The sequence below is a fragment of the Alphaproteobacteria bacterium genome (genome assembly GCA_015231795.1).
GTDB lineage: Bacteria > Pseudomonadota > Alphaproteobacteria > Rhodospirillales > WMHbin7 > WMHbin7.
Window position 1 is genome coordinate 568,500 of record JADGAX010000001.1, and the last position, 57,025, is coordinate 625,524.

57 protein-coding genes (2 of these 57 only partly in view) are annotated in these 57,025 nt (G+C 60.0%); 17 read left to right on the forward strand and 40 right to left on the reverse strand.

Annotated elements, in window-relative coordinates; all coding sequences use genetic code 11:
- Positions 1-636, reverse strand: partial view of a hypothetical protein gene (locus HQL44_02745; protein MBF0267490.1) — the 5' portion only. The gene continues 48 nt to the left of window position 1, outside the view; the window shows 636 of its 684 coding nt (coding positions 1-636); its start codon is at positions 634-636; its stop codon lies off the left edge, out of view.
- Positions 637-714: 78 nt separating this feature from the next.
- Between HQL44_02745 and HQL44_02750 the strand changes: the two genes are divergently transcribed.
- From HQL44_02750 to HQL44_02765, 4 genes are all read left to right on the forward strand, one after another.
- Complete coding sequence (locus HQL44_02750) at positions 715-1,266, forward strand: EndoU domain-containing protein (protein ID MBF0267491.1); 552 nt, start codon at positions 715-717, stop codon at positions 1,264-1,266.
- Positions 1,267-1,371: 105 nt separating this feature from the next.
- Positions 1,372-5,565, forward strand: a complete 4,194-nt coding sequence (locus HQL44_02755; protein MBF0267492.1) for a PAS-domain containing protein — start codon at positions 1,372-1,374, stop codon at positions 5,563-5,565.
- Positions 5,562-6,665, forward strand: coding sequence for a two-component system response regulator (locus HQL44_02760; GenBank protein ID MBF0267493.1), 1,104 nt, complete (start codon positions 5,562-5,564; stop codon positions 6,663-6,665). Before HQL44_02755 ends, HQL44_02760 begins: the two co-directional genes overlap by 4 nt.
- Positions 6,662-7,690, forward strand: a complete 1,029-nt coding sequence (locus HQL44_02765; GenBank protein MBF0267494.1) for an amino acid ABC transporter substrate-binding protein — start codon at positions 6,662-6,664, stop codon at positions 7,688-7,690. Before HQL44_02760 ends, HQL44_02765 begins: the two co-directional genes overlap by 4 nt.
- A gap of 8 nt (positions 7,691-7,698) precedes the next feature.
- On the opposite strand, the gene HQL44_02770 is transcribed toward HQL44_02765, so the two are convergent.
- The 17 genes from HQL44_02770 to HQL44_02850 form a co-directional block, all read right to left on the reverse strand.
- The gene (locus HQL44_02770) at positions 7,699-8,235 is read right to left on the reverse strand and encodes a hemerythrin family protein (protein MBF0267495.1); all 537 of its coding nucleotides are present in this window, start codon (positions 8,233-8,235) and stop codon (positions 7,699-7,701) included.
- A 102-nt stretch (positions 8,236-8,337) separates the two neighbouring features.
- Positions 8,338-8,844 carry a hemerythrin family protein gene (locus tag HQL44_02775; GenBank protein ID MBF0267496.1) on the reverse strand — a complete coding sequence of 169 codons (507 nt, stop codon included), beginning with the start codon at positions 8,842-8,844 and terminating at the stop codon, positions 8,338-8,340.
- Positions 8,845-8,973: 129 nt separating this feature from the next.
- Entirely contained in the window at positions 8,974-9,867 is an 894-nt protein-coding gene (locus HQL44_02780) for a CoB--CoM heterodisulfide reductase iron-sulfur subunit B family protein (GenBank protein ID MBF0267497.1), read from the reverse strand.
- 3 nt (positions 9,868-9,870) lie between these two features.
- Positions 9,871-10,485 (reverse strand): 4Fe-4S dicluster domain-containing protein, encoded by a 615-nt coding sequence (locus tag HQL44_02785; GenBank protein MBF0267498.1) that lies wholly within the window; start codon positions 10,483-10,485, stop codon positions 9,871-9,873.
- A gap of 1 nt (position 10,486) precedes the next feature.
- Positions 10,487-12,712: a hydrogenase iron-sulfur subunit gene (locus HQL44_02790; protein ID MBF0267499.1), complete on the reverse strand. Its 2,226-nt coding sequence runs from the start codon at positions 12,710-12,712 to the stop codon at positions 10,487-10,489.
- Between the two features lie 12 nt (positions 12,713-12,724).
- Positions 12,725-13,966 (reverse strand): CoB--CoM heterodisulfide reductase iron-sulfur subunit A family protein, encoded by a 1,242-nt coding sequence (locus HQL44_02795; protein ID MBF0267500.1) that lies wholly within the window; start codon positions 13,964-13,966, stop codon positions 12,725-12,727.
- Between the two features lie 40 nt (positions 13,967-14,006).
- Positions 14,007-15,182, reverse strand: a complete 1,176-nt coding sequence (sat, locus tag HQL44_02800; GenBank protein MBF0267501.1) for a sulfate adenylyltransferase — start codon at positions 15,180-15,182, stop codon at positions 14,007-14,009.
- A 411-nt stretch (positions 15,183-15,593) separates the two neighbouring features.
- Positions 15,594-16,889 (reverse strand): Y-family DNA polymerase, encoded by a 1,296-nt coding sequence (locus HQL44_02805; GenBank protein ID MBF0267502.1) that lies wholly within the window; start codon positions 16,887-16,889, stop codon positions 15,594-15,596.
- A gap of 31 nt (positions 16,890-16,920) precedes the next feature.
- Positions 16,921-17,100 (reverse strand): hypothetical protein, encoded by a 180-nt coding sequence (locus HQL44_02810; protein ID MBF0267503.1) that lies wholly within the window; start codon positions 17,098-17,100, stop codon positions 16,921-16,923.
- A 41-nt stretch (positions 17,101-17,141) separates the two neighbouring features.
- Positions 17,142-17,669 carry a translesion error-prone DNA polymerase V autoproteolytic subunit gene (gene umuD, locus HQL44_02815; protein ID MBF0267504.1) on the reverse strand — a complete coding sequence of 176 codons (528 nt, stop codon included), beginning with the start codon at positions 17,667-17,669 and terminating at the stop codon, positions 17,142-17,144.
- A 104-nt stretch (positions 17,670-17,773) separates the two neighbouring features.
- Positions 17,774-18,070: an STAS domain-containing protein gene (locus HQL44_02820; GenBank protein MBF0267505.1), complete on the reverse strand. Its 297-nt coding sequence runs from the start codon at positions 18,068-18,070 to the stop codon at positions 17,774-17,776.
- 440 nt (positions 18,071-18,510) lie between these two features.
- Positions 18,511-18,804 carry an STAS domain-containing protein gene (locus tag HQL44_02825; protein MBF0267506.1) on the reverse strand — a complete coding sequence of 98 codons (294 nt, stop codon included), beginning with the start codon at positions 18,802-18,804 and terminating at the stop codon, positions 18,511-18,513.
- Between the two features lie 345 nt (positions 18,805-19,149).
- Positions 19,150-19,422: a hypothetical protein gene (locus HQL44_02830; GenBank protein ID MBF0267507.1), complete on the reverse strand. Its 273-nt coding sequence runs from the start codon at positions 19,420-19,422 to the stop codon at positions 19,150-19,152.
- Between the two features lie 77 nt (positions 19,423-19,499).
- The gene (locus tag HQL44_02835; GenBank protein ID MBF0267508.1) at positions 19,500-20,309 is read right to left on the reverse strand and encodes a sel1 repeat family protein; all 810 of its coding nucleotides are present in this window, start codon (positions 20,307-20,309) and stop codon (positions 19,500-19,502) included.
- 102 nt (positions 20,310-20,411) lie between these two features.
- Entirely contained in the window at positions 20,412-21,194 is a 783-nt protein-coding gene (locus HQL44_02840) for an inositol monophosphatase (protein ID MBF0267509.1), read from the reverse strand.
- 4 nt (positions 21,195-21,198) lie between these two features.
- A complete protein-coding gene (gene efp / locus HQL44_02845) occupies positions 21,199-21,765 on the reverse strand; it encodes an elongation factor P (protein ID MBF0267510.1) in 567 nt (188 codons plus the stop codon).
- A gap of 90 nt (positions 21,766-21,855) precedes the next feature.
- Positions 21,856-22,746 carry a KamA family radical SAM protein gene (locus tag HQL44_02850; GenBank protein MBF0267511.1) on the reverse strand — a complete coding sequence of 297 codons (891 nt, stop codon included), beginning with the start codon at positions 22,744-22,746 and terminating at the stop codon, positions 21,856-21,858.
- Positions 22,747-22,798: 52 nt separating this feature from the next.
- Here HQL44_02850 and HQL44_02855 point away from each other — a divergent pair, with 52 nt between their 5' ends.
- Positions 22,799-23,602 (forward strand): undecaprenyl-diphosphate phosphatase, encoded by an 804-nt coding sequence (locus tag HQL44_02855; protein ID MBF0267512.1) that lies wholly within the window; start codon positions 22,799-22,801, stop codon positions 23,600-23,602.
- On the opposite strand, the gene HQL44_02860 is transcribed toward HQL44_02855, so the two are convergent.
- The 6 genes from HQL44_02860 to HQL44_02885 all read right to left on the reverse strand — a co-directional run bounded on the left by HQL44_02860 (position 23,582) and on the right by HQL44_02885 (position 28,808).
- Entirely contained in the window at positions 23,582-24,016 is a 435-nt protein-coding gene (locus HQL44_02860; protein MBF0267513.1) for a type II toxin-antitoxin system VapC family toxin, read from the reverse strand. The two genes, HQL44_02855 and HQL44_02860, sit on opposite strands and share 21 nt — an antisense overlap.
- Complete coding sequence (locus HQL44_02865; protein MBF0267514.1) at positions 24,016-24,258, reverse strand: type II toxin-antitoxin system Phd/YefM family antitoxin; 243 nt, start codon at positions 24,256-24,258, stop codon at positions 24,016-24,018. The genes HQL44_02860 and HQL44_02865 overlap by 1 nt, the downstream gene beginning before the upstream one ends.
- Positions 24,259-24,333: 75 nt before the next feature.
- The gene (locus HQL44_02870; protein MBF0267515.1) at positions 24,334-24,609 is read right to left on the reverse strand and encodes an acylphosphatase; all 276 of its coding nucleotides are present in this window, start codon (positions 24,607-24,609) and stop codon (positions 24,334-24,336) included.
- 8 nt (positions 24,610-24,617) lie between these two features.
- Positions 24,618-26,606: an acetyl-CoA carboxylase biotin carboxylase subunit gene (gene accC, locus HQL44_02875; GenBank protein ID MBF0267516.1), complete on the reverse strand. Its 1,989-nt coding sequence runs from the start codon at positions 26,604-26,606 to the stop codon at positions 24,618-24,620.
- A gap of 104 nt (positions 26,607-26,710) precedes the next feature.
- Complete coding sequence (locus tag HQL44_02880; GenBank protein MBF0267517.1) at positions 26,711-28,243, reverse strand: acyl-CoA carboxylase subunit beta; 1,533 nt, start codon at positions 28,241-28,243, stop codon at positions 26,711-26,713.
- Between the two features lie 139 nt (positions 28,244-28,382).
- Positions 28,383-28,808, reverse strand: coding sequence for a hypothetical protein (locus HQL44_02885; protein ID MBF0267518.1), 426 nt, complete (start codon positions 28,806-28,808; stop codon positions 28,383-28,385).
- Between the two features lie 184 nt (positions 28,809-28,992).
- Between HQL44_02885 and HQL44_02890 the strand changes: the two genes are divergently transcribed.
- The 4 genes from HQL44_02890 (at position 28,993) to HQL44_02905 (ending at position 32,225) form a co-directional block, all read left to right on the forward strand.
- On the forward strand, positions 28,993-29,292 hold the full coding sequence (locus HQL44_02890; GenBank protein MBF0267519.1) for a hypothetical protein: 300 nt from the start codon (positions 28,993-28,995) through the stop codon (positions 29,290-29,292).
- Entirely contained in the window at positions 29,292-29,810 is a 519-nt protein-coding gene (locus HQL44_02895; protein ID MBF0267520.1) for a cupin domain-containing protein, read from the forward strand. Before HQL44_02890 ends, HQL44_02895 begins: the two co-directional genes overlap by 1 nt.
- Before the next feature lie 9 nt (positions 29,811-29,819).
- Positions 29,820-30,218: a LysR family transcriptional regulator gene (locus HQL44_02900; protein ID MBF0267521.1), complete on the forward strand. Its 399-nt coding sequence runs from the start codon at positions 29,820-29,822 to the stop codon at positions 30,216-30,218.
- 288 nt (positions 30,219-30,506) lie between these two features.
- Positions 30,507-32,225 carry a methyl-accepting chemotaxis protein gene (locus HQL44_02905; GenBank protein MBF0267522.1) on the forward strand — a complete coding sequence of 573 codons (1,719 nt, stop codon included), beginning with the start codon at positions 30,507-30,509 and terminating at the stop codon, positions 32,223-32,225.
- Between the two features lie 79 nt (positions 32,226-32,304).
- Here HQL44_02905 and ilvC read toward each other — a convergent pair whose 3' ends face one another.
- The 5 genes from ilvC to HQL44_02930 are packed head-to-tail and all read right to left on the reverse strand — an operon-like array spanning position 32,305 to position 37,867.
- Positions 32,305-33,324, reverse strand: coding sequence for a ketol-acid reductoisomerase (ilvC, locus tag HQL44_02910; GenBank protein ID MBF0267523.1), 1,020 nt, complete (start codon positions 33,322-33,324; stop codon positions 32,305-32,307).
- 30 nt (positions 33,325-33,354) lie between these two features.
- Positions 33,355-33,873, reverse strand: coding sequence for an acetolactate synthase small subunit (ilvN, locus tag HQL44_02915; GenBank protein ID MBF0267524.1), 519 nt, complete (start codon positions 33,871-33,873; stop codon positions 33,355-33,357).
- Between the two features lie 10 nt (positions 33,874-33,883).
- Positions 33,884-35,647, reverse strand: a complete 1,764-nt coding sequence (locus tag HQL44_02920) for an acetolactate synthase 3 large subunit (GenBank protein ID MBF0267525.1) — start codon at positions 35,645-35,647, stop codon at positions 33,884-33,886.
- Positions 35,648-35,700: 53 nt separating this feature from the next.
- Positions 35,701-36,639, reverse strand: a complete 939-nt coding sequence (miaA, locus tag HQL44_02925) for a tRNA (adenosine(37)-N6)-dimethylallyltransferase MiaA (GenBank protein MBF0267526.1) — start codon at positions 36,637-36,639, stop codon at positions 35,701-35,703.
- Positions 36,632-37,867, reverse strand: coding sequence for a DUF1015 domain-containing protein (locus HQL44_02930; protein MBF0267527.1), 1,236 nt, complete (start codon positions 37,865-37,867; stop codon positions 36,632-36,634). The genes miaA and HQL44_02930 overlap by 8 nt, the downstream gene beginning before the upstream one ends.
- Before the next feature lie 94 nt (positions 37,868-37,961).
- Between HQL44_02930 and HQL44_02935 the strand changes: the two genes are divergently transcribed.
- Genes HQL44_02935 through HQL44_02950 form a run of 4 tightly spaced genes read left to right on the forward strand, consistent with a single transcriptional unit; the run spans position 37,962 to position 42,236 of the window.
- On the forward strand, positions 37,962-39,050 hold the full coding sequence (locus tag HQL44_02935; protein ID MBF0267528.1) for a hypothetical protein: 1,089 nt from the start codon (positions 37,962-37,964) through the stop codon (positions 39,048-39,050).
- Positions 39,050-39,952, forward strand: coding sequence for a DMT family transporter (locus HQL44_02940; protein ID MBF0267529.1), 903 nt, complete (start codon positions 39,050-39,052; stop codon positions 39,950-39,952). The genes HQL44_02935 and HQL44_02940 overlap by 1 nt, the downstream gene beginning before the upstream one ends.
- A complete protein-coding gene (locus tag HQL44_02945; GenBank protein ID MBF0267530.1) occupies positions 39,946-41,598 on the forward strand; it encodes an acyl-CoA synthetase in 1,653 nt (550 codons plus the stop codon). The genes HQL44_02940 and HQL44_02945 overlap by 7 nt, the downstream gene beginning before the upstream one ends.
- Before the next feature lie 38 nt (positions 41,599-41,636).
- Positions 41,637-42,236, forward strand: a complete 600-nt coding sequence (locus tag HQL44_02950; GenBank protein MBF0267531.1) for a 2-hydroxychromene-2-carboxylate isomerase — start codon at positions 41,637-41,639, stop codon at positions 42,234-42,236.
- An 11-nt stretch (positions 42,237-42,247) separates the two neighbouring features.
- Here the strand turns inward: HQL44_02950 and HQL44_02955 are convergent, their stop codons facing one another.
- On the reverse strand, positions 42,248-44,023 hold the full coding sequence (locus HQL44_02955; protein MBF0267532.1) for a PhnD/SsuA/transferrin family substrate-binding protein: 1,776 nt from the start codon (positions 44,021-44,023) through the stop codon (positions 42,248-42,250).
- A gap of 573 nt (positions 44,024-44,596) precedes the next feature.
- Between HQL44_02955 and HQL44_02960 the strand changes: the two genes are divergently transcribed.
- On the forward strand, positions 44,597-44,959 hold the full coding sequence (locus HQL44_02960) for a response regulator (protein MBF0267533.1): 363 nt from the start codon (positions 44,597-44,599) through the stop codon (positions 44,957-44,959).
- A 3-nt stretch (positions 44,960-44,962) separates the two neighbouring features.
- Here HQL44_02960 and moaA read toward each other — a convergent pair whose 3' ends face one another.
- Positions 44,963-45,943, reverse strand: coding sequence for a GTP 3',8-cyclase MoaA (gene moaA, locus HQL44_02965; protein MBF0267534.1), 981 nt, complete (start codon positions 45,941-45,943; stop codon positions 44,963-44,965).
- 99 nt (positions 45,944-46,042) lie between these two features.
- Entirely contained in the window at positions 46,043-47,563 is a 1,521-nt protein-coding gene (locus HQL44_02970; GenBank protein MBF0267535.1) for a M48 family metalloprotease, read from the reverse strand.
- Between the two features lie 35 nt (positions 47,564-47,598).
- Here HQL44_02970 and HQL44_02975 point away from each other — a divergent pair, with 35 nt between their 5' ends.
- From HQL44_02975 to HQL44_02985, 3 genes are all read left to right on the forward strand, one after another.
- A complete protein-coding gene (locus tag HQL44_02975) occupies positions 47,599-48,138 on the forward strand; it encodes a response regulator (GenBank protein ID MBF0267536.1) in 540 nt (179 codons plus the stop codon).
- Positions 48,139-48,151: 13 nt separating this feature from the next.
- Positions 48,152-49,108 carry an acetyl-CoA carboxylase carboxyltransferase subunit alpha gene (locus HQL44_02980; GenBank protein ID MBF0267537.1) on the forward strand — a complete coding sequence of 319 codons (957 nt, stop codon included), beginning with the start codon at positions 48,152-48,154 and terminating at the stop codon, positions 49,106-49,108.
- A 125-nt stretch (positions 49,109-49,233) separates the two neighbouring features.
- Entirely contained in the window at positions 49,234-49,656 is a 423-nt protein-coding gene (locus HQL44_02985) for a hypothetical protein (GenBank protein ID MBF0267538.1), read from the forward strand.
- 357 nt (positions 49,657-50,013) lie between these two features.
- Here the strand turns inward: HQL44_02985 and HQL44_02990 are convergent, their stop codons facing one another.
- From HQL44_02990 to HQL44_03025, 8 genes are all read right to left on the reverse strand, one after another.
- On the reverse strand, positions 50,014-51,639 hold the full coding sequence (locus HQL44_02990) for an ABC transporter ATP-binding protein (protein MBF0267539.1): 1,626 nt from the start codon (positions 51,637-51,639) through the stop codon (positions 50,014-50,016).
- Positions 51,636-52,667 (reverse strand): ABC transporter permease, encoded by a 1,032-nt coding sequence (locus tag HQL44_02995; protein ID MBF0267540.1) that lies wholly within the window; start codon positions 52,665-52,667, stop codon positions 51,636-51,638. The genes HQL44_02990 and HQL44_02995 overlap by 4 nt, the downstream gene beginning before the upstream one ends.
- Positions 52,668-52,785: 118 nt before the next feature.
- Positions 52,786-53,127, reverse strand: coding sequence for a ribosome-associated translation inhibitor RaiA (locus tag HQL44_03000; protein ID MBF0267541.1), 342 nt, complete (start codon positions 53,125-53,127; stop codon positions 52,786-52,788).
- 184 nt (positions 53,128-53,311) lie between these two features.
- Positions 53,312-54,778: a D-glycero-beta-D-manno-heptose-7-phosphate kinase gene (rfaE1, locus tag HQL44_03005; GenBank protein ID MBF0267542.1), complete on the reverse strand. Its 1,467-nt coding sequence runs from the start codon at positions 54,776-54,778 to the stop codon at positions 53,312-53,314.
- The gene (locus HQL44_03010; GenBank protein MBF0267543.1) at positions 54,778-55,353 is read right to left on the reverse strand and encodes a D-sedoheptulose 7-phosphate isomerase; all 576 of its coding nucleotides are present in this window, start codon (positions 55,351-55,353) and stop codon (positions 54,778-54,780) included. The genes rfaE1 and HQL44_03010 overlap by 1 nt, the downstream gene beginning before the upstream one ends.
- Positions 55,354-55,362: 9 nt before the next feature.
- Positions 55,363-55,770 carry a pentapeptide repeat-containing protein gene (locus tag HQL44_03015; protein ID MBF0267544.1) on the reverse strand — a complete coding sequence of 136 codons (408 nt, stop codon included), beginning with the start codon at positions 55,768-55,770 and terminating at the stop codon, positions 55,363-55,365.
- Between the two features lie 12 nt (positions 55,771-55,782).
- A complete protein-coding gene (locus tag HQL44_03020; protein MBF0267545.1) occupies positions 55,783-56,463 on the reverse strand; it encodes a cytidylate kinase-like family protein in 681 nt (226 codons plus the stop codon).
- A gap of 76 nt (positions 56,464-56,539) precedes the next feature.
- Positions 56,540-57,025, reverse strand: partial view of an indolepyruvate oxidoreductase subunit beta gene (locus tag HQL44_03025; GenBank protein ID MBF0267546.1) — the 3' portion only. Its footprint extends 129 nt past the window's final position; 486 of the gene's 615 nt are visible here — the last part of the coding sequence; its start codon lies off the right edge, out of view — the gene reads right to left on this strand; its stop codon occupies positions 56,540-56,542.

A 57,025-nucleotide genomic window follows, 5' to 3' on the forward strand; every position in this document is an offset into this window, starting at 1 on the left:
TGGGGCAAGTTCCCCCGGCGGCGCCAGATACCATTTCCATAATTTTTCCGGCAAATCGAAATCAGGCCCCAGGGCCAGCGCCGACTCGCGGGCGATCTCCCTGCCCTCGACATCCAATTCGACGCGGGCGAATTCCGAGATCATCATGCTGCCCCCCAGCCAGGATTTCAGCATCAGGGCGTGGTTTCTGGCCGTCTGTTCGCCCCCCTCTGCCAAGGCGAGCTGTGCCGCCAGGTTAAGGCTGACCACGAAATCCGCTTCCTGGGCTAAATGATCCCAAAATCCCGGTTTGGTCACATCGTCATGGCGCAGCACAAGATTGGCATGACGCTTCCTGGCAAGCCTAGCAGGCCTGGGATGATGCAGATCGATCAGCAATACGCGATCGAAGCGCTGGCACAGTTCCTGAAGCGGCACGTCAAGCAACAGGCCGGACCCCAGAATGGCCGCGCAACGCCCCCGCTTGCAGCCCAGTGCCGCTTCGCGGACCAGTTCGCGGCAAATCGCCAGATGCGTTCCCCATTCTTCGGGATGACGGCGAAACCTGGCGTGAATGGCCGCCTGTTCGGCCGCAACCCGCCAGCCATGGCGCATATGCGGCGCTTCTCGCAGGCAGAACAAAACTTCCTTCAGCATTTTCCTATCGGCGGCTCTGGTCTCTAGCCTTTGATAATGACATAATCCCGCCGCATTTTCCTTTCATCTAATTGCCCCATGAAACGCTTAGCTCTTCTGCTCCTCCTTTTGTTGCCCCCGCTTCTTCCGGCGCCGCTTCTGGCCGAGGGGCCGGCGCTTGGCCTGACTGCCGCCGCCAAGGTGGAAGCCGGTGCCGAAGCCGCCCAGGCCATCCCCTTAAAACGGATCGACTGGCGCCATATCCTGTCGGGGCAAATCAACGCCTTCGGGCAAGCCACGGGCTTTCATTACGCCGGGGTCGATTTCGTGCCGCGCTCGGCGCGCGTGGTCAAAGCGGGCAAGCCCGATTCGCGAGGCGTGGTCAGGGCCAAGGTAGAGATTTTCAACCCCAAGAACGGGGAGTGGATCGCCAAAAAAAGCGATTCGACCCTTTTTCCTTCCGCCTGGACGCGCGGCCAGTTGGAAAAAGAGGTCGAAGCCGCCTATCAAACGGCAAAGCTCACCCGCATGCTGGATGGCGGAAGCTGGGGCTGGCGCGGCTTGGCCCCTTCGGGCATCCAGATTCAAGGGGTCGTCGATATGGATGGAACGGTGCGCACGGCCTATCCGATTCGTGAAGCAGCGAAGTGACATGCCCACTGTCCATGGGCTTTGCTTTCCTCTAAAATGATGTCCTTATAACTTATTCACACGTCCGGCGGAGGCTGGACGAGCGGGTGTGTCAGGGGAATTGGCATGTCGATCAAGGCCCGTCTGTATGCCGCCTTTGCGGTACTGGCGCTGGTCATCTTTGTCCAGGCGTTCAACAGCACCTGGATCTTGCGGGCGACGCAGGACATTTTCGTTGAATTGAACGAAGACGTCTTGGGACCGCTGGTCGATCTGCGCGCTCTTTCGGAACAATACGGCGTCGAAGTTCCCGCCATCGCCATCAAGGTGCGCAACGGCGCCTTGAACTGGGGAAACGCCAAGCAGCAACTGGCCGAAACCCGCAGCCAGATGGCCGAATCCTGGGCCAGCCTAAAGCCGCGCTTGATTGACGAGGACGAACGGGCCTTGGCGGTCCTGGCCGAAAACCGCATGGCGGAAGCCGAAGCCTCGCTCAACGAATTGGCCGACATCCTGGAGGCCGAGGCGGTGCAGGATCTGACCACCTATCTATCCCGACAGATGTTCCCCGCGATCGAGCCGGTCACCAGCGCCCTAGCCCAATTGACGGTGGTCGAGCGCCGCCATGCCAAACACATCCTGGACAAGGCCCAGAATAGATACGACCTGTTCTCGTCTTTGCTGGTGGCCCTGGGCGGCATGGCTCTGATCCTGATCGCCTGGAGCGCCTATTCCATGCGCAAACGGGTGATCGGCACGCTGGAGGCGATCACGCATTCGATGACCAGGGCGGCCCAGGGCCAACTGGACGGCCCCATTCCGTCGGCGGAGGGCAATGACGAATTCTCGCGCTTAGCCCAAGCGCTGGTGATCTTCAGAAACAACACGTTCCAACTGGGACGCCAATTGGAATTCGAACGCACCTTGCTGGACACGATCCCCAACCCGGTGGCGATCAAGGACACCGATGGCCGCTTCGTCAGCTGCAACCAGGCCTATGAGATCGCCTTTGGCGTTCGGCGCGAGATGATCATGGGGCGCACCGCGCCCGAGCTGTTCGGCGACGACAGAGCTAGGCGCAACCATGCCGAAGACATGATCCTGCTGGCCAAGGGCGGCGAATCGCAAGGAGAAAGCAGCGCGCATCTGGCCGATGGACGCGTCCATCAGATGTTGTATTGGAAGCGCACTTTCGGGCTTGAGGAAAGCGGGGGCGCGGCCAACGGCAAGGGCGGCTTGGTCTCGGTTCTCATCGACATCGCCGATTTCAAGGCGACCGAGAACGAACTGGCATCGCGCACGGCGCAGATGCGCCTGATCTTGGACGCCATGCCGGGCGCGGTCTTCATGGTCGATCAGCGCCACCGTCTTGTTTTCCATAATGCGCGCTTTGCCGAACTGTTCGAATTTCCGCCGGACCTATTACGCTCGGGCGAGCCGATCATCCATCATCTGCGCTATCTGGCGGCGCGCGGCGATTACGGCCAGGGCGATCCGGTCGAACTGGCGCAGGCGAATTTCAAGGGCTTCTATTCGCCGCAAGGAAATCTTCCGGCCACCTCGACCTTGCTGGTGGGCGGCAAACGCTTCTTGAAGATCACCCGCTCGCAGACCAACGAGCAAGGGACGGTTTACGTCGCCCTCGACGTAACGCCCCAGGTCGAGGCAGAAGCCCGCTTGGCCGACAAGACCGTACAAACCCAGTTGGTGATGGAGGCCGTGCCGGGCGCCATCTATCAGGTCGATTCCGATCTGAACCTGACCTTCTACAACGAAAGTTTCGTCGAACTGTTCGATTTGCCGCCCCGGATGATCAGCGAGGGCATGCCCTTGGCGACGATCTTGAAATTTCTGGCCGAGCGCGGCGATTACGGGCCGGGCGATCCTGCGCAACTGGCCGAGGCGCGCCTGAATTCCTTCTTCCATGATGGACCCAACGAAACGCGATCATGGTACGTAACGCCGGGCGGCAAGCGGACCTTGCGCATCAACCGTTCCGCCATTACCCCGCAAGGACTTGTTCTGGTCGCCATCGACGTGTCCGACCAGATCGCGGCAAGAAAGGCTTTGGAAGAGAATGAGGGCAAGTTGCGCCAGGCCCGCGAACAGGCCGAAGAGGCCAACCGCCTGAAAAGCGACTTCCTGGCCAATATGAGCCATGAAATCCGCACGCCGATGAATGCGGTTCTGGGCATGACCCACCTACTTTTGAAAACCAGCCTAAGCTCGCGCCAGCATGATTACGCGATCAAGATCGAGAATTCCGCCAGAACCCTGCTGGGCATTCTGAACGACATTCTGGATTTCTCGAAGATCGAAGCGGGCAAAATGGATGTCGAATCTGTGCCTTTCGATCTCGACCACGTTTTGGACACCGTCTGCACCATGGTTGGGCACCGCGCCCACGAAAAGGGACTGACCCTGTCCCTGGACGTCGATCCCGGCGTGCCGCGTCAGTTGATCGGCGATTCCCTGCGCCTTAGCCAAGTCCTGATCAATCTGGTCAACAACGCCGTCAAGTTCACCGAGAAGGGCGACATCGAACTGGCGCTTGGCGCTGGAAAACTCTCCAACGACAATATCGACCTGCACATTCATGTGCGCGATACCGGCATCGGAATGACGCAAGAACAGCAGGCCAAGCTGTTTCAGGCTTTCGTCCAGGCCGATGGCTCGACGACCCGCAAATATGGCGGCACCGGCCTGGGGCTGGCCATCAGCCGCCGTTTGGTCGAACTGATGGACGGCGAGATCAAAGTGGCCAGCCAGCCAGACAAGGGATCCGATTTTCACGTCAGGGTCCGCCTGGGCGTTCTGACCGACGAGCCGCCCCTGGGCCTGCCCCAAATGGGACCTGTCCTGATCGTCGCCGAACATCCCATCGAGCGGCGCGCCCTGACGCAACTTGCGGCTGGGCTTGAAATCGACATCGAGATCGCCGACAGCCCCGGCATGGCGCAAGACATGCTGGAAGCGGCAAAGAAGAAAGGCGCCGGCTTCGATGTCGTTCTGCTTGATGCGAACTTGGCCGACCGGTTCGGAACCTATTTCTCGAAGCCCCTTGGGGAGCGTCCGGGGATCGGGCTTTTGTCCGCGTTCGGCGCCGACCTTCCGGCCAATTCCATAGCCGACGCCTTCGCCACGAAACCGCTGACCGCCACCCGCCTGATCCATCTTCTGGCCGAGATCAAGGGCCAGAGCGGTCAGGTGCGCCAATCTCGCGAACAAGACTCCCTTCAAGACGTCATGGGCGCCCATCTGCTCATCGTGGAAGACAATCCAATCAACCAGCAGGTGGCGCAAGGCCTGTTGGATAGCTTCGGTATCTCGTCGGAAGTGGCGGCAACCGGCGCCCAAGCGCTGGGCCGTTTGTCGCAAAAGGAGATGCGCCGCTTCGACGGCGTGCTGATGGATTTGCAGATGCCCGGCATGGACGGCATCGAAACCACCAAGCGCCTGCGCGCGGATTCGCGATTGGACGGCATGCCCGTCATCGCCATGACGGCGCACGCCACCTTGGAAGAAAGACGCAAAGTGTTGGAGGCAGGAATGAACGATCACGTCGCCAAACCGGTCGAGCCGGAACGCCTGCTGGCGGCGATCAGAACCTGGATCGCCCCCAGGCTTGACCCGGCCCGGCCAATGGTTGCGCCTGAACCAGTCGCCAGCGCCACGCCAGCATCCCAGCCCCAGGACGGCGCCCTGCCCGGCATCGACATGGCGGGCGCGCTTCGCCGCCTGAACGGCAACAACGACCTGCTAAAGCGCCTGCTGGGCGATTTCGTGGCCGATTACCGCAGCGCGGGACCGCTTCTGCTACGTCTGATTGGCGAAGGCGATCACAAGGAGGCGGAACGGCAAGCCCATACGCTGAAAGGCGTTGCCGCCAATCTGGGAGCGGTGCGCATTCAAGAATTGGCGATGGGTTTGGAAAAATCGCTGCAGAGCCGGAATTTTGAAACCGCCAGGATCGAGTTCGCCCTTCTCGACGAAGCGATGCAGGCGATCGCGGCATCGCTGGGGCTTGAGGCCAGTCAGGACGACGACGTCCTTCTTCCTTCCGAACCCGGCCCCAGGGATGCGACAAGGTTGAGAACGCTTCGCCCCAAGATCGATCTTCTGGCCCGCCAACTGGCCGCCTGCGATGGCGAGGCCTTCGAACTTTTCAAGGAGATCGAGCCTGATCTGGCCCTGGAAGGCGGCATGGCCCCATCGACCCGCCTGGGCCGCCTGATCGAACGTTTCGCCTTCGACGAGGCGGCGGAACAACTGGCCGTCCTTTCGACGGCGCTGGATACGTCTTCGGGATGCCAAGCATGAATGGAATTTCAGAACTTCCCCTGATCCTGATCGTCGACGATTCGCCCGCCAACATCTCGATCATCAACGAAGTGGCAAAGCCATTCTGGCGCACGCGCATCGCCACCACCGGCAAGAAGGCGCTGGAACTGGCCCTGCTGGAGCCAAAACCCAATCTGGTGCTGCTGGACATCATCCTGCCCGACATGGACGGCTACGACATCTGCCAGTCGCTGAAGGCCAATCCTGACACGCGCGACATCCCCATCGTGTTCCTGACCGCCAAAACGGAAGAACAAGACGAGGCGCTGGGCTTTGCCCTAGGCGCGGTGGACTACATCACCAAACCCTTCAGCCCGCCCATCGTGGAATCCAGAATTCGCAATCATCTGATGCTGCAGGAAGCCAAGGCGCTTTTGAAGAATCAGAACGCCTTGTTGGAACGCAAGGTGGCCGAGCGCACGCATGAACTGGCGCAAGTGCGCGACGCCACCATCCTGGCCATGGCCAGCCTTGCCGAGACCAGGGACAACGAAACCGGCAACCATATCCGGCGCACTCAGAACTTCATCAAAGTCCTGGCCATGAAACTGGGTTCGAACCCCAACTACGCCACGCAACTGGATGCCGACGCCATCGACCTTCTGTACAAGTCGGCGCCCCTGCACGATATCGGCAAGGTTGGCATTCCGGATTCCATCTTGTTGAAGCCGGGACCGCTCGACAAAGACGAGTTCGAGTTGATGAAGCGTCACACCTTGATCGGACGCGACGCCATTCTGGCGGCGGAAAGCAAATTGGACAAAGCCAATTCATTTCTGGCCCTGGCGCGCGATATCGCCTTGTCGCACCACGAGAAGTGGGATGGCACCGGCTATCCGATGGGACTGGCGGGCGAAAGCATCCCACTCTCGGCCCGCCTGATGGCGGTGGCCGACGTCTATGACGCCCTGATCTCAAAGCGCGCCTATAAACCGGCCTTCAGCCACGAAAAATCGGTCGCCATCATTCAAGAAGGGAAAGGGCGTCATTTCGACCCCGACGCCGCCGACGCCTTCTTGGCCATCGCCGACGACGTAAAGGCCATCGCCCAAACCTTTAGCGACGAGGATCATCAATGACCCGCAACAGATTGCGCTTCGCCATTCTTGCCGCCTGCGCCCTTCTGCTGGCGCTGCCCAGCGTTTCCAAGGCCAGCGTGATGGATGAGGTGATCGGGCGCGGCCATGTGCGCTGCGGCGTTCACACCGGAATTCAGGGCTTTGCCGTCAAGGACGCCAACGGAAAATGGAACGGATTGAACGCCGATTTCTGCCGCGCAGTGGCCGCCGCCGTTCTATCAGACGCGTCAAAGGTCGAATTCTTTCCGGTTTCGGTCAAGGACGGGTTAGACATGCTGCGCGAGGGCAAGGTGGATCTTCTGGCCCGCAACCTGACCCAAACCCTGACCCGCGACACCGACGCCGGTTTTTCCTTCGTAGGCATCAATTATTATGACGGCCAGGGCATCCTGGCGCGCCGCCAACTGGGCGCTTCCAACATCCGCAGCCTGAACAATGTGGCGGTCTGCGTTCAGCCCGCCAGCACGTCGGAACGCAATCTGGAAGATTTCATGCAAAGCCTGCGCGTGCCCTATCGCAAAGTGACGGTCGCCAACGCCCAGGAGATGCTGAAGGCCTATCAAGAAAGACGGTGCGACGCCATGACCACCGACTACACGCAATTGGCCATCCTGCGCCAGACGCAGTTGCCCGACCCCGACGAGCATGTGCTGTTTCGCGAACGGCTTTCCAAGGAACCCTTGGGGCCGCTGGTGCGCAAAGGCGATGAAGGCTGGTACAAGATCGTCAAATGGACCTTGCTGGCGCAGATCGCCGCCGAGGAACTGGGAATCACCAAGGCCAACATCCAAGACATGAAGAAATCGCCGCAAAGCGCCGTGCGTCGTTTTCTGGGCGTCGATCCCGGCCTTGGAAAAGCGCTGGGACTGGGCGAGAGCTGGGCCTATGAGATCATCCGCCAGACCGGCAATTACGGCGAAAGTTTCGAGCGTCACCTGGGAAGCGCCAGCCCCATCGGACTTGAGCGCGGCTTGAACGATTTATGGACCAAAGGCGGGCTGATGTACGCCCCGCCTTTCCAGTGATTGCCCAGCTAGAAAGCAGATACCGCCGAAGAAGAAAGAAAGCCGGGCAGGTCGGCGCGCGGCACGGCATCGACGATCCGCTTCGCTTCGTCCAGGCGATGGCGAATGAAATCGGCATAGCCCTTGTCTTCCCGGATGGAATGATCTTCCCACCAGTCGTAAAGATAGGCCAGGGCGTCGTCGTCATAATGCGCGTTGCGCCTTTCCCCGATTTCCGGCAGCGACGCATCCATCCAGGCGCGCATGATGTCATGGCTTTGCTTGTGGGCAGCCAGTCCGTCAAAGCCGATTTCCGCCATCAGCCGTTCTTCGCGTCCGAAATGCTCGTCGGTGAAATGAATCAGAAAGCCAACCGTCCGGCCCAGCGTCTCGCCCCGGGCGGCATAGGAAATCTCGTTCTCGAGTATGCCCAGCGCCACATGCAAGATTCTGTGGTCGAGGTCAAGCGCCGACAGCCCGACGCTTGACCCGGCAAAGCGGGGGGCGACACGGGCGATCCCGCCACTTCTGGCGGGGGCAAGCAATCCTTGATGCGGCAAGGCCATCTTCCCCTCCTTTGCCTAGTATGACTCTAGAAGGAAAAAAGACCGCGCCGCAACGATCCAGATCAATTCAAGCAACCAAGAGACGCCTATCTTTAGTTACTTTCAGGCGGCGGATGGGCATTCCAACTGCCTAAGGATACTTCCGGTTTCATGGGGCCGCTCTAATGCGTACTGGTCGTAATGCTTGTCATGGCGTTCGTTGTGCAGGCTCCACCAATCGGCCAGATAGGCCACCACGGCATCGTCGTAGCTGGGGCGGCGCATTTCGCCCAAGCTGGGCAGGACGGCTTCCATCCAGGCCGTCAGCAGGCCATGCTGCTCGCAATGCTCCCTGACCTTGGGATAGCAAAGCCGCTCCATCAGATGCTCTTCCCTGGCGAAATGCCGTTCGGTCAGATGGCTGAGAAACTTGACCGTCTTGTGCAGCGTGGGGCCGCGGCGCAGAAACTTCAATTCGTTCTCCAGCGTGCCCAGCGCGATGAAGATCAGATTATGGTCATGATCCAAGGGATCGAGGCCAACGCTATGCTCCGACGGACTCCAGTCGGCAACGCGGCGTCCTGCTTGGCTGTAGCTGCTGTTGCAGCCGTGTCTGGAAAGATGCGTCATGGCAACCTCCTTCAGGTCTGAAACCCGAAGCGAGGCTGTCAAAGACAGGCGTTAATTTAAAGTTATCATATCGTTTCATCCGCTCGACTGTTGCGGGCGGATGACGGGGGTGTGACACCCCCGTGACCGTTACTTGCTAAGCAGCTTATCCGACTTGATAATATTCTGATCGAGTCCCGCATCCTTCACGGGATCGAGGCCGAAGGCCACCGCCATCAACTGGCTGTAGAAGACGACCGGGATGTTGAAATTGGTGCCGAATCGCTTGTTGATTTCGGGCTGGTACATTTCAACATTGGTCTGGCAGAGCGGACATGGCGTCGAAATAACATCGGCGCCCAGCTTCTGCACTTCGTCAAGCAGTTCCTTGATCAGATGCAGGCCCTTGTCGGGACTCATCACCGAGACCGAACCGCCGCAGCAATGGGTGCGCATCTTGAAGTCCAGCGCCTCGGCCCCGCAGGCCTTGGTGAAGTCGTCCAGGAAGGTGGGATCGTCGTAGCTGTCGAATTTGTTGGCGCGTTCGGTGTTGGCGAAGGGGCGCACCGTCTGGCAACCGACATAGCCCGCCACCTTCAATCCGGTCAGCGGCTTCTTGACCTGGGCCTTCACGGCATCCATGCCGATGTCGGTGACCAGCATTTCGCAGACATGGCGCACATGCAGCGAACCGTCATAGCTTTTGCCGACAACACCCAACGCTTCGTTCAAATCATTCTTGAGCGATTCGGAACCGCGGATCGATTCATTGACGTAATGGGTGTTGAGGTAGCAGGCAGCGCAGGGCGTCATCACATCCTCGGGTCCAGCCGATTTGGCGTTGGCGAGATTGCGGGCCGACAGCGCCGAATTGGCCAGATGGCCACCCTCGATATGGCCGACCGAAGCGCCGCAGCAGTTCCAGTCGTCGATATCACGAAGGGCGACGCCCAGCGGCCCCATGATGGCGCGAAGCGATTTGTCCAGATGCACAGCCGAGGCCTGCGAGCTGCAACCGGGATAATAAGTCAGCGTGCGGGTCATCTCTTAGGCCCCTTTCCCATGGCGTGCTTGAATCTCCGTGGCCTTGGCCAGGATCTTCTGAAGTTCGTCCTTCGCCTTGATGGCGTGCGGCATGCCCAGATGCATGCGCTTGGTCTTGATCATGTTCATGGCGATCTTCTGGTTGGCCATGCCGCGCTTCATGCCTTCGCCGATGCCAAACGAGAAGTAATAGATGCCGGTGACCAAGCGTTCGTCGGTGCGCCCATACTTGGCCGCCGACCACCAGAAGGCCTTGGCGAAACGGGCGTTGTCGGCCTTCTTGGCGGGTTCATAACCTTCTTGCACGGCCAGATAGGCCAGATCGTGCAGGATGTAGGTGATGGGCACCTTGCGGGGGCAACGGACCACACAGTTGTAGCAAGACACGCAGTTCCAGATGGTGTTCGAAGTCAGCACCGCTTCCTTCATGCCCGCCCGGATCATCATGAACAATTTGCGCGGTCCATGATCCATCTGCTGGCCGATCGGGCAGGAACCCGAACAGGCGCCGCACTGCATGCACATGCGCAAACGCTCGCCGCCGTCGATGTTCTCATAGACGTAACGGGCGAAGTTGAGATCGTAGGCGCGCTTTGGCGTGGGAGAAATCGCGTTCATCTTAGAACCCCTTGAACGGGTTGGGACCGACGGCGTCGATCTTGGCCACAAGTTCGTCGATCACCTTGGGCAGGCGGGCGCCATCGGCGATGCTGGCGTCCACCATCGTCACGCGCTCGACTTCCAGCTGCATGCTTTTCAGCGTATCGGCGATCTTGCTCAAGCGTTCCTTCGCCATGGCGCTGCCCTTGACGAAGTGACACTGGTAATCGTCGCCCGGCTTGCAGCCCATCAAGATGACGCCGTCATAACCCGACGACAAAGCGTCCGAGATCAGCAGCAGGCTCATCGACCCCAGGCAGCGCACCGGCAGCACGCGGATGAAGGGCGAATACTGGTGCTTGGCGATGCCGGCCATGTCCAGCGCCGGATAGGCGTCGTTCTCGCAGGCGATGACCAGGATGCGCGGCTTTTCTTCGTCCTCGTCGGGAATGTTGACCGCCTTGACCATGGAAGACAGCATCTCGACCGTGTAGTTGTCGAACGAGATGGTGCGCACCGGACAAGCGCCCATGCAGGTGCCGCAGCGGCGGCAGCGCGTGGGATTGACCACCGGATAGTCTTTTTCGTTTTCGTCGATGGCGCCGAAGGGGCATTCCACCGTGCAACGGCGGCACTTGGTGCAGGCGTTGAGATTGATCTTCGGATATGAAAGATCGCCCACGCGCGGATGCACCGCATGGCCCTGGGCCGCGTTGCGGATGACCTGAATGGCCTTCAACACTGCACCCATGGCGTCTTCATGAACTTCGCCCATGTCCATCGGACGGCGAACCGGGCCGCAGGTGTAAATGCCGGTGCGGCGCGTCTCGTAGGGGAAGCAGATGTAATGCGAATCCGAGAAACCGTCGGCCAGCATCGGCAGATGCGGACCCTGGCGGTATTGTAGATTGAGCAAGGGGCCACCCGGCGGCACGGCAGGCGTCGGATTGTAGCTGTCGCCCGCCGGATAGGGATTGATGTCGGCGTTCAACAACTCGGCGCCGTATTCCTGGGCGGGCTGGTCGGGATCGGTCGAATTAGGCACCATGCCGGTCGCCAACACCACCATGTCCAAGGGTCCCAGCGGCACATCTTGCTGCAGCAGTTCGTCGGCCACGGTCACCGTGATGCCCGAACCATTCTCGACCTTGGTGGCTTTGCCCTTCATGAAGATGACGCCCGCTTCCTGGGCGGCGCGGTAGAATTCCTCCGTCGTGCCCGGCGTGCGCATCTCTTCATAGATGACATAGACCATGGTCTCGGGATCGGCCTTGGTCAACTGAATGGCTTGCTTCAGCGACACCGAACAGCAGACCGACGAACAGTAAGGCAGATGGTTGGGGTCACGCGATCCGGCGCATTGGATGAAGGCGACGGCCTTGGGCGAGGAACCCGCCTTGGTAACGACCTTGCCTGCCTTCAGCTTGGCTTCCATCTCGACATTGGTGACGATGTCGGCGGAAAGGCCATAGCCCAAATGCGTGAGCTTGTTGGCGTCATAGGGGCGGAAACCAGTGGCCAGAACGATGGCGCCCACGATGTGGGAGGAACCGTCCGAAAGCTCCACCTGGAACTTGCCCGGCATGCCCGAGGTCTTGACGACCGTGGCCCCGGTGATGACGCGAATGGCCGATATGGCCTTCACTTCCTCGATCAAGGCGGGCAGCGGGTTGGCTTGCGGATCATGATAGGGCGGCTTCGAAGGAACGATGCTGGCCCAATTGGCGGCATTGCCGCCCAGTTCGGCCTTCTTCTCGACCAGGATCACGCCATGACCGGCCTTCACGGCCTGCTTGGCCGCCGTCAGACCGGCGTAACCGCCGCCCAACACCAGAATGGTGGTCGAGAAATCGCCCTCGGTGAAGGGCACGGGATCGTTGACCTTGGTGGCCTGCGTCATGAACATGCGCATGACGTCTTCGCCCAGCATCTGGGTGTCTTCGTCGCCCGCCGGGTGGCTCCAAATCACCTGTTCGCGCAGATTGGCGCGAATGGGCGTCATGCCCGGCAGCATGAAGCGGTCGGTCATGACGCGGGGGGAACAAGCGCCGATCACCGGCAACGTCACCTCGCCCGCGTCCATGTCGGCCTTGATCATGGCCACGCCCGCATCGCCGCACAGGCATTCGTGCGTTTTGACGGGCTTCTTGAATTCCTTGGTCACGACGCCTTCCAGCGCCTTGACGTTGAGCGCCTCGCCGATGCCGCAGCCCGAGCAGAGATAAGCGCCGATTTTCTTTTCCATGGGGCGATCTCCTTACGAACGCACGGCTTGCACGGCGCGAAGCGCCGCGGCGGTAGCTGACTGAACCGACATCGAGACGTCCAACGGCCCGGTGGCGACACCGGCGCCGAAGACGCCCTCTTCCGAAACCACGAAGCCGTATTCGTCCAACTCGGCGCCCGCAGGCGGCTGGGCCGAAGCCTGCATGCCGGTGGCCAGAACCACCAAGTCATAGGCATTGGCGTAGACTTCGCGCGACAAGGTGTTTTCGCCGCAGACCACGGGTTCGCCTGACGGCCCCTTCTCGATGCGCGACGGCTTCGACTTGATCCAGCGGATGCCCTGATCGGCCTTGGCCTTGCGGTAGAAGGCCTCCAGCTTGTCGTGGGCGCGGATGTCGATGTAATAGATATCGACCTCGGCCTCGGGATATTGTTCGCGCACATAGGCGGCATGCTTCATCGACGCCAAGCAGCAGATGCGCGAGCAATAGGCCAGATGGTTGAGATCGCGCGACCCCGCGCACTGGATCAAAGCCACCTTTTTGGGCGCTTCGCCATTCGAGGGCCGCAGAACCTTGCCATGTGTGGGGCCGTCATGCGAGGCCAGACGCTCCATCTCGACATTGGTGATGACGTCGGCGATCTCGCCATGGCGATACATGGTCAGCTTGCTGGGGTCATAGGGACGCCAGCCGGTGGCCCAGATCACGGCGCCGACATGCAAGGTAAAGGTATCGGGCTTTTCTTCCAGATTGACCGCATCCACCTTGCAGGCGGCCTTGATGGCCTGGCCTTCCGGCGTGCCGACGACCGAGGCGTCGACGATATAGCGCATCGGGAAGGCCATGGTGTGCGGAAGGTATGCCGCCTTGACCTTGGATAGATTGTAGTTGAACGGATCGGCCACCTCGCTGGTGGCGGCATTGGCGCAATCGCCGCAGGCGGTGCAGGCCGGGGTGACGTAGCGCGGCGTGGTGGTCACGTTCACAGTATAGTCGCCAGCGCTGCCCGCAATCCCCGACACTTCGGCCATGGTGAAGACCTTGATGCGGGGATTCTTCTTGATGCGCTGATAGTTGATTTCCAACCCGCAGGTCGGATGGCACATCTTGGGGAAGTAGCGGTTCAAGGCCGCCACCCGCCCGCCCAGCGTGGGCGCCTTTTCGATCAGAACCACTTCCGAGCCGCATTCCGCGGCTTCGAGAGCGGCGCTGATGCCGCCAATGCCGCCGCCCACCACAAGGACGGTCTGGCTTTTGGGTTTGTCACTCATAGGCACCTCACACTTTGCGGGCTGATGAACCGGCCTGAACTTACTTGCTCAGGGTAGCGTAGTATTTGCGTAGAATTTCGACCACTTCGGGGCGCGAGAATTCGGGCGGGATCGGCTCGCCCTTGCTTAGCATTTCGCGCTGCTTGGTGCCCGAGATATTGATCTGGCTTTCCTTGCCGTGCGGGCAGGTCTTGGCGGTGGCCATGCCGTAGCACTTGGTGCAGAAGAAGGTGATGTCGATCTTCAAAGCCTGGGTGACCATGGCGCCCGGCCACAGCTCGTCGAAGATATGCTGGGCGTCGAAGGGGCCGTAGTAATCGCCGACGCCTGCATGGTCGCGCCCGACGATCAGGTGCGAGCAGCCGAAATTCTGGCGGATCACGGCGTGGATCAAGGCCTCGCGGGGACCGGCATAGCGCATCTCGATCGGATAACCGGCCTGGATGACCGTACCCGGCACGAAGTAATTGTCGATCATGGCGCCGATGGCTTCGGTGCGCACTTCGGCGGGAATGTCGCCTTCCTTCAGCTTGCCCAGCACCTGATGGATGAAGACGCCGTCCGTCACTTCAACGGCAATCTTGGCCAGATGCTCGTGCGAGCGGTGCATCGGGTTGCGGGTCTGGAAGGCGGCCACCTTCGACCAGCCCTTTTCGGCGAAGACGGCGCGCGATTCGGCGGGACGCAGATAGAGGTCCTTGTACTTCTCGGGATAGACGCCTTCCGACAGGGCGCGCACGCGGCCAGCGATATTCACCGCCGCCTGCTCGTTCACCTTGGCGACGCCGGGATGTTTGGGGTCGGTGGTGCGGTAAACGTGGCTGTTTTCGAAATCGCGGTCGATGGTGTATTTCTCGGACACGTCGATGATGGCCATGATCTCGCCGGTCTCGCCGTCCACCAGGGCGGCTTCCTCGCCGACGCCGATCGAATCGGCCAGCGCCTGATCGGCCGACAGGGTGATGGGAATCGGCCAGAAGAGGCCATTGGCCATCTTCATGTCGGCGCACACGCCTTTCCAGTCAGCGCTTCCCATGAAACCGTCCAACGGCGTATAGGCGCCCATGGCCAGCATGATGACGTCCGACGTCTCGCGCGAGGTCATCGGGATCTTCTTCAAAGAAGCCGCGCGCTTCAGCTCAGGGCCACGCTCCACTTCGGGCAGCAGCAAAGGCTTCAATGAATCGCCGCCATGCGGAGGCACAAGTTTGGACATAGTCTCTCCTTCCCCATTTGGTTTTTATGGCCGCAGGCGTCTGGACGCAACCACCTGCTATTAGGGCCGCCTCATATGGGCGGCCACGAATATGCGCCCTTTATGATATAAAATTACGTTTTCTGCAAAGGGGAAAAAATATTGGAACCCAAGATTTTGCCAACCCTTTGAATTGCCAAGAGTGGGATTTCCCCTTTGCCTAGTGGTCCGATTCCGACATTTGCGACCCGTCGCGCCACGCTCGAAAGCAAATGTCGGAATCAACAGGACCACTAGCAACTATGTGTTTCTAGTGGAGCTTTTGAATTTGACATTCGAAATCAAGCGCGCTGACCGTGGGACTCGAATGTCAAATTCGCTCCACTAGCGTTTGAACAATTTGCGCTAAAAACTTCACTGAGTAATTCTAATTCACAATGCCTTGGCGACCGGCAGTTCGTCCCACCTCGTCGTCCAGGACCGAGAGCGATTGGCCGACTTGCCCTGCCAGGGCTTGTTCAGTCCGGCGGCCAGGGGCTTTAAGGTGTCGCGCCCCATGCGGGCATTGATGGCGTCCATGGCGGCCATCAGGCGGCCAGCCTTGTCGCGCTCAAGGCTGCTGCGCCCGAACAAGGAAGGCGTGGCGCGCCCCTCCTCCACCAGCCCGGCCAGCATCACGCCCGCCTTGGCGAAACGGATGCCGGGCCGCCAGATTTGCGCCGCCAGCCGCTTGGCCTCGCCGACCAGCAGACAGCCATCCGACGACGGCTCGACCAGATGGACGCCCAAACAGCCCGAATAACGCAGGGACGGTTCGGCAAACCGATTGGCATGGGCATAAGCCTGGATATAAGCGGCGGCCAGCCCCTCGGCCCTGATCTTCTCGGCGGCCCGGTGCGCAAAGGCGGCCACGGCTTCTTGCAATTCATGGCAACCGGAAACCGGCCTGCCGAAGGATCGGCTGACCACGGCGCTTTGGCGGGCGGGCGGCACATCGTCCAGCCCCAGGCAGGGCAAGCCGTTCAACTCGCGGACCAGACGTTCGCCGACCACGGTGAAGGCGCGCCTAGCCTTCTTCGGATCAAGTGCGGCCAGATCGCCCGCCGTGCGCACCCCCATGGCGATCAGGCGCGGCGCCAACTGGCGGCCAACGCCCCAGACTTCGTCGATGGGAATTTGGGGGAGCACGGCGGCGCGCACGCCTGGCGCCATCAGACTGGCCACCCCTTCGAAGGCCGCCACCTTCTTGGCCAGATAATTGGCCAGCTTGGCCAGCGTTTTGGTGGGGCCGAAGCCCACGCCCACGGAAATGCCGGTCCAGCGCGCCACGCGGTCCCTGATTTCGCCGCCCAAAGCCAGTAGTTTGCCTTCGTCGCCTCCAAAACCCGGAAAGGCCAGAAAACTTTCATCGACCGAATAGACTTCAAGTTCAGGCGTGAAGCCGCGCAGCACCTCGGTCACCCGGCGGCTCATATCGCCATACAGTTCGAAATTACCGGAAAAGACGCGCACGCCGTGCGCCGCCACGATCTCTCTGATCTTGAACAAAGGCGCGCCCATGGGAATGCCCAGCGCCTTGGCCTCGGGGCTTCTGGCCACCGCGCAACCGTCATTGTTGGACAGTACGACGACGGGCACGCCCTTAAGCGACGGATCGAACGCCTTTTCGCAGGAGGCAAAGAAATTATTGCCATCGACCAGGGCGATGGGAGGCGTGGGAAAGGCCATGGCGCAGCGCCTTTCTTTTCACGCCCGACAATCAGCCGAAATAGATCAGCCACCAGAAGGAAAAGACGCCAATGGGAAACAACGAGTCGCGCAGCCACGCCCGCTCGTCGTCGGCCTTTGCACCGTTGCCGCCAGGCGCCGTTGCGCCGTTGCCGCCGGGCGCCAGACCAGCAAAAAGCCCTCTGAAATCCATATTGTATAAATGTCGCATCTTCGTCTCCTGTCCATATCCGGTCATGTGTGCAATCGCTCTCACCCGCAACCCCGTTCCTCGCCCAGATGTCGGCGGATGGTAGCCACCACCACCCCCCATATTTCAAAGCCGCTTTCCGTCGGCACGATGCAGGCGTTGAATTTGGGATTCTCGGCGTCCAGAAACAGACGCCCGCCCCGCAGGCGCAGGCGTTTCAGCACGAACTCGCCCTCCAGCACCGCCACCACGACATGGCCGGGCTTGGCATTGATCGAACGGTCGACGATGGCCAGATCGCCATCCAGAATGCCCGCCCCCGTCATGCTGTCGCCCGAAATGCGCAGCATGAAGGTGGCCGCCGGATGGCGGATGAGAAGCGAGGTCAAATCAAGCCCTATCGCCTGATGATCGGCCGCCGGCGAGGGAAAGCCCGCCTGCAGGGCTTGATCGAAAAAGGGAACGGTAGCGCGCCCCCCCTCAGGCCCGCCCCCGGCAACGGGGCTGCCTCCCGCCTTCGCCCCCGCCAAGGGGGCGGCGGTTCCGGGTAGGGGTGACGTCAACTCAGCGAAGGGCGCACTTGGTTCCATACGAAGATCATACGGAACAAAACGGAACTTGTAAAGAACGTTTTACAAACTCAGCCGAGACGAAGCGGAATGTCCTCGCCGGTCCGGGGCAGGGTTATTGCGGCCTAATTCGCCGTCTGATCGAACTTGACCACTTCCATCAATCGTTTCACTTGGCCCTTAACGCCTTGCAAGCTCAGGGTGGCCCCTTTGCTTTTGGCCTTGTCGCGCACCAGCATGATCATGCCAAGCGCCGACGAATCGATGAACTCCACCTGGGAAAGATCGAAAACGACGCGCTTCACGCCCGCCTCGTCGAACATGGACAGCAATTCCTTGAAGGCATTGTAATCGCGCGACGTAATGCGCCCGCTGAGGGCGACAAGCCTGTCCCCTGCGTTGGTTTGAATATTATGTTGCATAAATCCCTCCACGCCATGACGTCACGCAACAAGGCGTGACGAATAACCTTAAAAGGAGTACGGGCTATCGTCAATGCCACGCAAAATAATAAAATGACTATCATCAGTATCGTAAGATAAAACATCAAGTAATTACAGATGAGTACCAAGACATCATGAACATGGCAAGGACACATATCCCCTTGTCTTATAATGACAATCTACTTTGCGCATCATAAATTACAGAATTCATTCAAGTTTCTGGCAAGAAAAAAAGGGGGCAAATGCCCCCTTTTTGTCCTGTGCGCAAAGAACAAGCAGCGCTAGCGCAGGATCGTTTAACTCCAAGTCACTCCACTGACATGGAGTTAAACGTGAATCCTTCGCTGAAACAGATTGGTAGAGCGGATTCACGCGCGAAATCTGAGCCGTTTAATGGCTCAGATTCCTTCCGATCCGCTCTAAGCCGCCATCTGGAAACTTGCCAGATTCATGATGCGCTTGACTTGGCCCTTGGCGCTTTTGAAGGTCAGGCCGATATTCTTGCTGCGCGCCGCGTCGCGGACCAGCATGAACATGCCAAGCGCTGACGAATCGATGAATTCGACCGCCGACAGATCAAGCTCGACGCGGTGCCCGTTGCATTCCTGCACAAGAGCGATGACCGATTTGATGGCGTCGAAATCGGCGAAAGTGATGCGTCCGGACAGGACGATCTGCTTGCCGGTGGCGGTTTCTTGAGCGGAAAACTTCATGGACGACCTCTCACTTCCTATACGGCTCGCGTTCGAACGTTCGCCAGATTTCGTAGATGACCTGTTGCACGCATTAGAAGGCGTCGAAATTGTTCCGTCAAAGAAATATTGGCCTTACAAAGACAGGGGGCAAGAGTTATATAACAAATGGAAAGCAAACACTGTGAAAGCAAAGTAATTATTGAATCAAAATTGATTGGCATTTGTTTGCAATTTTATGCAATTCAGCTTTCTAGTTTTCCGGGCAACGCCTTGGAATCGCTGACATCGCGTAAAAATAAGGGCGGGAAATCCCCGCCCTTATGGCCGTGTGAGGCGAATGTGCCGGGTAGACCGGCGGCTTTTTCAGCCCGTGCGGGCCTCGTCAGCGCTTGGCATGCGGCTGGGACGCTTGGCGTCGCTGAAAAATTCCATCTCGCCAGTATCGACCGAATAGGGTTCCACCCCCTGATGATGCCACGAATCGATGCAGGCGATGTGATCGTTGCTGGTCAGGCGGATATGGTTGAAGACGTCTTCCTCGGATTTTCCGTCCATATGGCGGCGTTCGAAACTGTGGGTGAAGCCGTCGCCGCTATTGGCAAGGCGGCTGTGGCGGATCTGGACATCGTATGTCATGGCGCGATCCCTTGGTTTGTTGCGACTTATTCTCATATGGACGGGCGCGCGCGGGGTACAAGGGGGCGAATTAGCCGCTACCTGATCTTTTCGTAGGTCCAGCCGCCCTGGTATTTCGAATCAATATATTTGACCTGAAGCGTGCGGGCGTCCAACAGGCTAACCTGCATCGCGCCTTCGTCGCTCCAACGGGCATTACCCTGCCTGTTGCCGCCCCAGATGTGACGGCCCTTGTAGCCATCGCCGATTTCGTTGACCCTGAATTCGCCGATCACATCGCCCTGAAAACTGTATTTGTCGTCAAGCAGTGCCTCGCGCATCTTGAATCCCCCTTCGCTCGAAGGTTCGATGCTCATCACGAAACCGTTTCTTCGATCAAGCCAAAGACCGGCCAACGGACTTGAGGCGGAAACGGCAGATTGCGCGTCAACTTTCTTCGTTTCCAGCGGCGCTTCGGCCACCGCCTCGACGGGAGCCGCCGCCACCGTGGCGTTATCGATCTTCGTACCAGCAGCAGAAACAGCCGATGGCTTAAAGGCAAGTGCTCGTTTTTGCGCATCGGCCACCTGCTCGGCGCTCATCTGCCTAGCCAAAGCGTCGCGTTCCTTCGCCGCAGCCTTGTCGCCCTGTGCGGCAGCCAGATTCAGCCACATATGCGCGGCCACGTAATCCTGAAGCACGCCCTGCCCGCGTTCAAACATCAGGCCTAAGGCCCTTTGCGAGCGCGGCTCGCCCAGCTTGGCTGAGACGTCCCATTGCCGAAAGGCTTCGGCGGAATTGCCGCCTTTGGCCGCTATTTCGCCCGCCTCATACTCGGCAAAGGCGGGGGCCGCAAAGGACAAAACGGCCAAGGACATCAGGGCTGGTTTGACAAGATTGCAGATCATGACGGCCCCCATTCAAAATAACGACAGAATGAAGGCTAAACGCCGTTCCGGGCGGCTTTATGGCAGGGATTGGGGCAGGCGTGACACAATCGGTAAGGCGGATTACCCCACCAATTTCCGCATGTCGTTGTGAAGCTGACCGTTGCTGGCGATCACATCGCCGCGTTGCATCATGGCGTGGTCGCCCTTCATGTCGGTGACGGTGCCGCCCGCTTCGCGCACCAGGATGATGCCGGCGGCCATGTCCCAGGGCTTGATGTTCTCTTCCCAATAGCCGTCGAAACGCCCGGCCGCCACATAGGCCAGATCGAGCGAGGCCGACCCCATGCGCCGCACACCCGCCGAAACGGCCAGCACGCGGCCAACCTGGGCCAACGTGACATCATGGTCTGGCTTGCCCTTGAAAGGCAGGCCGGTGGCGAACAGCGATTCTTCCAGCTTCTTGCGCACGGAAACGCGCAGGCGCCGCTCGTTCAGCCAAGCGCCCTGCCCCTTCTCGGCCCAGAACATTTCGTCGCTGATCGGGTTGTAGACGATGCCCGCCTGAATCTCGTCGTCCTTGACCGCCGCCACCGAGATGGCGAATTGCGGCAGACCATGCAGGAAATTGGTGGTGCCGTCCAAAGGATCGATGACGAACACATGCTGTCCGTCACCCTTCTTCTCGCCGCCCTCTTCCAACAGGAAGCCCCAGCGGGGACGCGCCTTGGACAATTCCTCGACCAGCGTTCTTTCGGCGTTCAGATCAGCGGTCGAGACGAAATCGGCCGCCCCCTTGACCGAGACCTGCAAATGCTCGACCTCGCCGAAATCGCGCACCAAACGTCTAGCCGCCTTGCGAACGGCGGCTTCCATCACATGCATCAAGGGTGAACGTGCGGCCAACGGATTAGCCCTTATAACGTTCGACGTAGGCCATTTCCGTGGTGTTGACGACAACCTTCTCGCCCGACTCCACGAAGGGCGGCACCATGATGCGAATGCCGTTGCTCATCTTGGCGGGCTTGTAGGAAGCCGCCGCCGTCTGACCCTTGACCACCGGATCGGCTTCCACCACTTCCAAGATCACGGTGCTGGGCAGCGTAACGGAAACCGGCGAGCCTTCGACGAAATCCACCGTCACCAGCATGCCGTCTTGCAAGAAGGGCAGTTGGTCGCCCAGCATGTCGTGCGGCATGTTGAACTGTTCGTAGGTTTCGCCGTCCATGAAGGTCAGCGTGTCGGAATCGCCGAACAGATAGGTGCATTCCTTTTCTTCAACCGAGCATTTTTCCACCGTGTCGGCGGTGCGCCAGCGCTCGTTGGTCTTGGTGCCGGTGCGGATGTCGCGCATTTCGACCTGGATGAAGGCGCCGCCCTTGCCGGGCTGGATCAGCTGAATCTTCAGCACGCCCCATTGGCGGTTGTTGTGCTCGATGATGTTGCCGGGACGAATGGTATTGGCGGCGATTTTCATGGGTAGGTCCGATGATTTGGGGGGTGAAATAGGGGCGGAACCTAACAGGTTCGGAGATTTTGGGCAAGTTTTGAGGAACCGGCTGGATTTTCAGGCGATTTCGGCGGGAATTTTGCCCAATCCCCCTGGCCGGTCCAGAATGTAAACCGGCATCGCCAGGCCGGACAATCTGGGGCGAAGCGCCGCCATCAAGGCGCGGCCCTCGGCTAGACCAAAGCGGAAATGCGCCGTGCCGGGCACCAGGTCGGGATGATGCAGGTAATAGGGCTTCACCCCCGCCGCCAGAAGGGTTTGGAACAAATCTTCCAGCACATCGACCCTATCATTGACGCCCTTCAGCAGCACCGTTTGCGACAACAAGGGCACGCCCGCTTGGCGCAGGCGGCTGAATCCCGCTTGGGCTTCGGGCGTGATTTCACTTGCATGATTGACATGCGCCACCAGATAGACCGGCTTATCAAGCCTTCCCAGCAGGCGGGCCAAACCTTGCGTGATGCGCTGGGGTGCGGCTACCGGCACGCGCGAATGGATGCGCAGGCTTTGCACATGGGAAATAGCGGCCAGTTCCTGCAGCAAAGCCTGAAGACGCTTTTGCGGCAGCATCAAGGGATCGCCGCCGGTCAGAATCACTTCGCGGATTTCTTCATGAGCGCGGATGTAATCCAGCGCCTGGGCCAGCAACTCGGGCGATGGCCCCTTGCCGCCCACTCGGTCGCGGCGGAAACAGAAACGGCAATGAACCGGACAGGCCCAGGTCGGCGCCAGCAGCACACGGTCAGGATGACGATGAATCAGACATTCCGACACCGAATGCGCCAGATCGCCGATGGGATCGACGAGATCGTCTGGCGCCGCATCGGCTTCCCTTGGCGAAGGCTCGAACTGGCGGGCGATGGGGTCGCAAGGATCGCGCCTATCGATCAAGGCCAGGAAGGTAGTCGAGATTTTGCCTTGGAATTTCAAAACGGCTTCCTTGCGCAAGCGACGGGAAAGCCTTTATATCAGGCCCCAGACAAAGGATGGCAAGCACAAGATGAACGACGCATGGCTGGCCCTGCTCTTGGGCATCATCGAAGGACTGACCGAATTCCTGCCCGTTTCCTCGACCGGCCACTTAATTCTGGTGGGCGACATTCTGGGCTTTCACTTTCCCGGTAAGACGTTCGAGATCGTCATCCAACTGGGCGCCGTTCTGGCGGTGTGCGTGGCCTATTGGAAAAGGCTGTGGGGCGCGCTGACCGGTTGCATGGCGGGCGACGCCCCTTCGCGCCATTTCGTTACCTATATTCTGGCAGCCTTCCTGCCCGCCATGGTCATCGGCGCGATGGCCTATAAATACATCCGCCAACTGCTGGACAGCCCGGTCACGGTGGCGGTGGCGCTGATCCTGGGCGGCATCGCCATTTTGCTGATCGAGAAGCGCGTCAAACACGCCAGGGTCCATGCCATCGAGGATTTCGGCCTGCCGATGGCCTTGAAGATCGGCCTGTTCCAATGCGTGTCGATGATCCCCGGCGTTTCGCGCTCGGGTGCGACCATCATGGGGGCGTTGCTGATGGGAGTAGAGCGCAAGACGGCTGCCGAATTCTCGTTCTTCCTGGCCGTGCCCACCATGACGGCGGCCACCGCCTATAAGATCTACAAGGATTGGCCGCTGCTGTCGTTCGAGAATGCCGGCCTGATCGCCATCGGATTCGTATCCGCCTTCGTGGTGGCGTTGCTGGTGGTGAAAGCCGCCGTCAATTTCGTGGGCAGACACGGCTTCGCGCCGTTTGCTTGGTATCGCATCGGTTTCGGGCTGTTGATGCTGGTGTTGTTAGAGGCGAATGCCGGTTAGGGCGGGCAGGCCAAGTTTCTTGCCTGCTTTGACGAAGGTTTTGTCCAGGCTGTAAATGGCCTTCACCTTATGCCGGGCGGCTACCGCCAGATGCAAAGCATCGCCGCCCCTTAAGCCTGTCTCGAAACGCGCCACATAATCCTTGGCGCGAGTGAAATCGGAGGCATCGGGTGCGAATATTTCGAATGACGCATCAAGAATCACTTCGAAATCCTGCAATGACTTCTGCGCCAACTTAGGGCTTGTCGCTTTCATACGAACTTCGCGCGCCAAGGCAGAAGCCAATTCGACCAATGTCCAATGACTGGTGCATAGCCGGTTGCCTGCCAGTTCAGCCATAAGATTCATAACCTTGCCGCTGGAGGCTTCCGTTTTTACCAGCGGGGTCAGAATGCTGGTATCAAAATAGAGCATCAGTATTTTTCGTCGCGAAGTTGGCGGATAATTTCGACGCTAGGCGTGGACCAGGGCGGCTGGCTGGCCCGCAACTCAGCCAGCTTTTTGAAATCGATAGGTTTCAATTTCTTGTGTGCAGGCGCCACCAGCTTGGCGCTGGGCTTGCCATGGCGAGTAATCATCACCTCTTCGCCGGACTCGACACGGTCCAGCAATTCGCTCAAATGCGCCTTAGCTTCAACCAGGGTGACGGTCGCCATTTTGCCCTCGGGGAAATATGACCAGAAAACTGGTCAGATTATAACATCGGTCCAATTTAACGGCAAGAACCACCCCTACGCCGTCGGCTGCTGCTGGAATCCGTCGAAGTCCTTAGGGGCGGAAGGTTCGACGGTGATGCCGCCGACGCGAGCGGCGGGCGGGCCTTCGCGGCACAGTTTCAGCATGGTCTCGACGCCAGCGTCATGGCCCTGGAACACCGCTTCCACCGTGCCGTCGGCGCGATTGCGCACCCAGCCCTTCAAGCCCAGACGATTGGCCTGCTCGACCGTCCAACCGCGATACCAGACGCCCTGCACGCGTCCTGAAATCCGCACATGCACGGATTTCAGACCCGACATCAGGCAAACTCGACGATGATCTGATCGACGGCCAGACTGGACCCCGCCTGGCTGTGGATTTTCTTGACCACGCCGTCACGCTCGGCCTTCAACACATTCATCATCTTCATGGCCTCGACGACGGCCAGTTCCTCGCCCGCCTTCACTTCCTGTCCGCCAGCCACGGCCAGCGACACCAGAAGCCCCGGCATCGGCGAGAGCAGATATTTCGACATGTCGGGCGGCGCCTTCTTGGGCATCAGGGCCGCCAGTTCGGCCTGCCAAGCCGTATAAACCATCACATCGACCTGAGCGCCCGCATGGAACATGCGCCAGCCAATGCTTTTGCGATCAATCTGCACCGACACGGGCTTGCCGTTCACCGATCCTTCGAACAAAGGATTGCCGATCTGCCAGGAATCGGAACGAACGATCTGCTTCTTGCCCTTCAGGATCACGGTCCAACCCGCATCGGCGGATGAAACCACAACCGGATAAGTCAGGTCGTCCAGCTTAACCACCCAATCATTGCCCACCTTCATCTCATGGCCGGGCATCTGGCCGGAAATGCGGGCGTTGCGTTCGGCATTGGCGAAATGCACCGCCGCCGCCACGCAAGCCAGAATCGCCGGATCTTCGGGCGGCAGGTCGGCTGCGTTGAATCCGTTCTTGTACTCCTCGGCGATGAAGTTGGTGGTCAAGCGGCCTTCCACGAAACGCTGCTGGCTCATCAGCGAGGCCAGAAAGGGAATGTTGTGCGAAACGCCGCGGATAAAGAAGCGATCCAGGGCTTCTCGCATGAAGGCGATGGCCTCGGTCCTGTTTTTGCCATAGGTGATCAGCTTGGCGATCATCGGATCGTAGAACATGCTGATCTCGCCGCCCTCGTACACGCCGGTATCGACGCGCACCGATTCCGATTCCTCGGGCGGGTTGTAGCGGATCAAGCGCCCCGTCGAGGGCAGGAAATTGCGAAACGGGTCTTCGGCATAGACGCGCGATTCGATAGCCCAGCCGTTGATCTTGATGTCGGCCTGCTTCATGGGCAGTTTCTCGCCCGCCGCCACGCGGATCATCCACTCCACCAGATCGATGCCGGTGATCTTCTCGGTCACCGGATGCTCGACCTGCAGGCGGGTGTTCATTTCCAGGAAATAGAAATTGCGCTTGGCGTCGACGATGAACTCCACCGTACCGGCCGAGACGTAATCGACCGCCTTGGCCAAAGCCACCGCCTGCTCGCCCATCGATTTGCGGGTCTTGGCGTCCAGGAAGGGCGACGGCGCTTCCTCGATCACCTTCTGATGACGGCGCTGGATCGAACATTCGCGCTCGGCCAGATACAGCGTGTTGCCATGGCTGTCGGCCAGAATCTGGATTTCGATATGGCGCGGCTCCTCGATGAATTTCTCGATGAAAACGCGGTCGTCGGCGAAGCTGGATTTGGCTTCCGCCGTGGCCGAACGGAATCCTTCGCGGCACTCGGCGTCGTTCCAGGCGACGCGCATGCCCTTGCCGCCGCCGCCCGCCGAAGCCTTCACCATCACCGGATAGCCGATGCCTTTGGCGATCTTCACAGCCTCGTCGGCGTCCTTGATCACGCCCAGATAGCCGGGCACGGTGTTGACGCCAGCGGCTTTGGCCAGCTTCTTCGATTCGATCTTGTCGCCCATGGCGTAGATGGCTTTCGCCCCCGGGCCGATGAAGGCGATGCCCGCCTTGGCGAGCGCCGCCTGAAATTCCTGCTTCTCCGACAAGAATCCGTAGCCCGGATGCACGGCCTTAGCGCCCGTTTTCTTGCAAGCATCGACGATTTTGTCGATCAACAGATAGCTTTGCGCCGATTGGGGCGGGCCGATATGCACTGCCTCGTCGGCCATCGCCACATGCAGCGCGTCCTTGTCGGCGTCGGAATAGACGGCGACGCTTTTGATGCCCAGCTTCTTGCAGCTTTTGATGACGCGGCAAGCGATCTCGCCTCTGTTGGCGATCAGGATCTTGTCGAACAGCGGCCCGGCTTTGGCCTTGGCGGCTGGCGTCGGCGACGGCTTCGCCTTGGCTTTGGGGGCGGGCTTGGCGGTTTTCTTGGCGGTCATGGTCTCTCCCTCTCCCCTTACAGCGGGATATTGCCGTGTTTCTTCCACGGATTGCTTAGCTTCTTCTCGCGCAGCATGGCCAGCGAACGGCAAATGCGCTTCCTGGTCGCGTGCGGCATGATGACGTCGTCGATGAAGCCCCTGTGCCCCGCAATGAACGGATTTGCGAATTTCTGGCGGTATTCTTCGGTGCGCTCGGCGATCTTCTTGGCATCGCCGATGTCCGAGCGGAAGATGATCTCCACCGCGCCCTTGGGTCCCATGACGGCGATCTCGGCGGTCGGCCAGGCGAAATTGACGTCGCCGCGCAAATGCTTGGAACTCATGACGTCATAGGCGCCGCCATAGGCCTTTCTGGTGATCAGCGTGATCTTGGGCACCGTGGCCTCGGCATAGGCGTACAGCAGCTTGGCGCCGTGCTTGATGATGCCGCCATATTCCTGCGCCGTGCCGGGCATGAATCCCGGCACGTCGACCAGGGTCAGGATGGGAATGTTGAAGGCGTCGCAGAAACGCACGAAACGCGCTGATTTTCTGCTGCTGTCGATATCCAAACACCCGGCAAGCACCATCGGCTGATTGGCGATGATGCCGACGGTAGTCCCCTCCATGCGCCCGAAACCGACCACGATATTCCTGGCGTAGTCGGGCTGCACCTCGAAGAAGTCGCCCTCGTCGACGATCTTCAAGATCAGTTCCTTCATGTCGTAGGGCTTGTTGGGATTGTCAGGTATCAGCGTATCCAGGCTCATTTCCAGACGGTCGGAACTGTCGGCGGTGGGGCGCACCGGAGGCTTTTCGCGATTCGACGGCGGCAGGAAATCGACCAGCCTGCGCACCTGCAGCAGCGCTTCCACATCGTTCTCAAACGCCAGATCGGCAACGCCCGACTTGGACGAATGCGTGGCGGCGCCGCCCAGTTCCTCGGCGGTCACGGTCTCGTGCGTGACCGTTTTGACCACGTCGGGACCGGTCACGAACATGTAGGACGAATCCTTCACCATCATGATGAAGTCGGTCATGGCGGGCGAATAGACGGCGCCGCCGGCGCAAGGCCCCATGATCACGGAAATCTGCGGCACCACGCCCGAAGCCAGCACGTTGCGCTGGAACACTTCGGCGTAACCGGCCAGCGACGCCACGCCCTCTTGAATGCGAGCGCCGCCCGAATCGTTCATGCCGATCACGGGCGCGCCCACCTTCATGGCGTGATCCATGATCTTGCAGATCTTCTCGGCATGGGCCTCGGACAGCGAGCCGCCGAAAACCGTGAAGTCCTGGCTGAACACGAAAACAAGTCGGCCATTGACCGTGCCATAGCCGGTCACCACACCGTCGCCGGGGATGGTTTCCTTGTCCATGCCGAAATCGTGGCAGCGGTGCTCGACGAACATGTCCCATTCCTCGAACGAACCGGGATCGAGAAGCAGTTCGATGCGTTCTCGCGCCGTCAGCTTGCCCTTGTTGTGCTGGGCGGCGATGCGCCGTTCGCCGCCGCCCTTGCGGGCGCGTTCGCGTTTTTCTTCCAATTGCTGGATGATCTCGTGCATGCCTTGGACGTCCCCGCTTTTTGCTTGGCAGATATACGTAGCTATCGGATACCTTGCATCAAAGCGCCATGCAAGAGAATTGGGCAGGGAAATAACCCCCCATCAAGGTAGGCAATACCTATTCATAATTTATAGGTCGTTAACCTGGAGGGAGAACGGCGACCGGCCGCACCTTCTCTTCGTCGATTTCATCGCCGGGACGCGGCTCGACCACGGTCTTTAGCAACCGGCGCAGATATAACACGGCCCCATCGCGGTATTCCGGGCGAATGAAGGACCAGGTGCACCACAGGCCGCCCCTGGGTTCGTAGCTGAAAATCTCTTCGTCATCCAGGGCGCGCATCAAGGCCTGGCCCAGATCATCGTCAGAGGCCACATAGACCCATTCAGGCCTGACTCCCTTGTGCCAAACCACATAGACGCCGCCCTGACCCGGCAGGCCAACCTGATCCGGCTCCAGGCTGATCAGACGGTGGAAATGGCCCTTGGGGGATTTGGCCCAAGCAGGATCGACCGCAGCCGCGTTGGATACGCCGCCCGAATCGTCAGAGGAAAAAAGCCCCATGCGCATTCATCCTTGCAAATCATCCAATGTCCCATCCCCCGCCTATATATAGTGATGATCCCCCATCCGCGTTAAGTCTTTCTTAGCGCCCTTTGTTTGGGAAAAGGCCGTGATAGGACATGACAGACGCAAGAAGTCGGGCTATCCTTCTGGCGATTTCAGGACCTTATAGAGGAAGAATTCCATGTCGCAGATCCTGCTCAACCATATCCAGGGCTTGCTGAACAATCTTGGCCGCGACATCCAGTCGATGACGGAAAGCCAGAGCGATTCCCAGCAGCGCCTGTTCGAGGCCCTAGACGACATCTCGGCCCATTTGCTGGCCAGCCAAGCCATTCTGGTCGCCCTGATGGCTAAAACCCCGGTCGATCACGCCGAGGTTAAGGATTGGATCGTTGAACGGACCAAGCAGTACAACGAGGGCGGCAGCGAAAAGGCCTTGGCCCTGGCCGACTTCCTGCTGACCGGCAAGATTCCCGAGTGATCGACGCCCAGGAGGTTGTCCGCCTTCTGGGGCTGAAGCCGCACCCGGCGGAAGGGGGATGGTTCGTTGAAACTTGGCGGGGGGCCGATCAGCTTCCCGCATCCGCCCTTCCCGCCCGTTACGGCAATGCCCGCTCCGTCGGCACCGCCATCTACTATCTGCTGACCGCCCAGTCGATCTCGGCCCTCCATCGCCTGAAGAGCGACGAGATCTTCCATTTTTATCTTGGCGATCCAGTTGAAATGCTTCAACTATTCCCAGGTGGCGGCTCTCGCATCCTTCATCTGGGCCAAGACATCGCAGCCGGGCAACAGCCGCAAGCGCTTGTTCCCGCCGGGGCTTGGCAAGGGTCGCGACTACTTCCAAACGGCTCTTTCGCCCTTCTGGGCTGCACGGTCGCCCCTGGCTTCGATTTCCAAGATTACGAGCATGCTCTGGACAAGGCGGCCTTGCTGAAGGAATGGCCGGACCAAGCCGAGCGGATCGAAGCCCTGATCCGCCCCCCCGCCAGCGCTTAGGCCCATCGCATGACCGGCCTTCTGAAAATCCGCATCAAGCTCTGTTCCTTTGCCGCCCTGGGGCCAGGCAAGGTGGACCTACTGGCCGCCATCGGGCGTTTGGGATCGATTACGGCGGCTGCCAAGGACCAGGGCATGTCCTATCGCCGGGCATGGCTGCTGGTTGATGAAATGAACCGGGCTTTCAAGGACCCCGTGGTGACGGCCAGTTTTGGCGGCGCCAAAGGGGGCGGAGCCAGCCTGACCCAGACCGGGCTGACCGTGATCGACATTTACCGCCGGGTCGAAACCAAAGCTGAAGCCGCCATTGAGGCAGAACTGGAAACCCTTGAACGTTTGGTGTCCGAGACTCCGCGCCCCCTCAAGCCAGAGGGTTGCACAATGGGACGGAATAGGAAGTCGAGCTGAACTCAGACTTCAGCCATCGATAACAAGTCTCCTTTTCCAAATTTTTGACTCAAATCAAAATGTGATATTGCTGCGTTGCAAACACCTAGCGGATAGGCATCGGCAATTTGAACTTAATAAAAATCTAATAAAATTGTTTGTGATTGAAGGCATCAACTTTTGAAGCGAGCTGATGATTTTTTGATTACCTGAAATCCGAAAATGACATCTCGTAATAGATTTCCTGATCGGTTAGATTTCCAAGATGAGAGTCAACCGGGGTCAACCGGTTACCGCCCGGAGGGATGTATGACTGTTAAGCTGAAGGTGCTGCTGATCATGGCGGCTATCCTCTTGGCGTCGATCGCGTCGTCTAGTTTTGTCGTTTCCCGTCTCATTGCGCAGAAGCCTGTTCTGCTGGCTATGGAGCAGGACGTTGCGAAAGTGTCGAATTTCGGCGTGCCCTTGCTTGATTCCATCCGCGAAGCCAAGTCGGACGTCCAGTCGATGCGCAACGGATTCCTGAACGCCGCGCTGACCGGCGAGGCGGAGAGCTATGAGCGCGCGCAAGAGTTCGGCGCCAAGTTCGAGCAGACCGCCGAAGCGGCCCTCAACTTTTCCAACGAGCTTGGATTGACGGAAATTTCCAAAGGCCTCGAGGAATTGATGGGCGAATTGCCGCATATGATTCCGCTGGGCCAGGAAATGGCCGAAACCTTCCGCGGCAACAAGGTCCGTGGCGGCGAACTGCTTGAACAGTTCAGTCAGGGCAGCGAGGGCATCATCCTCAAGCTGGATGAATTGGCATCTCAAATCCAAGTCGAAACATTCGACCGCATGTCGGATTTGGCCAACAGTTCGGACGACATGAAAAAGATGGGCGATCAGCTTATCTTGACCATGCTGCTGGCAGGCGGCATCGCCCTTCTGATCGCCGGTTCCGGCGGCGCCTACCTTTACTTGATGATCGGTCGCCTATTGCATTACGTCGAAAAGGACATCGACGGGGTGATGGCCAAGGCGCCCGCCGAATCTCTGCACCTGAAGCCGGAACGCAAAGACGAATTCGGAAAGATCGCGCATGCCTTGCGCATCTTCCTGGACAAGTTGAGCGAGATGGACCGCCTGCAGGTCGAGCAGCGCGAAGTGGAACGCCGGGCGGAAGAAAAGCGCGTGAAGGACATGCTGACCATGGCCGACAAGCTGGAACGCGACGTCGGCAAAGTCATCGGCAGCGTCGCTTCGGCGGCTAGCGAAATGCAAAGCACGGCGGAAAACATGTCGTCGGTGGCCAAGGACACCACGCATCGCGCCAACGACGTCGCCCAATCGTCGGAGCGCGCCTCGGCCAATGTGCAGGCGGTGGCCAGCGCCGCCGAGGAATTGTCGGCGTCGATCAACGCCATCGGCCATCAGGTCGAGCAATCTTCGCATATCAGCCAGAACGCGGTGCAAGAGGCCGAACGCGCCGACACCCTGATTCAGGGGCTGGCGGAAGCCGCCAACCGCATTGGCGAGGTGGTCAGCCTGATCAACGACATCGCCTCGCAAACCAATCTGCTGGCCCTGAACGCCACCATCGAAGCCGCGCGCGCAGGCGAGGCCGGCAAGGGATTCGCCGTCGTCGCCAACGAAGTGAAAAATCTGGCCAACCAAACCGCCAAGGCGACCGAGGACATCACCCAACAAATTTCGTCGGTGCAATCGGCCACCAACGACACGGTAGACGCCATCCGCAGCATTGCCAAAACCATCACCCAGATCAACGACATCGCGGCCAGCATCACCAATTCCGTGGAGCAGCAGGGTGCCGCGACCGGCGAAATCGCCCACAATGCCCAACTGGCGGCCATGGGGGCCAGGGACGTTTCGGAACATATCGTCGAAGTTAGCCAGGGCGCCGAAAGCACCGGCACGTCGTCGGAAAGCGTTTTGTCGGCTTCGTCCGAATTGGCCAAGAACGCCGAACGCCTGCGCGGTCAGGTCGATGACTTCCTGCTTCACATCCGCAAGGGATCGGCGGCGTAGAGGCCGCGGTCAGCAGCAGAAAAAGAAAAAGGGCTGGAGAAATATCTCCAGCCCTTTTCTTATGCTGAAAGCCGATAGCTTAGTTCTTGCTCTTGTCGACCAGCTTGTTCTTGCCAATCCAGGGCATCATGCCGCGCAGCTTCTCGCCCACCACTTCGATCGGATGCTCGGCGTTCCTGCGGCGCGTCGCCTTGAAGCTGGGCTGACCGGCCTTGCATTCCAACACCCAGTCGCGCACGAAACGGCCCGACTGAATGTCTTCCAGCACGCGCTTCATCTCGGCCTTGGTCTCGGAGGTGATCAGGCGCGGACCCGTGCGATAGTCGCCATACTCGGCGGTGTTCGAAATCGAGTAGCGCATGTTGGCCATGCCGCCCTCATAGATCAGATCGACGATCAGCTTCACTTCGTGCAGGCATTCGAAATAGGCCATCTCGGGGGCGTAACCCGCCTCGGTCAGCGTTTCGTAACCGGCCTTGATCAGTTCGGTCAGGCCGCCGCACAGCACCGCCTGCTCGCCGAACAAATCGGTCTCGCACTCTTCTTTGAAGCTGGTCTCGATGATGCCCGAGCGACCGCCGCCGACGGCCGAAGCGTAGGACAGCGCGATTTCCAGAGCGTTGCCGGAAGGATTCTGATCGACCGCCACCAAACAGGGAACACCGCCGCCCTTCAGATACTCACCACGCACAGTATGGCCGGGACCCTTGGGGGCGATCATGAAGACGTCGATGTCGGCCCGGGCTTCGATCAGCTTGAAATGGATGTTGAGGCCATGGGCGAAAACCAGCGCAGCGCCCGGCTTCATGTTGGGAGCCAGATGGTCGCGGTAGAGATCGGCCTGCAATTCGTCAGGCGTCAAGATCATCACCACATCGGCCCACTTGGCGGCTTCGTCGGGCGTCATGACCTTCAACTTCTCGCCCTCGGCCTTCTTGGCGGAAGCGGAACCGGGGCGCAGGCCGACGGCCAGCTCCTTGACGCCGGAATCGCGCAGGTTCAACGCATGGGCGTGGCCCTGGCTGCCATAGCCGATGATGGCGACTTTCTTGCTCTTGATCAGGCCAAGGTCAGCGTCGCGGTCGTAATAAACGCGCATGAAGGGTACTCCCTTTCCAGTTCTTTAAAGTTAAAGCGGTTGCGTTCCACGGGCGATGGCGACGACGCCGGTACGCGACACGTCGACCAAGCCCAAAGGCTCCATGAGATTGATGAAGGCGTCGATCTTGTCGGATCGGCCCACGATTTCGAAGACAAAGGATTCGTTGGTGGCGTCCACCGTGCGGGCGCGGAAAATATCGGCGATGCGCAAGGATTCGACCCGCTTCTCGCCAATGCCCACCACTTTCACCAAGGCCAGTTCGCGTTCGACCGCCGGTCCGTCCTTGGTCAGATCGACCACCTTGTGAACCGGCACCAGACGCGACAACTGCGCCTTGATCTGCTCGACGATCTGCGCCGTGCCGGATGTGACGATGGTGATGCGCGACAGATTCTCGCGCGCCGCCACTTCGGCCACCGTCAAACTTTCGATATTGTAGCCGCGCCCCGAAAACAGGCCGATCACGCGGGCCAGAACGCCCGGCTCGTTGTCGACCAGAACGGCGATGGTATGGCGATGCTTGTGCGGATGATGCTTGCCAGTCATGTCCATCCCCTTACACCAGAACCATGCCGTCTTCGCTTGATGGATTTTCCGCCTCGTCTTCAGGCCCCATCAGCATTTCGTTGTGCGCAGCCCCCGCCGGAATCATCGGGAAGACGTTTTCCGAGGCGTCGGTGCGCACATCCAGAATGAAGGCGCCCGGCGTTTCGATCATTTCCATGATCGCGGCGTCGAGTTCGGCGGGTTTGTCGACGCGCCTGCCCTTGGCGCCGTAGGCATCAGCCAGCTTCACGAAGTCGGGATGCACATCCATGTGGCTTTCGGCATAGCGACCGCCATGTAGCAATTCCTGCCACTGGCGCACCATGCCCAGATACTGGTTGTTCAAGATGAATATCTTCACCGCCAGACGTTCCTGGGCCAGCGTCGCCATCTCCTGGATGTTCATCTGGATCGAGGATTCGCCTGCGATGTTCACCACCAGCTTGTCGGGGAAGGCCACCTGCGCGCCCATGGCGGCGGGCAGGCCGAAGCCCATGGTGCCCAAGCCGCCCGAAGTCAGCCAATGTCTGGCCACGTCGAACTTGGCGAACTGGGCGGCCCACATCTGATGCTGCCCGACTTCGGTGGCGATGATGGGATCGCGATCCTTGGTCAATTCGTACAAACGTTCGATGGCGTATTGCGGCTTGATCAGCTTCTTGCTGTTGACGTAGCGCAGGCAATCCTTCGAGCGCCAGCCGTCGATGGTGCGCCACCAGTTCTTCAGCGCCTTTTCATCGACATGCAGCTGCTTGGCCTTCCACACGCGGATCATGTCTTCCAGCACATGGCCGACATCGCCCACGATGGGCACATCGACCATGATGTTCTTGTTGATCGACGACGGATCGATGTCGATGTGGATCTTTTTGGAATGGGGCGAGAAGGCCGAGGTCTTGCCGGTGACGCGGTCGTCGAAACGGGCGCCGATGCACACCATGACGTCGCAGCCATGCATGGCCAGATTCGCCTCATAGGTGCCGTGCATCCCGACCATGCCCAGGAATTGCGGGTTCGAGGCGGGTACCGATCCCAGCCCCATCAGGGTCTGCGTGAAAGGGAATCCGGTCAGCTTGACCAGCTTGGCGGCCAAATCGATGGCCGCATTGCCCGAATTGATGACGCCGCCGCCGAAATACAAAATCGGCTTCTTGGCGCTGGCCATCAATTCGACCGCTTCCTCGATGCGCTCGAGATCGCCCTTCACTTTGGGGATATACGATTTATGGCGCACCTTGCCGATGCCGACATATTTGCCCTTGGCGGTCATCACATCCTTGGGCAGATCGATCACTACCGGACCGGGACGCCCGGTCTTCGCGACATAGAAGGCTTCGTGAACCACGCGGGCCAGATCATTCACGTCCTTGACCAGATAATTGTGCTTGGTGCAAGGCCGCGTGATGCCGGTGGTGTCGGCTTCCTGGAAGGCGTCGTTGCCGATCAGGCTGGTCGGCACTTGGCCGGTGAGGCAGACCATCGGCGTGGAATCCAGCATGGCGTCCAAAAGACCGGTGACGGCGTTGGTCGAGCCGGGGCCGGAGGTAACCAGCACGCAGCCGACCTTGCCGGTCGAACGGGCATAGCCTTCCGCCGCATGGACGGCGGCCTGCTCGTGGCGCACCAGGATATGGCGCAGCCGGTTCTGCTTGAAAATCTCGTCATAGATCGGCAGAACGGCGCCGCCCGGATAGCCGAAGACGACCTCGACGCCCTGTTCGGTCAGGGCTTTCAATAGGATTTCCGCGCCGTTGAGATCGTGGTCGTGACTCATCTCTTTATAGAATCCATCATGCCGAAGAAGGGCGAGAGACTAGACTTAAGCGTCTAGTCGGTCAACAGAAAGTCGCGAATAATTGGAAAGATTTTTGGCCACAGACTTTCCGAAAATTGCGCGGGCAGGACATGGCTGGGTTGCATTTGGTGCCTGAACCAAGTCACTTGGCGCTTGGCGTAATGGCGGGTGGCGGCCTGGGCCAAGGCAACGGCTTGGTCCTGCGACATCTCGCCTTTCAGATGGCGAATCAGTTCTTTAAGGCCCAGGGCGCGCAACAAGGGCAGGTCAATCGGTGCATCTTGATAGAAGGCGGCCTCGTTCATGGCGCCCATTTCCAGCATTTTCAAGAATCTAGCGTCGCAGGAACGGTACAACTCCTCGCGTTCAGGCATCACGAACAGGCTGACGAAACGGGCAGGAAAGGGCTTGCCCTTCATCAGTTGCCAGTCGGCCAGCGAACGGCCAGTCGCCTCCAACACCTCCCAGGCCCTGGTCAAACGCTGGGTATCGGTGGGGCGCAAGCGGGCCGCCATCACGGGGTCGCGTTCCTTCAGACGGGCATGCAAAGCCGCCGCCCCGATTTCCGACGCCAGCACGCGGGCCGAGTTCCGGTAGGGATCGGGCACGTCCGGCATGGGGGCCAGACCTTCGACCAAAGCCTTCAGGTACAAGCCCGTGCCGCCGGTCAGGATGGGTAGACGTCCTGCCTCATGCGCCTTGCCGATTTCTCCGGCCGCCATCTTGGCCCATCTGGCCGCCGAACAGGTTTCTTCCGCTTCCAGCACGCCATACAGCCGATGCGGCACGGCTTCCTCGTCGGCCAAGGATGGCCTTGCGGTCAGGATGCGCAAGCCGCGATACATTTGCAGCGCGTCGGCGTTGATGATCGCGCCGCCGAAGGCCAAGGCGGCCTGCATCGCCAGCCCCGACTTGCCCGAAGCCGTCGGACCTGCGATGACCAGAACCGGCTTTAAGGACGGATCAGTCAAGCGGGTTGGAGACCATGCCGTCGGCCAGCTTGGGTTCGAACCAAGTGGATTTGGGCGGCATCACCCGATTGGCGTCCGCCACCGAAACCAAATCGTCCATGCTGGTGGGATAAAGCGCGAAAGCCGCCGCCATTTCGCCGGAATCGACGCGCTTTTCCAACTCGCCAAGGCCGCGCTTGCCGCCCACGAAATCGATGCGCTTGTCCTTGCGCAGATCCTCGATGCCGAACAAAGGTGCCAGCACCAGATCGGTGAGCAAGCTGACATCCAGCGACTGCACGGGATCAAGCCCCTGGGGTTCGGCCTTCAGCGTCATCAGGAACCAGCGCCCCTTCAGATACAGGCCGATCTGGCGCTTGGTCTGCGGCTTGGCCTGGGCCTTCGTCTCCTCGACCTTAAACGTCTTGGCGAGTTTCTCCAGCAGTTCGGCCTCGCTCATGCCGTTCAAATCCTTGACCACGCGGTTGTAGTCAAGGATGCGCATTTCATCGATGGGATAGGACACAACCAGGAACGAGTTGTGGGCGGCTTCTTCGCCGCCTTTGCCCGAGCGCGCCTTGGCGATGCGCGAAGCTGCGGCCGAACGGTGATGGCCGTCGGCGATGTAGACGGCATTTTGCGCCTCGAAAGCGTCGGTCACGGTTTTGATGTCGGCGTCCTGATCGATCACCCACAGCGCATGGCCAATGCCGTCATGGGCCGCGAAATCATAGGCGGCGGGCAAGGCCGTGACGCGGGCGACGATGTCGCTGACCGCCTTGATCGGGCGATGGGCCAGCAGCACCGGGCCGGTCTGGGCGTTCACGCTGTCGATCTGGCGCACGCGGTCGTCTTCCTTGTCGGGGCGGGTGAATTCGTGCTTGCGGATGCGGTTGACGTCATAGGCCGCCACCGAAGCCGCCGCCACGATGCCGGTTTGCACATGGTCGCCCATCCGAAGGCGATAGACGTAATAGCAGGGCTTGGGGTCGCGCTTGATCACGCCCGCCTCGATCATCTTCTTCAGATTCTCGGCCCCCTTGGCGTAAACCTCGGGCGCATAGGGGTCCGTCCCCACGGGCAAATCGATCTCGGGCTTCGAGATGTGCAAGAAACTGTGCGGCTTGCCCTTGGCCAGGTCCCTCGCCTCCTCGCTGTTCAGCACGTCATAGGGGGGGGCCGCCACCTGGGAAGCCAGTTCTGGGGCGGGGCGCAGGCCGGGAAAGGGACGGAAAAGGGGTAAGGACACGGGCAAACCTCCTGTCTGGAAGGCTCGTGTCTAGCCCGTCCGGCCCCCTCATGCAAGGGTTTGAAAGCCCAACCGTATCGGCTAGACTAAGACCATGCGCTTCTTCGTTTTTCTCGCCCTGCTGCTCGCCCTGGCCCCCGCGGTCCAGGCCCAGGCGCCTGCCCAAGGGCAAGTCCGCGCCCAAGGCAAGGAATTGAAGGACGCCCAGCCCGCGCCTGAGGCGATGGCTCCGGTCAATCCCGACAAGCCCTATGATTTCAGGGCCGAGTTGCGCGTCATTTTGATGGAACTGTCGCTTTACGCCCACAAACGCGACAAGAATTTCCAGGTTCTGCTGCGCGACGGTGCGGCCATTCTCGAAAAGGATTACTGGGAATACATCCTGGAAGAGATCGTGAATCCCAAGATCGACGACGACAAGCGAGTTCCCATGCATGGGCTGATGCGCCCCTTGGCCAGGGCCATCGACGGGGTGGTGGAAGACAATCTGTCTTGCGCCGACGCGCCGCCCAAGGAGCAGACGATCCGCCTGAAAACGCTTTCCGAGTTCAGGAAACTGGGCAAGCGCCTGCTGACCATCGATTTCTGCATGGGCCAAGCGGCGGATCTTGCTTTGACCAACGCCAGGAAATTGGGGGCCATCCCCTATGTCGCCGTGGACATGACCGAACTGAACATGATTCCCTCGGGCAGGCCGCCCGGCGAAAACCCCAGGCCGATCCTAAGCCTGGACGACGCCAGGAATTTCCTGGCCGTTCTCGACACCAAGCGCTTCGGACCCAAGTCCAAGGCGGTTCTCGCCCTGGTCGAAACCAACCAGGACCTGCTGATTCTCGACGTCGCCCAGGGCGTTGCGCAAGAACCCCTGACCAAGCAGGAAATCTATCAGCTGAAGTTCAAGAAGATCGGCAGCCCCAGAAAGGTGATCGCCCGCCTGCCGCTGACCTACGCCAATGCCGGCGCGCCCTACTGGCAGCCGACCTGGAAGGAAGGCAGCCCGGCATGGCTGGTCGCCGCCGACCCATCCAATCCCGACCGTTTCACCGTCGATTACCGGCACAAGGAATGGAAAGACATCCTGGGCCGCTATCTCAAATGGATCATGGATCTGGGCTTCGACGGCGTGATGTTCGACGAGACCGGCGGCTGGCGCTATTTCGAAACTATCTATCCCTTGAATTGATGCCCCACAGGCGAACCCATCTGAATATGTCGGCGATGGCGCTTCTGGCCCTGTTGTGCCTGCTGTGGGGATTGCAGCAAGTATCGATCAAACTAGCCAACGAAGGCGTCTCGCCGGTCATGCAGGCGGGTATCCGCTCGACAGGCGCCGCAGCCTTGCTGTGGATATGGATGACGATCAGAGGCCAGAAACTGCTGGCGCGCGACCAAAGCCTATGGCCCGGCCTGATCGCGGGAACGCTGTTCGCCGTGGAGTTCCTGTGCATCTATTGGGGCCTGTCCTTCACCACGGCATCGCGCAGCATCATCTTCATCTATACCGCCCCCTTCGTGGTGGCGTTGGGCGCGCAGCTTTTCCTGCCCCACGAAAAGCTGCGGTTACTGCAAGCCATGGGCCTTGGTTGCGCCTTTCTGGGCATCGTGATCGCCTTCGCCGACGGGTTGGTATTGGCATCGCCAACCATGCTGTATGGCGATCTGCTGGCCCTGGCCGGGGCCATCTTGTGGGGGGCGACCACGGTGCTGGTCAAGGCCACGGTGCTGGCCCGCATTTCGCCCGCCAAGACCCTGTTCTATCAATTGGCCGTCTCGGCCTTGGCGCTGGTTCCCGCCTCGATTCTGATGGGCGAACCAGGCATAACCATGCTGTCGCCGCTTGTCGTCGGCTGCCTGCTTTTTCAGACCGTGATCGTCGCCTTCGCCAGCTATCTGGCCTGGTTCTGGCTTGTGGCGCATTATCCGGCGGCGCGGCTGGCATCGTTCACCTTCCTCACACCCCTCTTCGGTTTGGCCGCCGGAGGGATTATCCTTAGCGAGCCGATCACGCCGCTGCTGCTGGCGGCCCTTGCCCTGGTGGCGGCGGGAATCTGGCTGGTCAACCGTCCGGACGCTGCGAAATGCTGAAGCTCAGCCATTCCTACGAAGAGACATGCCGGACATTCCGCTGGCACATTCCCGAACATTACAATATCGGGGTGGACGCCATCGACAAGCATGCCGGCCTGGGGGCCGACGGCAACCGCACGGCGCTGATCACCGAACTGGAAAATGGCGAGGTGGGGCGTTACAGCTTCGCCGACATCAAGCGCCTGTCCAACTGCCTTGCCAACGCGTTGCACGGATTGGGCGTGCGAAAAGGCGACCGGGTCGCCATTCTTCTGTCGCAATCGCTGGAAACGGCGCTGGCCCATATCGCCACCTACAAGCTGGGCGCCATCGCGGTTCCCTTGTTCACCTTGTTTGGCGAAGACGCGCTTCTCTACCGCCTGTCCGATTCGTCGGCCAGGCTTTTGATCACCGACATGGAGAATCTCGACAAGGTGATGGCGCTGAAAAGCGAACTGCCGCGCCTGGACAATCTGCTGGTGGTGGGGGCCAAGGGCAAGGGCGGCGTCACCGATTTCTGGGCCGCCATGATGAGTGCTTCGGACCAATTCACACCCGAAGACACATTGGCCGACGATCCGGCGCTGATCATTTACACCTCGGGCACCACCGGCAGTCCCAAGGGCGCCTTGCACGCCCATCGCACGCTTCTGGGCCATCTGCCGGGCGTGGAGTTTCCGCAAGACTTCTTCCCCAAATACGGCGACCTGTTTTGGACGCCCGCCGACTGGGCCTGGATCGGCGGCTTGCTCGACGTGCTGCTGCCCGCTTGGCATCATGGCGTTCCCGTGCTGGCGCACCGGGCGCGCAAATTCGATCCCGATTTCGCCATGCATCTGATGGCGCGCCACGGCGTGCGCAACGTCTTCTTGCCGCCCACGGCGCTTAAGCTGATGCGCCAAGCGGGTTCCTTCACGGCCAAGCCTCGTTTGCGCAGCATCGGATCGGGTGGCGAAACGCTGGGCGAGGAATTGCTAGACTGGGGAAAATCTACTTTCGGCGTCACGATCAACGAATTCTACGGCCAGACGGAATGCAATCTGGTGGTCGGCAATTGCGCTTCGGTGATGGAGGTGCGCAAGGGGTCGATGGGACGCGCCATTCCCGGCCACGACGTCGAGATCGTCGATGACGACGGCATTCCCCAACAGCCTGGAACGCCCGGCCATATCGCCATCCGCCAAGGCGATCCGGTGATGTTTCTCGAATATTGGCACAACCCCGACGCCACCAGGGACAAGTTCGCCAATGGATGGCTGCTGACCGGCGACATGGGCGTGCGCGACATCGACGGCTATTTCTGGTTCCAGGGCCGCTCTGACGATGTGATCACCTCGGGCGCTTACCGCATCGGCCCCGGCGAGATCGAGGATTGCCTGATCCGCCACCCGGCCGTCGCCATGGCCGCCGTGATCGGCGTGCCCGACCCGGTGCGCACCGAAAGCATCAAGGCCTTCATCGTGACCAAACCGGGCCACCAGCCGAAGGATCACGAGGCCGACCGGGCATTGGCCGATGCGATCCGCAGCCATGTGAAGACGCGCATGGCGCAATACGCCTATCCGCGCGAGATCGAATTCGTGACCGAACTGCCCATGACCGCCACCGGCAAGATCAAGCGCAAGGACCTGCGCGAGATGGAAAAGGCCAAGCGATCAGAATGACTATACTGCCGTAGAAACCGCCAAAACAGGAGGCTGGCATGACCAAACAGATCGACTATTGCTATGCGTTGGTGTCGCCCTGGAGTTTCATCGGTCATGCCCGCTTGCAAGACATCGCCAAGCGCCATGACGCCGTCATCAACTTCAAGCCGGTCAATCTGGGCAAGCTGTTTCCCGCCACCGGCGGCACCATGTTCAAGGACCGCCATCCGGCCCGCTTGGCCTATCGTTTGGTCGAGATCGAGCGCTGGAACAAGCATCTCAATTTCGGTTTGAATACGCAGCCGAAATATTTTCCCGTCCCCGACCAGATGGCGGCCTGCCTGACCATCGAGGCGGGCAGGCAGGGCCGTGACATGGGCGCGCTTTCGCTGGCCTATATGCGGGCCGTGTGGAAGGAAGAACGCAATCTGGCCGACGCGGCAACGGTGGCAGCCATTGCCGATGAACAGGGCTTGGACGGCAAAGGCTTGCTGGCCCAATCGGGAGAAGGTTCGCAAGCCCATCTGCAATGGGAAGCCAACACCGCCGAGGCCATCGCCAAGGGCGTTCATGGCGTGCCTTGGTACGTCTATAACGGCGAACCATTCTGGGGTCAGGATCGGCTGGATTTTCTGGATAAGGCGCTGGAGAAGTAGAACGACCCGTTCTATGCCTTGGGAAAGACCAGAATAAACCGGCTGCCTTCGCCCGGCGTCGATTCAGCGTCGATCAAGCCGCCGTGGTGCTCGGCGATCTTGCGGCACAGCGCCAAACCGATTCCCGTTCCCTCGCAGTGATCGGCGGGAACCAGACGCTGGAAAATGGCGAACATGCGATCCTTGTGCTTGGGATCGAAACCGGTTCCGTTGTCGGCCACGACGATCCGCCAGGCATCGCCCATATCCTCCCATTCAACAGCGATCGCTGGCGAGCGCTCGGGGGAATGGTATTTCAGGGCGTTGCCGATCAAATTTTGAAACAGGCGCGTCAGCTCCATCCGGTCACCCATGATGGAAGGCAATCCGGGTTTCAGTGTGACCGAAGCGGCGGTTTCGTCAATGGCGACCTTGAGATTCTGAATCGCATCGGCAACCACAGTCGATAGGCTGACCGGCTGGAACGGCTCGAGATTGCGACCGGTTCTGGAATATTCCAGCAAGCCTGTGATCAGCGCATCCATGCGCTTGGCGCCGTCGGTGGCAAAGCCGATGAAATCCGCCATGTCGGGATCAATCCGCTCACCCAGCCTTTTCTTGATCAGATTGAGATAGCTGGTCACCATGCGAAGCGGCTGGCGCATATCGTGCGAGGCGACGTAGGCGAACTGTTCCAATTCCTGATTGGCCCGTTTCAAATCCTGGGCTTGGCGATTGAGAAGCTCGTAGGCCCGCTTTCTCCTTGCCTCGCTTTCCAGAACCCGCCCCTGCTCCACCTTCAAGCGCCGATAGCCCAGCGCCAGAAAGACCATCAGAACGGCAATTACCGAAAGGGCGCCAAGCCCTACAAGAATGGCCGGGAAATAGCGTTCCCAAACATCATGGGCTGTGAATTCCGGCGCTTCTTCGAAGGGCGGCAGGCGCAGGACGCGGGCCAGATTTTCGACCGGCAGATAATCGGCAGGGACCGTGAAACCATGAATTCCGGCAGCCTTCGCGGCCTTGCTGTCCGGCTCGACATCGAAGAGCGCGCGGGCGATCTGGCGAACCAGCCGCTCATTGACATGAGGCAAAGCGGCAAAGGCCCATTCCGGATAAAGGCGCGTCGATACCAGAAATGGGAATGACGGTGGTTTTTGCGGATTGACCAGTTTCAAGCGGCCTTCGGGCAGGCTTCCTTCGCGGATCATGGCCTCGAAAATGCCGGTTCGGACGAAACCGGCATCCGCGCCGCCCGCCAACAAGGTTTTTACGACGCTGTCGTGCCCGCCCACATTCACAAGGTTGGCGTCATCAGGCAAATGAATGCCCGCCATCAGCAATTCATAGGCCTGGGTCTGATAGCCGCCCAGATATTTGGTTCCTGGATAGGCGATCTTGCGCCCTTTCAAATCCTTCAGCGTCTGAATGTCCGAACGGTCAGCAGGCGCCAGAATGGCCCCGCCCAGGCTGCTGACCGCGATGCCCTTGTCCAGCGATACCAGCGTGGCCAGTGCGCCAGTCAAACGATTGCGATGGCGAAGCAGCATGAAATGGCTGGGATTGGTAAAGACCATATCCAGCTTGCCCGCTTCCAGCGCCGCTTCGATCTCGGAAATATCCAGCGCCAGCATTCTGATCTTGATGCCGGGAATCGAGCGATTGAGATGATCCACCAGCGGCTGATACTGCTCAACCATAACCGGCTTGGGCCTGTAGGCGAAGATGCCCAGGTTCAGTTCTTCCTGAGCGCGGACGGCACTCGCCTGAAACAGCAGTGCTACCGCCAGCCCAACTCCCGCCAGCATGCCCGATAGACGCAACGTGCCCCCGCATTTTATTTAACGAGCGGATTTGCCCCGCTCTCTTATGACTGTCACATTATCTCAACCTGACCGCTTCGGAAAGCGCCAGGACGCAACCATGCGGCAAATTCGGCAAGCCGCAACGTTGCAGGGCGCGGTTCTTTACGCCGCGGAATGCCAGCCGACCGCAAAATCGAAAATAATTTTCCTTGTGACGTCCATCACAGCCCCCTGGCGGTGCTTAGAGCAGTATGGCGACTGGATACAGGTTGTCGGGCCGGAGGATTTTCCGGCGGCTGCCCGCCCCCGCGGGCGACGAAACCGCCGTTTGGATGTTCACCGTGTCGCTGGCCGGTATCCTTTTCCCTCAAGAGCAAACTTGGGCCGGGCTTGTCCCGGCCCACTTTTTTGTGCGCCGCGCTCATATTTTGACAAGTCCTTGTGGTTAAATTGACGATGGGCAACAAAGGCTCGAAATTTTTGTGGTTATATACAATCTTGGAAGCTGTTGGTTTTTTCACAAATTACGATTATCAAGAAGGCGGGGGACATGACCTAAGCCAGTTAGAGATGATTATGCCCAAAACGATCCTCATTGTTGAGGACAACGAACTGAACATGAAACTGTTCTGCGACCTTCTGGCCGCACATGGTTACGCCACCCTTCAGACGAGCGAGGGGGCGAACGTGCTGGGCATCATGCGCGAACAAAGACCCGACTTGGTCCTGATGGACATCCAACTGCCTGAAATATCAGGCATTGACGTCACGCGTATGATTAAGGCCGATGACGACCTTAAGGATATCCCGGTCATTGCCGTGACAGCCTTCGCCATGAAGGGCGACGAGGAAAAAATCCTGGAAGGCGGCTGCGACGCTTACATCACCAAGCCGATCTCGGTCGCCACCTTCATCGCGACCATCCAGAAATACCTTTAGATATCATCCGCCCGTGGCGCTCATGGCCCGCACGGCGCCCGGCCCCTGCGACAAAGTGCCGCCCGCCACGAAATCGTGTCCCCTGGGCTTGACGGCCAGAGCGTTCAGAATGGCGTCTTCGATCGCCTGATCGCTTTCGTTGGCCCGCAGCAGGGAACGAAGATCGACCCCGTCCTCGCGCCCCAGGCACAAATGCAGCTTTCCCGCCGCCGTCAGACGGACGCGGTTGCACGAATCGCAGAAATGATGGCTTAAGGGGGCGATCAGCCCCAGCCTGCCGCCGGTCTCCTGAACCTTAAGATAGCGCGCCGGGCCGTTGGTGCGTTCATCGGTCTCTTCCAACCGGTAGATTTGCGACAGACGTTCCAAAACCGCATCCAGGGGCAGATAAAGATCGGAACGCGCCTCGCCCATCGGCATGGTCTCGATCAGCACCAGATCGCAGCCGCGCTCGTGGCTCCAAGCCAGCAGATTGGCGATCTCGTGTTCGTTAACGCCCTTCATCAACACGCAATTGAGCTTGACGCGCAAGCCCGCCGCCCTGGCGGCTTTGATGCCAGCCAGCACCCTGGCCAGATCGCCCTGGCGGGTGATGGACTTGAAGATGGCGGGGTCCAGCGTGTCGAGCGAGACATTGACCCGCTTAACCCCCGCCAGAGCCAGGCCGCTCGCATAGTCCGCAAGTCTGGTGGCGTTGGTGGTCAGGCTGAGTTCGGACAGGCCCCGCCCCAGCCATTGGCCAAGATTCTCGAAAAGGCTAAGGACATTGCGCCGGATCAGGGGTTCGCCGCCAGTGATGCGCAATTTTTGAACCCCCATGCGCATGAACAGGGCGCACAGACGCTCGATCTCTTCCAGTGTCAGGATTTCCGGGCGCGAGACGAAACGCGTTTCGTCATTCATGCAATAGGAGCAGCGCAGATCGCAGCGGTCGGTCGCCGAAACCCGTAAATAGTCGATCCTTCGTCCGAACGCATCCTGCATGGGCTTTGTCCCGTCCCGTTCCCCACAATATGGGCAATCGGTCTAGGCTTACCAGCTTTTCCCAGGCGAAAACTTGACGAATGCCAAGAATGGCGCGTTTTATCCCGCCACCACCTTGATCGTCTGGCCGGGTTTTAATGGCTGGCCGGGATCGATGTCGTTCAACAGCATGAACCAATCGGCGTTGTATTCGTTGAAAGGCATCGTGGCGCTCAGCCGCTCGGGCGTATCGCCCGCATGGGCCTTGACGACGATCAGACGCAAGGGTTTGACCCGGGCGGCCTCCTCGGCGGTCAGACGCCTGAAGCTGTAGGTGGTGCGCTTGAAATCCTCCTCGAAACCGCTGGCCTGGCTTCTGGGGGTGACGAACATGAAGCGGTAGATCTGGTTGGCGTCATAGCGGATGGCCAGCAGCCGCACGTAAACCGGCTGTCCGTTGGCCTGGCCTTGGGTGACCCCGGTGGCCGCCTCCATGCCGTTCACGGTAATGGCCTCCAACTGCGTCACGTTCGAGCGCGGCATCCATTCGCGGCCGATATAGCTGGACATGTTGCCATTGCCGCGCGGCTTGGCGCCGTCAAAAATGATGATCGCCCCCTTTGAATGGCTGGCCACCACCTTGGAAGGGCTGTTGGACAGGCGGAACCCTTTGGGAATGTCGAAACCGAAGCGCAAAGCGGGATGCAGGAAACTTTGCCCCTTCATCATGCCCTGCTCGGGATCGTCGCCGAACAGCATGCCATTGATCATGTCCAGATAGCGGTTCCGTTCAAGCCGGGCGTTGGCCACCGACAGGTTGCGCAGCCGGTTTGCCGCCGCATCCACGCGTTCCTTGGTTTGCGGATGGGTGGCCATCATGTCGAACTGATCGACCGCATCCGGGCTTTTGCCCGCCATGCGCGCCTGCAACTGGGAATGTTTGCGCAAACTCGCCAGGAAATTGACCATGGCGTCGGGTTCGTAGCCGGAACGGGTCATGTAGCGGTGGCCCAACAGATCGGCCTCCATTTCATGCTCGCGCGAATAGGATTGCAAGAAAGCCTGGGCGCCGTACTGGGCGACATTCATCAGCCCCTGCCCGGCCTGTCCCGCCCCCATCACCGAAAGCCCGATGGCCGCCGCCATCAGTCCGATATTGGTCGCCATGCCGGAACTGTAGCGCTGAGCCGAATGCCTAGCCACCACATGGCCGATCTCGTGTCCGACCACGCCCGCCAATTCCGCCTCGTCCTGGCATAGCGCCATCAGGCCGCGGCTGATGCAAACGAAGCCGCCAGGCAAGGCGAAGGCGTTGATAATGTCCGAATTGAGAACAGTGAAGGTGAATTTGGCGTCGGGGGTTTCCGACTGGCGGAGCAATTCGTTTCCCAAGGAAGTCAGGTAGCTGCTGACGCGCGCATCCTTGTATTCGCCGCCAAACTCACTTACTAATGAGGGAAATTGTTCGCTGCCGATCTTCTTTTCTTCATCGGTCGATAAAAGGCCGGTGAAGCTGGATTGTCCTGTGGCCGGGTTGACGCTGCAACCGCTTAGACACCAAGGTGCCAGCCCCGCCAAAGCGGAACCGGACAAAAACCCCTTCAGCAGGCGGCGGCGCCCAATCTCGTTGCAATCGCACATCAGAGTCTCACCCTTTCCTCTTTTGCATGCATCTCATGTTAATACGCCGGGACGGGGATGCAAACTTTCCCTCGACTTCACAGGTCAACATCCCTATTTTCCAATCAAGATTATGGCCTTTTTCCGGCGGAGTTTCAGTTCCAGTGCGACCGATCGAGATATTGCTTGTCGAAGACAACATGGCGGACGCCCGTTTGGTGGTTGAAGCCTTCAAGGACTCGCATGTCCTGAACAGCATCAATCATGTCCTGGACGGCGCCGACGCCATGGATTATCTGCGCCGTCAGGGATCGCACGCCCAGGCGGGCCTGCCCGATCTGGTTTTGCTGGACCTCAACCTGCCCAAGAAGGACGGGCGCGAGGTGCTGGAAGAGATTCGCAAGGACCCCAAGCTGCATCGCCTGCCGGTGATCGCGCTGACCACATCGGAATCGGAAGCCGACATCCTGCGCTGCTACGAGTTGGGAGCCAACGCCTACATCGTCAAGCCCGTCGACTTCGACAAGTTCATCGCCGTCGTGCAGTCGATTGGCGTGTTCTGGCTTCAAATCGTCACCCTGCCCAGCCACATCTGACCGGTCAGAGTCCATGCAGTTTCTCGACTTCGAAAAGCCGATTGCTGAACTTGAAGGCAAGATCGAGGAGCTTCGGCATCTGACCGACGCTGGCGACATCAATATCGCCGAGGAAGTGTCCAAGCTGAACGCCAAGGTCGAGAAGCTGCTGCGCTCGACCTACGCCAAGCTGACCCCCTGGCAGAAAACGCAGGTGGCCCGCCATCCCGAACGTCCGCATGCCTGCGATTACATCCAAGCCCTGATCGAGGATTACGTGCCGCTTTCGGGCGACCGCGCCTTTGCCGAAGACAAGGCCATCGTAGGCGGATTGGGCCGCTTCAATGGCCGTTCGGTGGTGGTGATCGGCCTGGAGAAGGGGCGCGACACCGACAGCCGCATCAAGCACAATTTCGGCATGGCCAAGCCCGAAGGCTATCGCAAGGCCAAGCGGCTGATGCAGATGGCCAATCAGTTCAGGCTGCCGCTCCTGTCCTTCGTCGATACATCCGGCGCCTATCCCGGCGTCGATGCCGAAGCCAGGGGTCAAGCCGAGGCGATTGCGCGCTGCATCGAAACCGGCCTTGATTTGCGCGTGCCCTATATCTCGACGGTGATCGGCGAGGGCGGATCGGGCGGCGCCATCGCCATCGCCACCGGCAACGTGGTCTTGATGCTGGAACACGCCATCTATTCGGTGATCTCGCCGGAAGGCTGCGCTTCGATTCTGTGGCGCTCGGGCGATCAGGCCAAGGACGCCGCCGAGGCTTTGAAGCTGACCGCCCAGGACCTGCTGAAGCTGGGCGTTATCGATCAGGTGGTGCCGGAACCTTTGGGCGGCGCGCACCGCGCCCCGGACGTCGCCATGAAGACATTGGGCGACGCCATCGAAAGCGCGCTTAGGGATCTTTCCGGCCTGGAAGGCGGTGTGCTTCGTTCGCGCAGGCGCGAGAAGTTCATCGACATGGGCCGCGCGGCGCCCGGGCATTGATAGCACCCCGCCGCAAAGCCTTTTCCCTATCGGCGCTTGTCGCCGTCGCAGTTACCGTCCTTGCACAAGCAAATGACGCAAGCGCCGCAAGCGCTAATTTCCATCCAGCCACGACGGAAGCGGAAATGGCGCTTGACGCCATCATCCGCATGTCCGAGCGCGACGAAGGCTATGTCGACTTTGCCGTCAAGGCCCCCTGGCGCAATAAAAGCAAGGATCGCCAATACGGGCAGACTGTCAGCAAGGGTCTGCAATCGGCCTGGGCCAAGGCGGAAACGCTGAGCGTGCAGAAAAACTGCAAAGGCAAATATCTGGAAGGCGAGCTTTGCGGGCTTGGCTTCAACCCATTGTCCTGCGCCCAGGATTTGAGCGACGAGGCCTATCTCTATCAAACCCAAAAAGCCAGCGGCTCGTTGGCCGTCATTTCATATCGATGGCCGCGCGGCGGCGACATCGTCGCCACCTACAAAATGATCCGCCAAGGCGACGGCTGGATTCTGGACGGCGTTTCTTGCCATCCGTCCCCCAGCTTCAATATGAAGGAATGAGTTTTCAATAACTCTTTGACCTTCGACGTTGGAAGTGGAATTTGATCCATGTTTCAATCCGTCATGGCCGGGCTTGACCCGGCCATCCACGTTGTTGCTTCGAAAATATCTGAAGGCAAGGCGTGGATGCCCGGCACAAGGCCGGGCATGACGATGAGTTGAAAGATTGGCAAGTCCACATGATACGTCGAAGAGACAAAATCCTCCCCTTGTGACCTTCGTCACTTTCTTGCCGCAATTCCTTACGTAATCTCGCCATCATTGGGCCGTTAGAATGACGGCTATCAGGGACATCGGACGGATGGGGGATTTAGATGACGAATTTCGAGAGATGCTTGATAGCACTTTGGCGGTTGATCAGCGGCAGTCCGCCGCCGCCGCGTCACTATCAAGCGTGAAAGCCGCCGCGATCAACGCCTTGGTGTAGGGGGCTTGCGGGTTGTCGAAAATGGCGCCCGCCTCGCCCTCTTCCACCTTCTTGCCGTCCTTCATCACCAAGATGCGGTGCGACAGCGCCTTGACGACGCGCAGGTCGTGGCTGATGAACAGATAGCCCAAGCGATAGCGTGCCTGCAGCTTCAAAAGAAGATCGACGATCTGCGCCTGCACGGTCAGGTCAAGCGCGCTGGTCGGCTCGTCCAGCACCAGGAATTTCGGCTTCAGCGCCAAGGCCCTGGCGATCGCGATGCGCTGGCGCTGGCCGCCCGAGAATTCATGCGGATAGCGTTCCATCATCGACGGATCAAGCCCCACTTCGCTCAAGGCCTCGGCGATCAAACCGCGACGTTCGGGAATGGTGCGCCCGATCTTGTGCAGTTCAAGCCCCTCGCCCACGATGTCGGCGATGTTCATGCGCGGGCTTAACGCGCCGTACGGATCTTGGAAAACGATCTGCATCTCGCGGCGCAAGGGGCGCAAGGCTTGGCTTGAAAGACCATCCAACGCCTTGCCTTGCAAACGGATGGCGCCGCTTGAACGTTCCAGTCTCAGAAGCGCGAGACCCAGGGTGGTTTTGCCGGAACCAGACTCGCCCACCACGCCCAAGGTTTCGCCTTCGCGAACGGCGACATCCAGGCCGTCCACCGCCTTGATGTGGCCGACCGTGCGCTTGAAGACGCCCTTTTTGATCGGAAACCAAACCTTGATCTCTTGGCCTTCCATCACCTTGGGAGCGTTGGCAGCCACCATCCCCGGCGTTCCCTTGGGTTCCGATGCGATCAGGCTCTGCGTGTAGGGATGCTGGGGATTGGAAAAAACCTCGGCCATCGGTCCGGTTTCCACGATCTCTCCCTTGGTCATCACGGCCACCCGGTCGGCCATGCGCCTGACCAGCGTCAGATCGTGGGTGATCATCAACAGCGCCATGCCGAAACGGGCCTGAAGCTCTTTCAGCAGCTTTAAGATTTGCGCTTGGATGGTGACGTCAAGCGCCGTCGTCGGCTCGTCGGCGATCAGCAGATCGGGTTCGCCCGCCAGCGCCATGGCGATCATCACGCGCTGGCGCTGTCCGCCCGACAATTCATGCGGAAGAGCGTTCAGACGTTTGGCGGCCTCGCTCAAGCCCACCAGATTGAGCAGTTCGATCACACGCCCTTCGGCTTCGGCGCCCTTAAGGCCCTTATGCAATTCGAGCACCTCGCCCACTTGGCGACCGATGGCGTGCAACGGGTTCAGCGAGGTCATCGGTTCTTGGAAGATCATCGCCACCTTGGCGCCGCGGAAATGGCGAAGCGCATCTTCGGAAGCGTTCAGAATGTCCTGGCCCTCGAAGCGGATGGCGCCGGTGGGATGCCAAGCCTTCGGATAAGGCAGCAAGCCGGGAATCGACAGAGCGGAAACGGATTTGCCGGAACCGGATTCGCCCACCAGGGCCAACGTCTCGCCCTTGGCCAAGGAGAATGAAATGCCGCGCACGGCCTTCACCTCGGACTCGCCTCGCCCGAAAGAGACCGACAAATTCTCAACCTCGATCAAAGTCGTCATGTCTTCGATTTCCTGGGATCGAAGGCGTCGCGCGCCGCCTCGCCAACGAAGACCAGCAGGGTCAAAAGCAGGGCCAGCAAAACGAACCCGGTAATGCCCAGCCAGGGAGCTTGCAGATTTTCCTTGCCCTGGCGCAGCAGATCGCCCAGCGAAGCCGAGCCGGGCGGCAGGCCCAGCCCCAGAAAATCCAGCGCCGTCAGGGCCACGATGGAACTGGACAGGATGAAGGGCGTGAAGGTGAAGGTGGCGACCATGGCGTTGGGCAGGACATGGCGGAACATGATGGCGAAATCGCCCACCCCCAGCGCCCTGGCCGCCCGCACGTAATCGAAATTGCGCCCGCGCAGAAACTCGGCCCGCACCACGCCGACCAGCGCCGTCCACGAGAACAGCAGCAGCACGGCCAGCAAGGTCCAGAATCCCGGCACCAGCACCGAGGTGACGATGATCAGGATGAACAGTTGCGGCAAACTTCCCCAGATTTCCAGGAAACGCTGGAAGAACAGATCGACAAGGCCGCCAAAATAGCCCTGCACAGCCCCTGCCGCCACGCCGACCGCCGAGGAAAGCGCCGTCAGCAGCAAGCCGAACAGAATGGAGACGCGCAGACCGTAGATCAGCCGCGCCAACACGTCGCGGCCCTGATCGTCGGTGCCCAGCCAGTTCACGGACGAGGGCGGCGCTGGTGCCGGCACCGGCAGATCGCGGTTGATGGTGGCGTTGCCGAAACGGATCGGCGGCCAGACCGCCCAGCCGTTCGACGAAATGCGCTCGATGATGAAGGGATCGCGGTAATCGGCGCTGGTGGGAAAATCGCCCCCGAAGGCCGTTTCCGGATAGTCGAAGAGAACGGGAGCGTAAAACGCCCCTTCATAGCGCACGACAAGCGGGCGGTCGTTGGCGATCAGTTCGGCGAATAGGGTGGACAGGAACAAGACCAGAAACAGCCAAAGCGACCAGTAGCCGCGCCGGTTGGCGGCAAACTGGCCCAGGCGCCGTTTCGTGATGGGGCTTAGCCTGATGCGCATGAGACAGATGTACCCGAAGCCGACGCTTTGTGAAAGAGCGCAACGGCGGGGTCCGCGCAAAATGAAAGGGAGGCAAGGCTGCCGCGCCCCCTATGGGGAGGCGCGGCCTGCTTGGAACTTACTCGCCCCGCTGCTTGCGGGTGTAGTCCTTCAACTGGCGCTCGGCGATCGAAAAGGCGTCGCGCAGGGCCACGCCGATGTCTTCATGGACATGCGGGTCCTTGGGGGCGCGCTTGACGACGATTTTGTCGCCCGGCACCGTGATGTCGATGTTGATGTGGTACGGTTCACCCTTGTGATGCAGGTTGGAGGTGTTGCGATGATGCATCTCGACGGTGACCCGGCAGCCGGTGATCCGATCGCAAAACTGCTCCAGCTTGGCGACCTTCTCGCGAATGCGGGTTTCAACCGCGTCGGAATGATCAATGCCGTGAAATGAGATTTGCACGGAATTTGGCATCAACGTCTCCTTGGAATCTAAACCTGTCTTCCCGTTGGTCGGAAAGGGCGGAACTGAATACCCCATGCGCCAGAGGAAGGCAACGCCTCTCGAACGGAGGCTGCCTTTAATTATGTGCCCCTTGCGGGGCGAAGTCATGATTAAATCGGGCTTGACGCCGAAAATCGTCGCCAACCAACTGTTTTTATTCTGATTTCATCCTGGCGATGGTCGCCGTCGTGCTGTGCCCCTGGGCCAGATCGGCCAGCAGGACGCGCCCTCCCCAGCTCTGCACCAGATCGGCGCCCACCACCTTGTCGACCGTATAATCCGATCCTTTGACCAGAAGCTCGGGTTTCAGGGACTCGATCAGCGCCAGCGGCGTGTCTTCTCCGAAAATCACCACCAGATCGACCGAGGCCAGCGAGGCCAGAACGGCGGCGCGGGAGGCTTCCGATTGCACAGGGCGCGTGGGTCCCTTCAGGCGCGATACCGAAGCGTCGCTGTTCAACCCCACCACCAATTTGTCGCAAGCCGCGCGGGCCTGGGCCAGCAACGACACATGGCCAGGATGCAACAGATCGAAGCAGCCGTTGGTAAAGCCGATCTTGCAGCCTTTCAGACGCCAAGCGCTCAGGCGCTCCTTGGCCTGTTCCAGCGAGGCCAGCTTGCTCTCAGCCTGCCACAAATCTTGATGATGGAAGGCGGCCACCAGTTCCTCGGGATGCACGATGGCCGTGCCCACCTTGCCGACCACGATTCCGGCAGCGGCATTGGCCAGCCTGGCCGCCGACACCAAGGGCAAGCCCGCCCCCAAGGCCGCCGAAAGCGTGGCGATCACGGTATCGCCAGCCCCCGAGACGTCGAACACCTCCCTGGCCTCGGCCTTCAGGTGATGCACGGCGCCCGAGGATTCGACCAGCGTCATGCCATCCTGGCTGCGCGTGACCAGCACATTCAAGACGCCGCAGGCCGCCATCAGATGCTTGGCCGCCGCCACCACGTCCTCGTCGCTTTTCACCGGCATATGGGTCGCTTCGGCCAGTTCGCGCCGGTTGGGGGTCAGCAAGGTAGCACCCCGGTAGCGCGAGAAATCGACGCCCTTGGGATCGGCCACCACGGGCCGTCCGGCACAGCGCGCCAGTTCGATCAGTTGCGGCAACAAGGCAGGCGACAACACGCCCTTGCCGTAATCCGACAGCAACAAGATGCGCGAGTCTTTCAGGCCCCTGGCGACGGCTTCCAGCACGTCGTCCTGGCCGCCCTTCGACAGCGGCCCCACGGTTTCGCGGTCGGCGCGCAGCAATTGCTGATTTCCAGCGCAAAAGCGGGTCTTGATCGAGGTCTTGCGCGCTGCTTCGACAGCCAGCCTGGGCGTAACCCCATTCTCCTGTTCCAGCAGATGGCGCACCTCGCGCCCGGACGCATCGTCGCCGATGGCGGTGACGAATTCAGCCCTGGCGCCGATGGCGGCCAGATTGCGCACCACATTGCCCGCCCCGCCCAGCATCGCGTTTTCATGATCGATGGACAGAACGGGAATGGGCGCTTCGGGCGAAATGCGCACGGCGTCGCCATAGACGTAACGGTCCAGCATGACGTCGCCTACCACAAGCACGGGCACGTCCTTCAGATCGGCCACCTGCGCCGCCAGTTGCGATTGATCGGTCATCAGGACAAGGCCTCGCGCTCGAGCGCTTCGCACAGCATATGGCCGATCAGGATGTGCATTTCTTGAATGCGCGCCGTTTCATGGACCGGCACGATCAACAAGGGATCGGCCAACCCCACCAGCTTTCCGCCGTCGCGCCCGGACAGACCGGCGGCGACGCAACCCATCGCCTTGGCCGCTTCCAGCGCCAACGTGACATTGGCGCTGTTGCCCGATGTGGTGATGCCGATCGCCACGTCCCCAGGCCGGGCCAAGGCTTCGATCTGGCGGGCGAAGATCAGTTCGAACCCCAGATCGTTGGCGCAGGCGGTCAGGCAAGATGTGTCGGTGGTCAGCGCCAGGGCGGCGATGGCCTTGCGGTTGCGCATATAGCGGATGGTCAGTTCGGTGGCCAAGTGCTGCGCATCGGCGGCACTACCGCCATTGCCGAAAAACATCAGCTTGCCGCCATTGTCCAAGGACTTCCGGCAGACCGCCACCAGCGCTGAGAACGGCTCGGACAGGGAATCGCGAACCGCCGCCAGCGCGTGGGCGTGGCGTTCGATCTCGTCGTAGAACAGGGTATCGCCGCTCATGTCGCCAAATCAGTTCCGGCAGCGCAAAACGGCATGCAGAACTTCCGCCCGGATGCGGCAACCATTCAGATTGGCCCGCCAGAAATCGGCCCCGGTCAACTGCGCCCCCAACAGATCGGCCATGCGCAAGTCGGCGTTCGACAGATCGGCCCCTTCAAGCAGGGCACCCCTCAACGAGGCGTTGCGCAACAGTACGCCGGTCAGATTGCATCCCGACAGAATGGCCCGGTCGAGCTTGCAATTGGACAAGTCGGCCTCGCGGAAATCGGCATGACGCAGGTCCGTCCCCGTCATGTCTAGTCCGCGCAGGTCCTGACCGGCAAAATCGGCGCGCTTTCCATAGCTCTGCCCCGTATCGCCGCCCCTGAGCCATTGCGTATGCTCTTCAAGAATGTCCTTCAGTTCGGCGGCGTTCATCAGCGGGTCCTTTCAGATGTTTTCACCCTCGGTCACCGCTTTGACCGCATCGGCCAACATAGCGGTAACGTGGTCGATGTCGCCCAGACGATCGACATTCACCACCAGATCGAAGGCGGCCGGATCGTTCAGGCGCGAATGGAACATTTCCCACACGTATTTGCCGCGCTGGGCGTTGTGTTCCTGAATGAGCTTCTTGGCGTCTTCGACGCCGATGCCGTCTTCATGGGCGACGCGCTCGGCGCACTTGTCCAGGGCGCCGATCAGGCGCACGCGAAGCGCCTTGGTGTGGCCCAGAATGACATGGCCGCCGCGCCCCATGATGACGCCGCCGACGCGGCTTAGCGACAGCATGATGTTGACCATGTGGCGCTTATAGGTGTCGGCGCTGGCGTCCTGGCCGGTGAACAGCGAGTACAGCCACAGATCGCGCGCCTTATGGACCTTTTCCTCCAGCGTCTTCACGACATGGGGGTCCATATGCGTGCGTTCGATGATCTTCTCAAGGACTTCCTTCGAGAAGTAGCGCACGCCCAGGCTCTCGGCCAGCTTCTTGCCGATCAACTCGCCGCGGCAACCGTAATCTCTGGAAATGCAGATGACATAGCGTTGCCCTTCCTTGGCCTCCTGCCCGCCGCCGGGAATGGCGACCGAGGAGACGATGGCCTGGAGGGCGCTTTGGAAATTAGGCATGGTGCGGGAATTCCTTTTTTTGTGACCGTTCAGGTCTTGGTGGACGGCCTATCCTAACATGCAAGAATGCCTCCGGCTAGGCCGCCTTCGCACCTGCAGCAGCAGCCGCGCGCCCCGCTTCGAACGCCTGGGCATTCAACACGCCAAGCTCGGGTTTTTTGGCCGAGAAGCGTTTGACCAGACATTCCTTCACCGAATCGGGTGCAAAGGGCAACGCTCCGGCCACCGCCCCCAGCATGACCGAATTGACCAAGCGGGCATTGCCCAATTCCTTGGCGATTCCGCCAGCATCGATGGGCACCATGCGCGTCCCCGAGGCCCGGATGTCGGCCAGTGGATCGACCGGATAGCTGAACAGGCCGGTCGACACCACGGGGGGGATGACGCGCATCGTATTCACAAGGGCGATTCCCGATGGTTTCAGATGTGAAATCCAGCGCAGCCCTTCGGCCAGTTCGAAGGCCAGCAGCACATCGGCCTGACCGGGCGGAATGGCGGGCGAGAAGATCTTGGGGCCGAAGCGAAGATGCGACGTGACGACGCCGCCTCGCTGGGCCATGCC

Coding starts and splice junctions, on each gene's coding strand:
- HQL44_02750 (MBF0267491.1), top strand. CDS start 715: ATGAAACGCTTAGCTCTTCTGCTCCTCCTTTTGTTGCCCCCGCTTCTT.
- HQL44_02755 (MBF0267492.1), top strand. CDS start 1,372: ATGTCGATCAAGGCCCGTCTGTATGCCGCCTTTGCGGTACTGGCGCTG.
- HQL44_02760 (MBF0267493.1), top strand. CDS start 5,562: ATGAATGGAATTTCAGAACTTCCCCTGATCCTGATCGTCGACGATTCG.
- HQL44_02765 (MBF0267494.1), top strand. CDS start 6,662: ATGACCCGCAACAGATTGCGCTTCGCCATTCTTGCCGCCTGCGCCCTT.
- HQL44_02770 (MBF0267495.1), bottom strand. CDS start 8,235: ATGGCCTTGCCGCATCAAGGATTGCTTGCCCCCGCCAGAAGTGGCGGG.
- HQL44_02775 (MBF0267496.1), bottom strand. CDS start 8,844: ATGACGCATCTTTCCAGACACGGCTGCAACAGCAGCTACAGCCAAGCA.
- HQL44_02780 (MBF0267497.1), bottom strand. CDS start 9,867: ATGACCCGCACGCTGACTTATTATCCCGGTTGCAGCTCGCAGGCCTCG.
- HQL44_02785 (MBF0267498.1), bottom strand. CDS start 10,485: ATGAACGCGATTTCTCCCACGCCAAAGCGCGCCTACGATCTCAACTTC.
- HQL44_02790 (MBF0267499.1), bottom strand. CDS start 12,712: ATGGAAAAGAAAATCGGCGCTTATCTCTGCTCGGGCTGCGGCATCGGC.
- HQL44_02795 (MBF0267500.1), bottom strand. CDS start 13,966: ATGAGTGACAAACCCAAAAGCCAGACCGTCCTTGTGGTGGGCGGCGGC.
- sat (MBF0267501.1), bottom strand. CDS start 15,182: ATGTCCAAACTTGTGCCTCCGCATGGCGGCGATTCATTGAAGCCTTTG.
- HQL44_02805 (MBF0267502.1), bottom strand. CDS start 16,889: ATGGCCTTTCCCACGCCTCCCATCGCCCTGGTCGATGGCAATAATTTC.
- HQL44_02810 (MBF0267503.1), bottom strand. CDS start 17,100: ATGCGACATTTATACAATATGGATTTCAGAGGGCTTTTTGCTGGTCTG.
- umuD (MBF0267504.1), bottom strand. CDS start 17,669: ATGGAACCAAGTGCGCCCTTCGCTGAGTTGACGTCACCCCTACCCGGA.
- HQL44_02820 (MBF0267505.1), bottom strand. CDS start 18,070: ATGCAACATAATATTCAAACCAACGCAGGGGACAGGCTTGTCGCCCTC.
- HQL44_02825 (MBF0267506.1), bottom strand. CDS start 18,804: ATGAAGTTTTCCGCTCAAGAAACCGCCACCGGCAAGCAGATCGTCCTG.
- HQL44_02830 (MBF0267507.1), bottom strand. CDS start 19,422: ATGACATACGATGTCCAGATCCGCCACAGCCGCCTTGCCAATAGCGGC.
- HQL44_02835 (MBF0267508.1), bottom strand. CDS start 20,309: ATGATCTGCAATCTTGTCAAACCAGCCCTGATGTCCTTGGCCGTTTTG.
- efp (MBF0267510.1), bottom strand. CDS start 21,765: ATGAAAATCGCCGCCAATACCATTCGTCCCGGCAACATCATCGAGCAC.
- HQL44_02855 (MBF0267512.1), top strand. CDS start 22,799: ATGAACGACGCATGGCTGGCCCTGCTCTTGGGCATCATCGAAGGACTG.
- HQL44_02860 (MBF0267513.1), bottom strand. CDS start 24,016: ATGCTCTATTTTGATACCAGCATTCTGACCCCGCTGGTAAAAACGGAA.
- HQL44_02865 (MBF0267514.1), bottom strand. CDS start 24,258: ATGGCGACCGTCACCCTGGTTGAAGCTAAGGCGCATTTGAGCGAATTG.
- HQL44_02880 (MBF0267517.1), bottom strand. CDS start 28,243: ATGCACGAGATCATCCAGCAATTGGAAGAAAAACGCGAACGCGCCCGC.
- HQL44_02885 (MBF0267518.1), bottom strand. CDS start 28,808: ATGGGGCTTTTTTCCTCTGACGATTCGGGCGGCGTATCCAACGCGGCT.
- HQL44_02890 (MBF0267519.1), top strand. CDS start 28,993: ATGTCGCAGATCCTGCTCAACCATATCCAGGGCTTGCTGAACAATCTT.
- HQL44_02900 (MBF0267521.1), top strand. CDS start 29,820: ATGACCGGCCTTCTGAAAATCCGCATCAAGCTCTGTTCCTTTGCCGCC.
- HQL44_02905 (MBF0267522.1), top strand. CDS start 30,507: ATGACTGTTAAGCTGAAGGTGCTGCTGATCATGGCGGCTATCCTCTTG.
- ilvC (MBF0267523.1), bottom strand. CDS start 33,324: ATGCGCGTTTATTACGACCGCGACGCTGACCTTGGCCTGATCAAGAGC.
- ilvN (MBF0267524.1), bottom strand. CDS start 33,873: ATGACTGGCAAGCATCATCCGCACAAGCATCGCCATACCATCGCCGTT.
- HQL44_02920 (MBF0267525.1), bottom strand. CDS start 35,647: ATGAGTCACGACCACGATCTCAACGGCGCGGAAATCCTATTGAAAGCC.
- HQL44_02935 (MBF0267528.1), top strand. CDS start 37,962: ATGCGCTTCTTCGTTTTTCTCGCCCTGCTGCTCGCCCTGGCCCCCGCG.
- HQL44_02940 (MBF0267529.1), top strand. CDS start 39,050: ATGCCCCACAGGCGAACCCATCTGAATATGTCGGCGATGGCGCTTCTG.
- HQL44_02945 (MBF0267530.1), top strand. CDS start 39,946: ATGCTGAAGCTCAGCCATTCCTACGAAGAGACATGCCGGACATTCCGC.
- HQL44_02950 (MBF0267531.1), top strand. CDS start 41,637: ATGACCAAACAGATCGACTATTGCTATGCGTTGGTGTCGCCCTGGAGT.
- HQL44_02955 (MBF0267532.1), bottom strand. CDS start 44,023: ATGCTGGCGGGAGTTGGGCTGGCGGTAGCACTGCTGTTTCAGGCGAGT.
- HQL44_02960 (MBF0267533.1), top strand. CDS start 44,597: ATGCCCAAAACGATCCTCATTGTTGAGGACAACGAACTGAACATGAAA.
- moaA (MBF0267534.1), bottom strand. CDS start 45,943: ATGCAGGATGCGTTCGGACGAAGGATCGACTATTTACGGGTTTCGGCG.
- HQL44_02970 (MBF0267535.1), bottom strand. CDS start 47,563: ATGTGCGATTGCAACGAGATTGGGCGCCGCCGCCTGCTGAAGGGGTTT.
- HQL44_02975 (MBF0267536.1), top strand. CDS start 47,599: ATGTTAATACGCCGGGACGGGGATGCAAACTTTCCCTCGACTTCACAG.
- HQL44_02980 (MBF0267537.1), top strand. CDS start 48,152: ATGCAGTTTCTCGACTTCGAAAAGCCGATTGCTGAACTTGAAGGCAAG.
- HQL44_02985 (MBF0267538.1), top strand. CDS start 49,234: ATGGCGCTTGACGCCATCATCCGCATGTCCGAGCGCGACGAAGGCTAT.
- HQL44_02990 (MBF0267539.1), bottom strand. CDS start 51,639: ATGACGACTTTGATCGAGGTTGAGAATTTGTCGGTCTCTTTCGGGCGA.
- HQL44_02995 (MBF0267540.1), bottom strand. CDS start 52,667: ATGCGCATCAGGCTAAGCCCCATCACGAAACGGCGCCTGGGCCAGTTT.
- HQL44_03000 (MBF0267541.1), bottom strand. CDS start 53,127: ATGCCAAATTCCGTGCAAATCTCATTTCACGGCATTGATCATTCCGAC.
- rfaE1 (MBF0267542.1), bottom strand. CDS start 54,778: ATGACCGATCAATCGCAACTGGCGGCGCAGGTGGCCGATCTGAAGGAC.
- HQL44_03010 (MBF0267543.1), bottom strand. CDS start 55,353: ATGAGCGGCGATACCCTGTTCTACGACGAGATCGAACGCCACGCCCAC.
- HQL44_03015 (MBF0267544.1), bottom strand. CDS start 55,770: ATGAACGCCGCCGAACTGAAGGACATTCTTGAAGAGCATACGCAATGG.
- HQL44_03020 (MBF0267545.1), bottom strand. CDS start 56,463: ATGCCTAATTTCCAAAGCGCCCTCCAGGCCATCGTCTCCTCGGTCGCC.